Annotated in this window: 53 protein-coding genes and 6 tRNA genes (1 of these 59 only partly in view); 21 read left to right on the top strand and 38 right to left on the bottom strand. The window is 38.2% G+C overall.

Annotated elements, in window-relative coordinates:
* Nucleotides 1-246, top strand: partial view of a DUF4476 domain-containing protein gene (locus B3E00_RS19195; protein WP_293939714.1) — the 3' portion only. 648 nt of this gene lie to the left of the window's left edge; 246 of the gene's 894 nt are visible here — the last part of the coding sequence; its start codon lies off the left edge, out of view; it ends in the stop codon at nucleotides 244-246.
* 23 nt (nucleotides 247-269) lie between these two features.
* Here the strand turns inward: B3E00_RS19195 and B3E00_RS19190 are convergent, their stop codons facing one another.
* From B3E00_RS19190 to B3E00_RS19170, 5 genes are all read right to left on the bottom strand, one after another.
* Nucleotides 270-1,703 (bottom strand): NAD-dependent succinate-semialdehyde dehydrogenase, encoded by a 1,434-nt coding sequence (locus B3E00_RS19190; RefSeq protein WP_293939712.1) that lies wholly within the window; start codon nucleotides 1,701-1,703, stop codon nucleotides 270-272.
* 75 nt (nucleotides 1,704-1,778) lie between these two features.
* Nucleotides 1,779-2,174, bottom strand: coding sequence for a thiol-disulfide oxidoreductase DCC family protein (locus B3E00_RS19185; RefSeq protein ID WP_293939710.1), 396 nt, complete (start codon nucleotides 2,172-2,174; stop codon nucleotides 1,779-1,781).
* A gap of 133 nt (nucleotides 2,175-2,307) precedes the next feature.
* Nucleotides 2,308-3,522: a bifunctional 3,4-dihydroxy-2-butanone-4-phosphate synthase/GTP cyclohydrolase II gene (locus B3E00_RS19180; RefSeq protein ID WP_293881844.1), complete on the bottom strand. Its 1,215-nt coding sequence runs from the start codon at nucleotides 3,520-3,522 to the stop codon at nucleotides 2,308-2,310.
* A gap of 71 nt (nucleotides 3,523-3,593) precedes the next feature.
* Nucleotides 3,594-5,078 carry an LptF/LptG family permease gene (locus tag B3E00_RS19175; RefSeq protein WP_293881846.1) on the bottom strand — a complete coding sequence of 495 codons (1,485 nt, stop codon included), beginning with the start codon at nucleotides 5,076-5,078 and terminating at the stop codon, nucleotides 3,594-3,596.
* Between the two features lie 101 nt (nucleotides 5,079-5,179).
* Nucleotides 5,180-5,557: an START-like domain-containing protein gene (locus tag B3E00_RS19170; RefSeq protein WP_028070596.1), complete on the bottom strand. Its 378-nt coding sequence runs from the start codon at nucleotides 5,555-5,557 to the stop codon at nucleotides 5,180-5,182.
* A gap of 65 nt (nucleotides 5,558-5,622) precedes the next feature.
* Here B3E00_RS19170 and B3E00_RS19165 point away from each other — a divergent pair.
* Both B3E00_RS19165 and B3E00_RS19160 read left to right on the top strand, forming a co-directional pair.
* Nucleotides 5,623-5,696, top strand: a tRNA-Met gene (locus B3E00_RS19165).
* A 293-nt stretch (nucleotides 5,697-5,989) separates the two neighbouring features.
* Nucleotides 5,990-6,063, top strand: a tRNA-Met gene (locus B3E00_RS19160).
* A 244-nt stretch (nucleotides 6,064-6,307) separates the two neighbouring features.
* Here the strand turns inward: B3E00_RS19160 and B3E00_RS19155 are convergent.
* From B3E00_RS19155 to rplM, 9 genes are all read right to left on the bottom strand, one after another.
* Nucleotides 6,308-7,987 carry a hypothetical protein gene (locus B3E00_RS19155; protein ID WP_293881853.1) on the bottom strand — a complete coding sequence of 560 codons (1,680 nt, stop codon included), beginning with the start codon at nucleotides 7,985-7,987 and terminating at the stop codon, nucleotides 6,308-6,310.
* 1 nt (nucleotide 7,988) lies between these two features.
* Entirely contained in the window at nucleotides 7,989-8,765 is a 777-nt protein-coding gene (locus tag B3E00_RS19150) for an ABC transporter ATP-binding protein (RefSeq protein WP_293888818.1), read from the bottom strand.
* Nucleotides 8,766-8,920: 155 nt separating this feature from the next.
* Nucleotides 8,921-9,304, bottom strand: coding sequence for a hypothetical protein (locus B3E00_RS19145; RefSeq protein ID WP_293888820.1), 384 nt, complete (start codon nucleotides 9,302-9,304; stop codon nucleotides 8,921-8,923).
* 217 nt (nucleotides 9,305-9,521) lie between these two features.
* Nucleotides 9,522-10,343, bottom strand: coding sequence for a helix-turn-helix domain-containing protein (locus tag B3E00_RS19140; protein WP_293888822.1), 822 nt, complete (start codon nucleotides 10,341-10,343; stop codon nucleotides 9,522-9,524).
* A 142-nt stretch (nucleotides 10,344-10,485) separates the two neighbouring features.
* Nucleotides 10,486-11,349, bottom strand: a complete 864-nt coding sequence (locus B3E00_RS19135) for an SDR family oxidoreductase (RefSeq protein ID WP_293888980.1) — start codon at nucleotides 11,347-11,349, stop codon at nucleotides 10,486-10,488.
* Between the two features lie 169 nt (nucleotides 11,350-11,518).
* Nucleotides 11,519-12,355 (bottom strand): translation elongation factor Ts, encoded by an 837-nt coding sequence (gene tsf, locus B3E00_RS19130; RefSeq protein ID WP_209581459.1) that lies wholly within the window; start codon nucleotides 12,353-12,355, stop codon nucleotides 11,519-11,521.
* A gap of 194 nt (nucleotides 12,356-12,549) precedes the next feature.
* Nucleotides 12,550-13,347, bottom strand: coding sequence for a 30S ribosomal protein S2 (rpsB, locus tag B3E00_RS19125; protein WP_075994149.1), 798 nt, complete (start codon nucleotides 13,345-13,347; stop codon nucleotides 12,550-12,552).
* Nucleotides 13,348-13,365: 18 nt separating this feature from the next.
* Nucleotides 13,366-13,752, bottom strand: coding sequence for a 30S ribosomal protein S9 (rpsI, locus tag B3E00_RS19120; RefSeq protein ID WP_209581462.1), 387 nt, complete (start codon nucleotides 13,750-13,752; stop codon nucleotides 13,366-13,368).
* A gap of 11 nt (nucleotides 13,753-13,763) precedes the next feature.
* Nucleotides 13,764-14,207: a 50S ribosomal protein L13 gene (gene rplM, locus B3E00_RS19115; protein WP_046671993.1), complete on the bottom strand. Its 444-nt coding sequence runs from the start codon at nucleotides 14,205-14,207 to the stop codon at nucleotides 13,764-13,766.
* Nucleotides 14,208-14,441: 234 nt separating this feature from the next.
* Between rplM and B3E00_RS19110 the strand changes: the two genes are divergently transcribed.
* The 5 genes from B3E00_RS19110 to B3E00_RS19090 all read left to right on the top strand — a co-directional run bounded on the left by B3E00_RS19110 (nucleotide 14,442) and on the right by B3E00_RS19090 (nucleotide 20,317).
* Entirely contained in the window at nucleotides 14,442-16,160 is a 1,719-nt protein-coding gene (locus B3E00_RS19110; protein WP_293939708.1) for a tetratricopeptide repeat protein, read from the top strand.
* On the top strand, nucleotides 16,150-16,953 hold the full coding sequence (locus B3E00_RS19105; protein ID WP_209581468.1) for a DUF4292 domain-containing protein: 804 nt from the start codon (nucleotides 16,150-16,152) through the stop codon (nucleotides 16,951-16,953). The genes B3E00_RS19110 and B3E00_RS19105 overlap by 11 nt, the downstream gene beginning before the upstream one ends.
* Nucleotides 16,954-17,061: 108 nt before the next feature.
* On the top strand, nucleotides 17,062-18,375 hold the full coding sequence (locus B3E00_RS19100; protein WP_293881875.1) for a murein hydrolase activator EnvC family protein: 1,314 nt from the start codon (nucleotides 17,062-17,064) through the stop codon (nucleotides 18,373-18,375).
* A 92-nt stretch (nucleotides 18,376-18,467) separates the two neighbouring features.
* Nucleotides 18,468-18,665 (top strand): twin-arginine translocase TatA/TatE family subunit, encoded by a 198-nt coding sequence (tatA, locus tag B3E00_RS19095; protein ID WP_209581473.1) that lies wholly within the window; start codon nucleotides 18,468-18,470, stop codon nucleotides 18,663-18,665.
* A gap of 185 nt (nucleotides 18,666-18,850) precedes the next feature.
* Entirely contained in the window at nucleotides 18,851-20,317 is a 1,467-nt protein-coding gene (locus B3E00_RS19090; RefSeq protein ID WP_293939707.1) for a LysM peptidoglycan-binding domain-containing protein, read from the top strand.
* A gap of 9 nt (nucleotides 20,318-20,326) precedes the next feature.
* On the opposite strand, the gene B3E00_RS19085 is transcribed toward B3E00_RS19090, so the two are convergent.
* Both B3E00_RS19085 and B3E00_RS19080 read right to left on the bottom strand, forming a co-directional pair.
* Entirely contained in the window at nucleotides 20,327-20,839 is a 513-nt protein-coding gene (locus B3E00_RS19085; RefSeq protein WP_209581480.1) for a phosphoribosyltransferase family protein, read from the bottom strand.
* 107 nt (nucleotides 20,840-20,946) lie between these two features.
* Nucleotides 20,947-21,528 carry a C40 family peptidase gene (locus tag B3E00_RS19080; RefSeq protein WP_209581483.1) on the bottom strand — a complete coding sequence of 194 codons (582 nt, stop codon included), beginning with the start codon at nucleotides 21,526-21,528 and terminating at the stop codon, nucleotides 20,947-20,949.
* Nucleotides 21,529-22,063: 535 nt separating this feature from the next.
* Here B3E00_RS19080 and thrA point away from each other — a divergent pair.
* From thrA to B3E00_RS19055, 5 genes are all read left to right on the top strand, one after another.
* Nucleotides 22,064-24,511, top strand: coding sequence for a bifunctional aspartate kinase/homoserine dehydrogenase I (gene thrA / locus B3E00_RS19075; RefSeq protein WP_293881919.1), 2,448 nt, complete (start codon nucleotides 22,064-22,066; stop codon nucleotides 24,509-24,511).
* 87 nt (nucleotides 24,512-24,598) lie between these two features.
* Nucleotides 24,599-25,555, top strand: a complete 957-nt coding sequence (locus tag B3E00_RS19070) for a homoserine kinase (RefSeq protein ID WP_293882015.1) — start codon at nucleotides 24,599-24,601, stop codon at nucleotides 25,553-25,555.
* A gap of 132 nt (nucleotides 25,556-25,687) precedes the next feature.
* Nucleotides 25,688-26,995, top strand: a complete 1,308-nt coding sequence (thrC, locus tag B3E00_RS19065) for a threonine synthase (RefSeq protein ID WP_293939705.1) — start codon at nucleotides 25,688-25,690, stop codon at nucleotides 26,993-26,995.
* A 163-nt stretch (nucleotides 26,996-27,158) separates the two neighbouring features.
* Nucleotides 27,159-28,346: a class I SAM-dependent rRNA methyltransferase gene (locus B3E00_RS19060; protein ID WP_293939703.1), complete on the top strand. Its 1,188-nt coding sequence runs from the start codon at nucleotides 27,159-27,161 to the stop codon at nucleotides 28,344-28,346.
* Nucleotides 28,347-28,412: 66 nt separating this feature from the next.
* The gene (locus tag B3E00_RS19055; protein ID WP_293939702.1) at nucleotides 28,413-29,609 is read left to right on the top strand and encodes an MFS transporter; all 1,197 of its coding nucleotides are present in this window, start codon (nucleotides 28,413-28,415) and stop codon (nucleotides 29,607-29,609) included.
* Nucleotides 29,610-29,689: 80 nt separating this feature from the next.
* On the opposite strand, the gene B3E00_RS19050 is transcribed toward B3E00_RS19055, so the two are convergent.
* The 11 genes from B3E00_RS19050 to B3E00_RS19000 all read right to left on the bottom strand — a co-directional run bounded on the left by B3E00_RS19050 (nucleotide 29,690) and on the right by B3E00_RS19000 (nucleotide 38,493).
* Nucleotides 29,690-30,451 carry an SGNH/GDSL hydrolase family protein gene (locus B3E00_RS19050; RefSeq protein ID WP_293881927.1) on the bottom strand — a complete coding sequence of 254 codons (762 nt, stop codon included), beginning with the start codon at nucleotides 30,449-30,451 and terminating at the stop codon, nucleotides 29,690-29,692.
* Between the two features lie 52 nt (nucleotides 30,452-30,503).
* Entirely contained in the window at nucleotides 30,504-31,691 is a 1,188-nt protein-coding gene (locus tag B3E00_RS19045) for an aspartate aminotransferase family protein (protein ID WP_293939700.1), read from the bottom strand.
* 61 nt (nucleotides 31,692-31,752) lie between these two features.
* On the bottom strand, nucleotides 31,753-32,172 hold the full coding sequence (locus B3E00_RS19040; RefSeq protein ID WP_293939699.1) for a hypothetical protein: 420 nt from the start codon (nucleotides 32,170-32,172) through the stop codon (nucleotides 31,753-31,755).
* Nucleotides 32,172-33,125, bottom strand: coding sequence for a hypothetical protein (locus B3E00_RS19035; protein ID WP_293939697.1), 954 nt, complete (start codon nucleotides 33,123-33,125; stop codon nucleotides 32,172-32,174). The genes B3E00_RS19040 and B3E00_RS19035 overlap by 1 nt, the downstream gene beginning before the upstream one ends.
* A 33-nt stretch (nucleotides 33,126-33,158) precedes the next feature.
* Nucleotides 33,159-33,704 carry an RNA polymerase sigma factor gene (locus tag B3E00_RS19030; protein WP_209581501.1) on the bottom strand — a complete coding sequence of 182 codons (546 nt, stop codon included), beginning with the start codon at nucleotides 33,702-33,704 and terminating at the stop codon, nucleotides 33,159-33,161.
* Between the two features lie 21 nt (nucleotides 33,705-33,725).
* Nucleotides 33,726-34,679 carry a transketolase family protein gene (locus B3E00_RS19025; RefSeq protein ID WP_293881937.1) on the bottom strand — a complete coding sequence of 318 codons (954 nt, stop codon included), beginning with the start codon at nucleotides 34,677-34,679 and terminating at the stop codon, nucleotides 33,726-33,728.
* Between the two features lies 1 nt (nucleotide 34,680).
* Nucleotides 34,681-35,529 (bottom strand): transketolase, encoded by an 849-nt coding sequence (locus tag B3E00_RS19020; RefSeq protein WP_293888839.1) that lies wholly within the window; start codon nucleotides 35,527-35,529, stop codon nucleotides 34,681-34,683.
* Between the two features lie 283 nt (nucleotides 35,530-35,812).
* The gene (locus B3E00_RS19015) at nucleotides 35,813-36,367 is read right to left on the bottom strand and encodes a NifU family protein (protein WP_209581510.1); all 555 of its coding nucleotides are present in this window, start codon (nucleotides 36,365-36,367) and stop codon (nucleotides 35,813-35,815) included.
* Nucleotides 36,368-36,441: 74 nt separating this feature from the next.
* Nucleotides 36,442-37,791, bottom strand: a complete 1,350-nt coding sequence (gene purB, locus B3E00_RS19010; protein WP_293939695.1) for an adenylosuccinate lyase — start codon at nucleotides 37,789-37,791, stop codon at nucleotides 36,442-36,444.
* Nucleotides 37,792-37,919: 128 nt separating this feature from the next.
* Nucleotides 37,920-38,123, bottom strand: a complete 204-nt coding sequence (locus tag B3E00_RS19005; protein ID WP_293939694.1) for a hypothetical protein — start codon at nucleotides 38,121-38,123, stop codon at nucleotides 37,920-37,922.
* Nucleotides 38,124-38,268: 145 nt separating this feature from the next.
* Nucleotides 38,269-38,493, bottom strand: coding sequence for a hypothetical protein (locus tag B3E00_RS19000; RefSeq protein ID WP_209581520.1), 225 nt, complete (start codon nucleotides 38,491-38,493; stop codon nucleotides 38,269-38,271).
* A gap of 354 nt (nucleotides 38,494-38,847) precedes the next feature.
* Between B3E00_RS19000 and B3E00_RS18995 the strand changes: the two genes are divergently transcribed.
* The gene (locus B3E00_RS18995; protein ID WP_293939692.1) at nucleotides 38,848-40,197 is read left to right on the top strand and encodes an acyl-CoA dehydrogenase family protein; all 1,350 of its coding nucleotides are present in this window, start codon (nucleotides 38,848-38,850) and stop codon (nucleotides 40,195-40,197) included.
* A gap of 106 nt (nucleotides 40,198-40,303) precedes the next feature.
* On the opposite strand, the gene B3E00_RS18990 is transcribed toward B3E00_RS18995, so the two are convergent.
* The 5 genes from B3E00_RS18990 to rplS form a co-directional block, all read right to left on the bottom strand.
* A complete protein-coding gene (locus B3E00_RS18990; RefSeq protein WP_293939690.1) occupies nucleotides 40,304-41,089 on the bottom strand; it encodes an META domain-containing protein in 786 nt (261 codons plus the stop codon).
* A 121-nt stretch (nucleotides 41,090-41,210) separates the two neighbouring features.
* Nucleotides 41,211-43,034: a membrane protein insertase YidC gene (yidC, locus tag B3E00_RS18985; protein WP_293939688.1), complete on the bottom strand. Its 1,824-nt coding sequence runs from the start codon at nucleotides 43,032-43,034 to the stop codon at nucleotides 41,211-41,213.
* Between the two features lie 39 nt (nucleotides 43,035-43,073).
* Nucleotides 43,074-44,684 carry a CTP synthase gene (locus B3E00_RS18980; RefSeq protein WP_293939686.1) on the bottom strand — a complete coding sequence of 537 codons (1,611 nt, stop codon included), beginning with the start codon at nucleotides 44,682-44,684 and terminating at the stop codon, nucleotides 43,074-43,076.
* 123 nt (nucleotides 44,685-44,807) lie between these two features.
* Nucleotides 44,808-45,893 carry a carbohydrate-binding family 9-like protein gene (locus tag B3E00_RS18975; RefSeq protein WP_293939684.1) on the bottom strand — a complete coding sequence of 362 codons (1,086 nt, stop codon included), beginning with the start codon at nucleotides 45,891-45,893 and terminating at the stop codon, nucleotides 44,808-44,810.
* A gap of 242 nt (nucleotides 45,894-46,135) precedes the next feature.
* On the bottom strand, nucleotides 46,136-46,483 hold the full coding sequence (rplS, locus tag B3E00_RS18970) for a 50S ribosomal protein L19 (RefSeq protein WP_209581561.1): 348 nt from the start codon (nucleotides 46,481-46,483) through the stop codon (nucleotides 46,136-46,138).
* A 342-nt stretch (nucleotides 46,484-46,825) separates the two neighbouring features.
* Here rplS and B3E00_RS18965 point away from each other — a divergent pair.
* Nucleotides 46,826-46,899: transfer RNA gene (locus B3E00_RS18965), tRNA-Pro, on the top strand.
* 42 nt (nucleotides 46,900-46,941) lie between these two features.
* On the opposite strand, the gene B3E00_RS18960 is transcribed toward B3E00_RS18965, so the two are convergent.
* Nucleotides 46,942-49,317: an ABC transporter permease gene (locus tag B3E00_RS18960; protein ID WP_293939682.1), complete on the bottom strand. Its 2,376-nt coding sequence runs from the start codon at nucleotides 49,315-49,317 to the stop codon at nucleotides 46,942-46,944.
* 380 nt (nucleotides 49,318-49,697) lie between these two features.
* On the opposite strand from B3E00_RS18960, the gene B3E00_RS18955 reads away from it, so the two are divergent.
* The 3 genes from B3E00_RS18955 to B3E00_RS18945 all read left to right on the top strand — a co-directional run bounded on the left by B3E00_RS18955 (nucleotide 49,698) and on the right by B3E00_RS18945 (nucleotide 51,289).
* Nucleotides 49,698-49,771: transfer RNA gene (locus B3E00_RS18955), tRNA-Pro, on the top strand.
* Between the two features lie 334 nt (nucleotides 49,772-50,105).
* A tRNA-Pro gene (locus B3E00_RS18950) sits at nucleotides 50,106-50,179 on the top strand.
* Nucleotides 50,180-50,308: 129 nt separating this feature from the next.
* The gene (locus tag B3E00_RS18945) at nucleotides 50,309-51,289 is read left to right on the top strand and encodes a 3-keto-disaccharide hydrolase (protein WP_293888849.1); all 981 of its coding nucleotides are present in this window, start codon (nucleotides 50,309-50,311) and stop codon (nucleotides 51,287-51,289) included.
* A 41-nt stretch (nucleotides 51,290-51,330) separates the two neighbouring features.
* Here B3E00_RS18945 and B3E00_RS18940 read toward each other — a convergent pair whose 3' ends face one another.
* Together B3E00_RS18940 and B3E00_RS18935 are read right to left on the bottom strand one after the other, a co-directional pair.
* Entirely contained in the window at nucleotides 51,331-51,624 is a 294-nt protein-coding gene (locus B3E00_RS18940; RefSeq protein ID WP_209581567.1) for a Smr/MutS family protein, read from the bottom strand.
* 45 nt (nucleotides 51,625-51,669) lie between these two features.
* On the bottom strand, nucleotides 51,670-52,089 hold the full coding sequence (locus tag B3E00_RS18935; RefSeq protein ID WP_209581568.1) for a hypothetical protein: 420 nt from the start codon (nucleotides 52,087-52,089) through the stop codon (nucleotides 51,670-51,672).
* A 228-nt stretch (nucleotides 52,090-52,317) separates the two neighbouring features.
* Between B3E00_RS18935 and B3E00_RS18930 the strand changes: the two genes are divergently transcribed.
* A complete protein-coding gene (locus tag B3E00_RS18930) occupies nucleotides 52,318-53,064 on the top strand; it encodes a copper homeostasis protein CutC (protein WP_293939680.1) in 747 nt (248 codons plus the stop codon).
* 34 nt (nucleotides 53,065-53,098) lie between these two features.
* Here the strand turns inward: B3E00_RS18930 and B3E00_RS18925 are convergent, their stop codons facing one another.
* Both B3E00_RS18925 and B3E00_RS18920 read right to left on the bottom strand, forming a co-directional pair.
* Complete coding sequence (locus B3E00_RS18925; protein WP_046671880.1) at nucleotides 53,099-53,278, bottom strand: hypothetical protein; 180 nt, start codon at nucleotides 53,276-53,278, stop codon at nucleotides 53,099-53,101.
* A gap of 33 nt (nucleotides 53,279-53,311) precedes the next feature.
* Nucleotides 53,312-53,382: transfer RNA gene (locus tag B3E00_RS18920), tRNA-Cys, on the bottom strand.
* Nucleotides 53,383-53,830: 448 nt separating this feature from the next.
* Between B3E00_RS18920 and B3E00_RS18915 the strand changes: the two genes are divergently transcribed.
* Nucleotides 53,831-54,442, top strand: a complete 612-nt coding sequence (locus tag B3E00_RS18915; RefSeq protein ID WP_209581570.1) for a porin family protein — start codon at nucleotides 53,831-53,833, stop codon at nucleotides 54,440-54,442.
* A gap of 116 nt (nucleotides 54,443-54,558) precedes the next feature.
* Nucleotides 54,559-55,692 (top strand): AI-2E family transporter, encoded by a 1,134-nt coding sequence (locus tag B3E00_RS18910; RefSeq protein WP_293939678.1) that lies wholly within the window; start codon nucleotides 54,559-54,561, stop codon nucleotides 55,690-55,692.
* 191 nt (nucleotides 55,693-55,883) lie between these two features.
* Here B3E00_RS18910 and B3E00_RS18905 read toward each other — a convergent pair whose 3' ends face one another.
* Nucleotides 55,884-57,467: a hypothetical protein gene (locus B3E00_RS18905; protein WP_293939677.1), complete on the bottom strand. Its 1,584-nt coding sequence runs from the start codon at nucleotides 57,465-57,467 to the stop codon at nucleotides 55,884-55,886.
* Nucleotides 57,468-57,671: the final 204 nt, after the last annotated feature.

Here is a 57,671-nt window from a genome sequence, read left to right as displayed (position 1 = left end):
CTGTTGAATCAGAAAGAAAATGATCAGGATAAACTCGCGTTAGCTGCTCAGGAGTTACAAAATATGCAACTTCGTGTTTCTGAAATTGCCGATTTAATGGAATTGTTTATACGGGATGATAATAAGCTCACCTTTGCTAAATATGCTTATCCAACTTGTGTGGACAAACAGAATTATGAGAAAGTAGGGGATGCCTTATCATTTAGCTCAACCCGGGAAAAGCTTTTGGATTTTCTAAAGAAATAAAAAAGGAGCAATTTGCTCCTTTTTTATTCTCCGCCGAAGCAGATATATTTTAATTCCATATATTCATCTAAGCCATGTTTTGATCCTTCTCGACCAACTCCTGATTGTTTTACCCCACCAAAAGGTGCGGCTGCATTTGAAATAAGACCGGTATTGACACCGACCATGCCGGCTTCAAGTTGCTCAGCTACCCGGAAACAGCGATTGATATTTGTACTATAAAAATAGGAGGCGAGACCAAATTCAGTATTGTTGGCCATCGCTATGCCATCTTCTTCTGTTTTAAAGCTGAAAAGGGCGCAGATTGGGCCAAAGGTCTCCTCCCTAAATATAAGTGCTTCTTTTGGAATGTTCGTCAGAACAGTAGGCTGGAAAAATAGGCCTTTGATTACGTTACCTCCAGCAGCCAATTCGGCACCGTGATTTAAGGCATCTTGCACATGATGTTGTACTTTTTCTAAGCCTTTTGTATTAATAAGTGGGCCGACCTGGACACCTTTATCAAGCCCATTGCCAACCTTTAGTTTACTAACGGCTTGGGTAAGTTTCATTGAAAACTCATCGTAAACATCTTCTTGAACAAGAAATCTATTAATTGATACACATGTCTGCCCGGAATTTCTAAATTTACCAGCGATAGCACCTTCTACAGCTGCATCAATATCGGCATCGTTAAAAACTAGGAATGGGGCATTACCGCCAAGCTCCATTGATACTTTTTTGATGTTCGAGGCTGATTGTTCTATAAGTGTTTTTCCTACTTCGGTAGATCCTGTGAAAGAAAGCTTTCTCACCAGATCGTTCGTCGCTAACTCTCTTCCTATTCCGCTGCTATCTCTTCCTGTAATGACATTGAGCACCCCCTTGGGAACGCCTGCCTCTTCAGCAAGTTTCGCTAGTGCGATCGCTGAAAACGGGGTCTGTGAAGCTGGTTTGAGTACCACTGTACAACCAGCGGCCAATGCAGGAGCTACTTTTCGGGTCACCATCGCTATGGGAAAATTCCAGGGTGTAATTGCCGCGACGACACCTACACCTTGTTTAATTGTCATCATCCTGCTACCTTTATTCTGGGAAGGTATCGTTTCACCATAGGCTCTTTTTCCTTCTTCTGAAAACCACGCTACAAAAGAACTACCATAATCCACTTCTACCATAGATTCACTTAGTGGTTTCCCACTTTCGAAAGTCATGATTTCTGCAAGATCGTCCTTATGCTCTTGAATAAGATTGTACCATTTACGGAGGATATCGGAACGTTCCACTACAGTTGTGTTTTTCCAGCTTTTCCACGCTTTGTCAGCAAAATCTATCGCTTTACTGCAATCGGCCACTTTCAAATCAGGTAATGAAGCGATAACTTTTCCTGTAGCAGGATTTATGACGTCAAAAGTGTGTTTTGATGTAATAAATTTCCCATTGATATAAGCACTCTCAATTAAAAGTTTATTTTTCATCGATGTAAATTTTATTGTTACAAGTATAGTTTAAACACCTCAAATTGAAATTCTGTTCAATAATTTATTTCTCGTTCAAATGAACCTTTCTCTTTCAGCTTTTGAAGGTATCTTACAAGACTCATTTTTTCCAAACCATTGATAACGGTTTTTAGCAAAATAGTCATAAAGCGCATCTCTCCATGCAATGGGTAAAATCTTCAGTAAATAACATATGGTGTAGGGAAAACCCAATTGCTTAATGATTTTGAGCACAGCTTCACTTTTGATAAAGCTGCCTTCAGGAGATAAATAAACGATTGAATCAATGTTTTTGGGAATATTTTTCAGCGTGGCCCTACTAAATTCGGACTGCAGGGAACTAAATAAGAATTTTTTCTTACGATCTATTCTTAATAGTTTTTGAACAAACCGATTACAAATCAAGCAATCCCCATCAAAAAAAATGATATGTTTTCTTTGTTGTTCCATACGCTGAAGTTACTGCTATTTATTGAGAGTACTGCCATGAAAGGATCATAAAAAAGGAAGGAATTACTATGGCGGGGGGCATATGAGTGAAAAAAGCGGCGCTTTTTGAGACACCGCTTTTTCGAAATCGTCCTTATAAATTTTTCATGATCGTATGACCCATACGATCCCGTTTGGTTTTTAGATATTCTTCGTTAAATGGATTTGCTGTTATTTCAATAGGTACATTTTCTACAATTTCAAGACCATAGCCCACCAAACCAGCACGTTTTGTAGGATTGTTTGACATGAGGCGCATTTTTGTGACCCCCAGATTTCTTAGGATCTGTGCACCTACGCCATAGTCTCTTAAATCTGCCTTAAATCCTAATTGTACATTGGCATCTACTGTGTCTAATCCATTTTCTTGCAACTTGTATGCGTGTAGTTTATTGATCAGTCCAATACCTCGTCCTTCTTGATTCATGTACACGATGACACCTTTACCTTCCTGCTGGATCATTTCCATTGCCTTGTGCAGCTGAGGGCCACAATCGCATCGGCAAGACCCAAAAATATCTCCTGTAACACAAGAACTATGCACACGAACTAAAATAGGCTCGTCTTCATTCCAGTCACCTTTGTAAAGAGCTAAATGCTGTTCGCCAGTATCTTTCTGCGTAAAAGCTTTCATTTTAAAATCACCATATTGTGTTGGCATATTAACGGTGACTTCTTCATTGATTAAAGAGTCGTGTTTAAGGCGGTACTCGATCAGATCTTCAATACTTACGATCTTTAAATCGAATTTTTTAGCAACATCCATGAGTTCGGGAAGCCTAGCCATTTCGCCGTCCTCTTTTAAAATCTCAACCAATACACCTGCAGGTTCAAATCCTGCTAATCGAGCCAGGTCAACTGTAGCCTCAGTATGACCAGTACGACGTAGCACGCCGCCATCTTTTGCTATTAAAGGGAAAATATGACCTGGTCTACCTAATTCTTCGTAGTGAATATTAGGATCAATCATTGCTTTAATTGTTTTCGAACGGTCTGACGCAGAAATTCCTGTTGTACAGCCATATCCCTGAAGGTCAATGGAAACAGTAAAGTTCGTTTCATATACCGCTGTATTCTGCCCCACCATGAGATCAAGGTGTAATGCATCTGCTCTTTCTTTCGTTATCGGAGCACATACCAAACCACGCCCGTGAGTGGCCATAAAGTTTATGATTTCAGGAGTGGCATTGCGAGCAGCAGTGACAAAGTCTCCTTCATTCTCGCGGTCTTCGTCATCCACTACGATTACTACTTTTCCTGCTTGTATATCAGCGATCGCTTCTTCGATCGTGTTTAATTTGAAATCCATTTATTGATATATTGTAATTGGTACAAAGTTAGTGTAGAATCTAAATTTATTTATAATAGCCCTGTCACAATCTAATGTGATTCTTTTAAATTATTCTTTTTTAAAAACTTTTCTTTCACCCATTTCCATGCGGCTTCTACTTTTAACTTATATTGATCAATATCAAATAAAGCGGAGTCTGTTGTCGATTTATACGTTAGAAAAGCAGCAAGTGGTGTTAAGACAATGATTGCCATCCACATCCCCACACCCGATGATATCGCGCCGTCTTTAGCCGTTTTTTCAGCTACCGTAGAAATAATATGATAAATCAGAAAGAATATAATGGCCATAACTACAGGAAGACCAAGCCCTCCCTTTCTGATAATGGCCCCAAGCGGAGCTCCGATGGCAAACAACAAAAGACAGGAGACAGCAAGGGTAAACTTGCGATGCCACTCAATGCGATAGCGGATATCTTTCGATTTATAATCTTTAAACTCAAGCGTACGGCCATTCAGATCTTCCTTCAGATAATTCAACTGGTTTAGTGCATTCATAGTAACCTGTGAACGTTGTTCTTGAGGTACAAGATCGGTAATCAGATTTTTAAAAGGCTTGATTTTAGCTTCTTTGACCTTGGGCTGTCCAGGTTGATTGGCACTAAAATATTTCGAGTAGATATTATATCGCGTATCTAATGTCCGGGAAATTGCTTTTCCCATACTATCTAACTTAATATGATTCGAGTCGATATACATGTCCAACTGTTTCAAATTTAACATGGCATGGTGGCTCTTGAAGAGGTTTTCATCTGTTTTACCCTGTTGAAAGCTTCCCATATCAAACTTTTGCTCAGTTTCTTTGAATTTAAATCGCGTAAATTGCTGACGTGGATCGTAGGTTTTGGAGTTTTTAGTTCGGGCCTCCTCGTAACGTATACCATCCTTAAGTTTAAGAATCATATAATTGTTGTCGGGAGAATTGTAGATATAGCCTTCTTTTGCCATAAGTACATTATTGGCCGTATTGCCACCGCGGTGATCGTAGATCATCAAGTCGTAGAGAATTGTTCCCGCTTTGTTTTTTCCTCGGGCGCGGATGGAGTAGCCTGGGATCGTATTGTTAAATATTCCGGGTTTAATAAGGAAATCGGCCTTTTTATTACGTACATCTGTAAGTAATGTCCCCATTTTCAGATTAACTACAGGAAGGATATAGTCGGAGAAAAGAAAAGAACTTGTTGCGAAAATTGCGACGAGTACGAATAGCGGAGTCATCGCTTTGCGCAAAGATACGCCGGCAGCCTTAATTGCAACCAATTCATAGCTTTCACCCAGATTTCCAAATGTCATAATGGAGGAGAGTAACATGGATAAGGGCATTGCCATTTGAATTTGAACAACGCATTGATAGCCAATTAACTCCATGATTGTGTACCATTCGAAGCCTTTTCCAATCAAATCATCTATATACTTGAATAGAAAAAGCATCAATAGCACAAACATCACAATAAAAAATGTGACAATAAATGGTTTTATGAAAGCTTGAAGAATAAGTAAATGAACTTTTTTCATCCGTGACGCTAAGCAAATTGATGCCTTTGCATTAAGGCATCTCTACACCAAAGAACTCCCCTAGGAGTTCTTGGTGGATTATATTGCAAAGATAGGCTTTTTTATGCACCTATAACACTCTGAAGGTAGACTATTGAATTTTTCCAAATTAATTTTCTGTTTTCAAGATCTTCTTCTTTAGCGAAATCAGTTATTTTAAGAGCAACATCATTTGTTAGTTCATCTTGGTCGATCTCCAGATCGAAATAATAGGGATCATCATCGAGCCATTTAAAGCGTACGGATTTATTTTCTTTCGATGCTACAATTTTTGCTCGGTGTGGTTCATCATCCCAAATGAAAGTATAAACGGTGTCTTTATAGTTTACATCATCTGCAAACCATTGTGCCAATTCGTTTGGTTCTTGCAAATACGGAAATAAAATTCTAGGTGAAGAGTTGATGATATATTCTAGTTGGAATTTTATTTTATCTGCCATATAAATGTTTTTTTAAATATTAGTTTGTTTAAATCAAAAATAAGCTATATTTGCATTCCCAAAATGGCGGGGTAGCTCAGATGGTTAGAGCGTTGGATTCATAACCCAAAGGTCGGCAGTTCGATTCTGCTCCCCGCTACAAATCTCTTCCAAAATTGCTTTTTATTGCATAAACTTATTATTTGTAATAATACATATTTATTTTGTTATTGCAAGTTTTTTTATGAAAAGTTGAGTCCTTATTTTGATAAATATTACGTTTTTAATACGATCAAATTTTTAAAAGTTATGTGCTTTTTTTAGATAATAAATTTACTTGGTTAAAAATGAGTTTGTTGCGCTTAATAGACGGTTTTAATACTAGATAATTGGTAAAAAAATAAAAAAATCTTTTGAATTGACACATGAAGTGGTATATTTGCATACCGAAACGGCGGGGTAGCTCAGATGGTTAGAGCGTTGGATTCATAACCCAAAGGTCGGCAGTTCGATTCTGCTCCCCGCTACTAAAAGCATCAATCTCTTTAGGTTGATGCTTTTTTTATGTAAAATATCTTGTTTTACAAAATACCTTATTTTGGTGGCTAGAGGAAAGTATAGCCCTTTTATTGCCTTATGGAGAATAGTTATTTTTTTACCCCCTCTGAATACTGCTTGCCTCTTTAGATATTCGGCTAAAGAGATTAAGCGTTTTTAGCAAAATGCCTGTTCAAATGTTATTCGTTGGTGGTAGACAATCTGTATGTTTCATCAATTGTCGTCATAAGCAAGGCTTTTCCAATCTTCTTTCTGTAAATACTTTAACATCAAAAAGAATATGATCCATCCGAGTCCGGCTAAGATCCAAATTAGCGTTTCGAAGTGAAAGATTGTTTTATGTAAGAAGCCCAATATCCCCAAAAGGCCTAAGATGAATAAATTGGTTATTGCTTTAGAATTGGATTGGTTTGCTTTTGAAAACGGGTAGCTTTTGACCATAAAAAGCATAATCAAAATACTTTCAATGCCGCCAACTGCAGAAGATAATAGTAGATCATTAATTGAATTGAGACCAAATAGGGGTATACAGATACATAAAAACACGACGTTGAAAGGTAAAACATACTTAATGAGACAAGCCTTAAGAACGCCGGTCATCAACTGTCCCGGCTTGTGTATGGGAGCGGTATGATAGATCCAAGCTGCTTTATACTTGTTGCTTTGAGTAATAAGCTGGAAAACGGTTAAAATAGTGAGTAATGATAGATAGAACATAATGATATACAGGCCTGAATCCCGAATTTTTAATATCTTGTCTGCCATTGGGAGCTCTTCTCCAGTACGTATAAATAAAAAAGTAAAGTAAATAGGCAAATAAGCCAACGAAGGGTAGAGCTGTTGTTTAAATTCTCTTGTTTTAGCACTTATCAGCCATACAATGCCAAATCCTGCCTCTTCAACTGCGGATGAACATACTTTCGCGGATATCCATTTATAAACAGGCAGTTTAGATCCATGATTCTGCTTCAAAGGTAAATTTTCATTGGGGAAGCTGTCTGCGCTTGCCAATGCAGCTATTTTTGCATTAAATCCACGTGAAAATAACTTGATACAGGCATAGACACCTGCAAGGGGAGTGAGTGCCCCCAATATGGATAGCATGATAATGGGTAAATTTTGGTCTCCAAAGATTAAGGGTTGAAAAGATGCAATCCATGTACTCGGAAATATCCAAAGAAATCGGAGCTGTTCCATCGTCAAATGAGATTCTACAATAGATTGAATCAGATTTGGACCAACATAATAGGACAGGAAAAGAACCAGTGAGAGGCCTATCTGTATATAAGTAATAACATCTTTAAACTTTTGGATGGGCAGGTATTTAATACAGATCAGGTAAAATCCGTTGACACCGATGAGAGCGATTAAGGTGCTGAACATAAGCTGTAAACATAGAACAAGGACTGAAGTAATATCCCAATTAAACAATACATAAACAAGTACTGGTGCGGTTAGTGCAATTATTTGGTTAAACAGCTTTATTGCAATAAAAGTTATTCGCGCAATCGATAGGGTCCTGTCGTTAACTGGACGCGGCATAATGATATACTGGTCCCGGGTATCTAATAATATAGGTGAAAAATCAGTAACCAATGTAATACTAAGCATACTGATAAAGGTGAGCAGCATGATAGAAACAGCTAAATATCTATCTGGAATCGACAAAAGTATGGCCATGAATACCAAGCCAATAATCAGGTATAACACAAATTGTAAAATCGAAGACGATGAGGACGATTTCTCCGTTCTACGTCTCCGAAAACTAATAGGTTTTCGGTTTTCTAAAATGATTTTTGTTTGTAAGATGATCTTAAACTGTTCAAAATTAATACCTAAGCTTTTCCAAACCCCAGGAAACAGAAGAATAAACTTGAAGATGAGTTTTTCCATGTTATTGAATTGCTCTAATGATATTGGAGACATCCAATGTATTGCTGCCACTATTTGTTAATTTTGCAAATATATGCTCCAAAGATTCGTTAGCTTCTGTCTTTAGCTCCTCAATAGTACCATCCGCAATAATGCTCCCCTGGTTTATAAGTAAAATTCGATCGGATACTTTTTCGACAACATCCATCATATGGGAGCAGTAGAAAATTGTTTTTCCTTCTTTTGCAAGCAAGGAAATAAGCTCCTTAACAAAAATAACAGCATTGGCATCAAGTCCAGATAAGGGTTCATCCAGAACAATAATTTGAGGGTTGTGAATAATTCCAGAAATCAGTAGTACTTTTTGACGCATTCCTTTTGAGAAGGTGTCCATTCTATTATTTGCATTTGATTCAAGACCAAAAGCAGCCAATAACTTTAAGGAACGCTCCAGAATAATATTACTTTCCATTCCATAGAGTTTACCTACAAAATCTAGATATTCAATTGGAGTCAGTACTTCATATAATTCTGCATTCTCGGGAACATATCCTAACAATGTTTTCACGGCCAATGGATCTTCTTGAATGTTGATACCATTAATTTCTACAGTGCCTGTGAAATCTTCAATTAGTCCCGTCAATATTTTAACGGTGGTGGATTTGCCTGCCCCATTTGGGCCAATATATCCGATAACTTGGCCTGGGAATATGTCGAGGTTGATTCCTTTCAAAATTTCCTTGGTTCCGTACGATTTTTTGAGGTCAACGATCCGGATGAGCGGTAATATACTTTGCATATGATAACAATCTTCAAAGTAAACTTACGTAAAAATTGGGAGTTATGGTTACTGTTGAGATCGGTATAGACTGTATTTTTTAAATAGAAGATTCTTATTTCAAAAAATAGAAAAAGGGACCCTTTGGTCCCTTACAATGGTTTTATTTTCGGAAACTATCTGTCATTTTTAGGGTATCCTTCTTCATCAAGATCATCTCTCAAATCTTCTTCATTCTCTGCTAATTTCTTGTCTAAAGGAGATAACCGTTCATGATCAAAAGTCTCAATTCGCATGTTCGCCTGATCCAAATCTTCATCCTGAAGTTCATCTTTCGAAGCATATTCATCTCCCACAAATGGATTTGAATTGTCATAGGTTGAATCATCATCAACAGCACCCTCTGCAATAGTATCGTAATCAGCTGGATGAGCATAATCTGGATCGTTACCTTCGACATCCATTTCATAACTGTCAAGCTCTTTGTTAAAAGTAAGGTCCTGATCTTTATCTGGATAGTCTTCTTCAACTTTCCCGTTTCTATATTCTTTTTTTGACATAATTCTGCTAATTTTTATTCATCATTAAAACAGTTCATATAAAAAAAAGTTTGGATTTTACTAGACAAAATGGGGCTCAAGTGCTATTGGAATACCAATCGAATACCAAAAAGATAAAATTTCATTTTAAAAAGGGCAGAACATGTTAGTTTTAGGAGAAGCCATTCAGCTTTGTCTAAATTATAGTGTCCATGGTAGAATTCAGCTCGACAACTAATCAGGCGCTATTTTTAGCTCTTTTATAAGAGCTTGGTGTAATATTTCGTTTCTTCTTATAAAAATTAGTCAAGTGACTCTCATCGTTAAATCCAAGTTCTTCTACAATTTGTTTCATGCTATATGTATTGGAAGCTAACCTATCTTCAATAAGTTTAATACGAATATCATCGATATATGTTTTATAACTCACAGCATATCGCTTTTTAAAAAATGCACCAAAATAATTAGCGGAAATTTGAAACTGATCGGCAATCGATTTAATTTGTAATTTGTCGGGAAAATAAATGTTTTGATGAATATATTGCTCGATCTCTTGAGACATTTCATAAGATGCATGAATAGGCAGGCCCAGGTCCTTTACAATATTTTCCACTAAGGCGAAAAGAGACATAATTTGGTGGAATATGAAAATAGAAGTCGTTGCGTCCTCACGGTCATATTGATGTATCAGTTCGAATACCTGCTCTGTCAATTTTTTATTTTCTTTCTTAAGGGATAGGCTCCTATTTAAAAATGTCTTCGAATTGAAAATATCCACCGGGCTGAAAGAAAGTCTGAAATTTTGCTGTATAAAATGAAGATCTTTAAAATAGGAACCGGAAAAATAAAGTACAAATACTATTGCATCTTTCTTAGTGTCAAGTGTTTCAAATGTCTTATTCAAAAAGAGTAAGTTTCCTTTCGAAAATTTCAACTTATTTTCTTTAGATAGGATCGATCCTTCCAATATATATACTAAAGCAAAATCAAAGCCTGTTTTATTTAGTTCTATTTTTTGTTTCTGCTTGATTTTTTGAGAAGAGAAAGATAAATTCGTCATATGTACGATTCTATTGAATAAATACCAACTACAAACCTAAGAAAAATAGAATAAACACTTAATTTTTCCTCTTGTTGTAATGGAACAATTATGGATTTACATTCATGATAAAATATAAATAATTTTTGATCCCAATGAATTGTTAGGTGCTTTTTGCATTCCTAGTCATTTTTTCAATATTATCCCACTGGTCCTGCGGAATAACATCCAAACCATTAAATTCGCCGGCTCCTTTAAGCCACTCTCCACCATCTATCGTGATGATATCACCGTTGATATAACTTGCATAGTCAGATACTAAATAAGCAGCGAGGTTAGCAAGTTCCTGTAGTTCACCCAGGCGACCCAAAGGGATACGTTTGGTTGGGGAGAGAAGTTCGCCTAATTCTCCAGGCAACAAGCGTTCCATGGCTCCGGAGGTTTGAAATGGACCTGGTGCTATAGCGTTTAGTCGTATCCCTTTTTTCCCCCATTCCACAGCCAACGAACGGGTTAGCGCTAGAACTCCAGCCTTGGCTGTTGCAGATGGTACGACATATCCAGATCCCGTCCACGCATAGGTTGTGACAATACTGAGTACAGCTTTATTTTGTTCATTTTGCGCGATCCACCTTTTTCCTAGCTCGAGGGTATAATTTATACTCCCTTGAAGGACAATTCCAATGACAGATTCAAAGGCTCTATGGCTTAAACGTTCAGTAGGGGAGATAAAATTTCCAGCGGCATTATTTATGAGAATATCTATTCCACCGAAATGTTCATATCCAAATGAAACGACGTGTTCAACATCATCATAATTGCGAACATCCCCCGCCACAGCAAGACATTTAGCCTGATGTTTTTCTGATAATTCTTTTGCTGTCTGTTGTATAATATCATCTTTGCGACTTGTAATCAAGCAAGAGGCCCCAAGCTCGAGAAAGTAATCTGTCATTGCTTTGCCTAGCCCCGTACCACCACCAGTGATCAGAATTCGTTTTCCTTTTAGTGCATTTTCTTTTAACATGCCCATATATCGTCCAGTTTTATGTATCCTTAAGTTACATAAAATTTGATATAAAATAAAAGGGCGGGGCGGGGAAGATTGTATAGTGAGGAAAAAAGATCTAACTAAAACAGGAGCTNNAGCTCCTGTTTTAGTTAGATCCATTTCTACGAATAGAATGGAGGTAGGTTTACGCGCCTAGTTGTACGCGTTTGAAAGCAGTAACAGTCAATCCTTTAGAAACTGAATCTAAGAATTGTGCAATATTTTTAGAAGAATCTTTTACGAACTCTTGGTTTAACAAGGTTGTATCTTTGAAGAATTTGTTCAATTTACCTTGAGCAATTTTTTCAGCCATTTCAGCTGGTTTTCCTTCAGCGATGATTTGCTCTTTTGCAATAGCGATTTCACGCTCAATTGTGTTTTGATCGACACCATCTTTATCAATTGCAATAGGATTCATTGCAGCAATTTGCATTGCAACATCTTTACCAGCTTCTTCAGCACCAGCAGCGTCAGCAGAAAGACCTACCAATACACCTAAACGGTAGTTACCGTGAATATAAGCGATAACTTTTTCAGCAGTGATCGTTTCGTATTTAGAAACGTCGATTTTCTCACCAATTACACCAGTTTGCTCGATTAAAGAATCAGCGATATTTTTGCCATCAAGTTCCAAACCTTTTAATTCTTCTAAAGAAGCAGGCTTATGGTTTAATGCAATATCTGCAATTTTTTCAGCGAAGGCTACGAAGTCTGCGTTTTTAGCTACGAAGTCAGTTTCACAGTTAACTTCAACTACAATACCTGATTTGCCATCAGCAGTAGCTTTAGCGATGATAACACCTTCGTTAGAGTCGCGATCCTGACGGCTAGCAGCTACCTTAGCGCCTTTTTTACGCAAGTAATCTACAGCAGCTTCGAAGTCACCATTAGACTCAACCAAAGCTTTTTTACAATCCATCATACCAGCGCCAGTTTGTTGACGCAATTTGTTTACATCTGATGCAGAAATTTGTACTGACATGTTTATTTCTTTTTATTATTATTTACGACTGAAATTTGTACAATATTAACTTAAAAAAGGTTAAGCTAATATGAAGTTTAACATTCCTTGCTAAACGGGTTCTGTTAAACAAAAAACCGGACAGATAGGCTAGTTCAAGAAAAGTAAACTTTTCCAGAAACTAACGCTACGCCATCCGGTTTGGAATAAAAATATTATTCTCCGTCTTTCGCTTTGCGAGGACGTTTAGCTTCTGAAGCTTCACCATTATCAGCTTTTGCTTTAGCAGCAGCAGCATCTTTTTCAGCTTCTTCTTCTTTGTCGCGTTTGCGCTCGTCCAAACCTTCTTGGATTGCTTGACCAATGATACCTGCGATTAAGCTAATAGATTTGCTAGCGTCATCATTTGCAGGGATTGGGAAATCAATGTTTGAAGGATCAGAGTTTGTATCTACCATTGCAAAAGTAGGGATGTTTAATTTCATTGCTTCAGAAACAGCGATGTGTTCTTTTTTCACATCGATGATGAATAAAGCAGCTGGCAAACGGTTCAAATCAGCGATACCTCCTAAAAGATTTTCTAATTTGATACGCTCACGTTGAATCATCAACTTCTCTTTTTTAGACAATACATCGTAAGTACCGTCTTTTTGCATTTTGTCAATGTTAGACATTTTTTTGATAGACTTACGAACTGTAGCGAAGTTTGTAAGCATACCACCTAACCAACGCTCAGTCACGAAAGGCATGTTGACCTCTTTAGCTTGTTGTGCGATGATCTCTTTTGCTTGTTTTTTCGTAGCTACGAATAAAACTTTGCGACCTGATTTTACGATTTGTTTGATAGCTGATGCAGCTTCTTCTAACTTCGTAAGTGTTTTGTTCAAGTCAATGATGTGGATACCGTTGCGCTCCATGAAAATGTACTTAGCCATTTTCGGATCCCATTTACGTGTAAGGTGACCAAAGTGCACACCTGCATCCAATAAATCTTGATAAGTAGTTCTTGCCATTTTTTGATCCTCCTTTGATTAACGTTTACTGAATTGGAATCTTCTACGAGCTTTACGACGTCCTGGTTTCTTACGCTCAACCATACGGTCGTCACGCGTTACTAAACCTTTAGCACGTAATGCAGGTTTAACTTCTGGGTTAAGTTCAACCAATGCTTTTGCGATCGCTAAGCGAACAGCTTCTGCTTGACCTTTAACACCACCTCCGTTAACGTTTACTTTTACATCAAAGTTTGCTAATTCACCAGCTACGTTCAAAGATTGAGTAGCGATGTATTGCAAAGGTAATGTTGGGAAATACTCTTTGTGGTCTTTACCGTTTATGATTATGTTTCCGCTACCAGCAGTTAAGTAAATGCGGGCAACAGCAGTTTTTCTTCTTCCTGAAGTATTAGTTGTTGACATGTCGATTCTCCTTAAAATTTAACTGGTTTTGGATTTTGTGCTTCATGCTTGTGCTCAGTACCAGCATAAACGTAAAGGTTCTTAAACAATTGACGACCTAAACGGTTTTTAGGAAGCATACCACGAACAGCTTTTTCAATGATGCGCTCAGGGAATTTAGCCATTAACTCTTTAGGAGAAACGAAACGCTGACCACCTGGATATCCAGTGTAGCGTACGTAAACTTTGTCGCCTAATTTGTTTCCTGTCAATTTGATTTTGTCTGCATTGATAACAATCACGTTATCTCCACAGTCTACGTGTGGGGTGAATGTAGGCTTGTGCTTACCACGAATTACTTTCGCGATGTTGCTCGCCAAACGCCCCAAAATCTCTCCTTCAGCGTCAACAACGATCCACTCTTTGTTAACGGTGTTCTTGTTGGCAGAGACAGTTTTGTAACTTAACGTATTCACTTGCTTTTGTTTAAATAATTTATTAAAAAATTTTTCTTCCCCTTATCTCAAGGGTCTGCAAAGGTACATCTAATATTCTATATTTTAAAATCTATTTTGCTTATTTTGCTGAAAACGAGTCGAATTTCCCACACTCCCCCCTAATCTCAATATTTTTACAACTACCTCGAATGAATATTGTTACATTAGTTAGTATATTGCAGGAACAAATTTTTAATTATTTAGCGGAAGTAGATGAGATTTAATTTTTTGAATAAACGATTTTTAAGTTTTATTGGCGTGTTCCTTTTGGTAGTGAATTCATTGCACGCGCAATCACAGGATAGGAAAACAAAACCATATGATACCCGATTTAAAAATGTGCAAGAGATATTGAAGCAAGGCAAAATTGGACCAGGTATGGATTCTCTTGACGCTATCATCGCAGACTTTCCGCAGGCAGACGATATCTATTTCACTAAAGCGATTCTTCTTGCTCAGATGAGAAATCAGGATGGAGCGATTCAAGCCATTAAGCAAGCGCTGGATATCCAGTCTAAGCCAGAATATCTGAGTTTCGCAGTCGACGCTTTTAAAAGTAAAAATGATGCTGACAGTGCATTGATTTATCTCGATAAGCTGATTGATCAGGATGATAATAACACCGCGTCACTTAAACGCGAACGCATCATGCTTCTTTTTAATGGCGGATATAAAGATGTGGCCTTAGAGTATTTTTATAAAACCAAAGAAATTGCAGGTGCTTCCGATACGTTGGATATGGTCGGTAGTGTGTTGTTCAATGATGCTGGCAATTATAAAAGTGTCATTGAGCTTTTGAAGCCCTGGGCGGATAAAGGGACTTCTTTAGCCCAGGTGTATGGTCAGCTGGCACAAGCTTATAATCTTTCCAAAAACTCGAAGCTAGCACTTGAATATATCAATAAGGGAATTCTCAACACAAAAGAAGACTTTCTTTATTTTGATTTAGCTGATCTATACCGATTTGATAAAAAGTTCAAGTTATCCTTTGATGCACTCAAACAAGGGTTTCTATCTAAAAAGATAGACTTTGCAGACAAAAATCGAATCATAATGACCTTATTGAATCCAAAGGGGCCTTATACACCGGATCAGCTGCTGGAGTTAGCTAATATCTTGGTGGAGGTTCATCCACGGATTGCTGAAAGCCATATGGCAAAGGGGCAGGTACTATGGCTAAAAGATGATAAAACTGCTGCGCAAAGCTCTTTGGCAGTAGCGGTTAGTATGAACCCTTATCAGATCGATGCCTGGCGAATGTTAATGAGCTTAGATATGGATAAAGGTGAATTCGATCAGGCAATCGCTCATGGCGGAGAGGCTTTGCATTATGTGCCTAATAACGCTACAATACTCTATTTTACCAGTATGGCTTATCTGATGAAGAAGGATATGGAAAATAGTCGGAAGTTTATGGAGGCAGCACTCAATAATGCACAGGAGGAATCTCCATTCTTACAAGCAAATATCTATGGCGGCTTGGGTGATATCTATAACTCGCTTAAAATGTATAAAGCTTCCGACGCAGCTTACATGGAAGCCATCCGACTTGATAGTACAAATGTGACAGCAATGAACAATTTAGCCTACTATTTGTCGTTAAGAAAGGAGCGACTTGATGAGGCTACGAAATACGCTGCTAAGGCAACAGATTTGCAACCTAATAATGGTACGTTTGAGGATACTTATGCTTGGGTGCTATTTGCCGATGGAAAATATGACGAAGCATTAGTTTGGATTCAAAAGGCATTAAAAAATACTAATCCACAAACTTCGGTGTTGCTGGAGCATTATGGTGATATTCTGTTTAAGTTAGGAAAAACAAACGATGCTGTTAAACAATGGACTTTGGCTTTGGAAAAAGGAGTGGATTCGGATGATAATAAGCTGAAATTGAAAAAGAAGATTGACACAAAAAGTTATGTGGAATAAAATTGTTTGGGCTTGTGCTGTAGTGATGTTGCTCTCTTCCTGTAGTTCGAAGAAGAGGATGCTGAAAGAAGCTGAGCTGAGGGCTCAAAACGAATTGATTATAAAGGATAATACCAGAGAGGCAAAGAAAAATAGTTTACGCAATCTTTTTTTGACCAATTTGAATTATTCGACTTTTTCGGGAAAAGCTAAAATGAGGCTTGATATGGGAAAGGACAGTTATGACGTCAATTCGACGATTAGAATAGAAAAGGACAAGCGAATCTGGATTTCCATTTCTGCTACATTGGGTATCGAAGTGGCGCGTGTTCTAATAACGCCAGACAGTGTTCAGATCCTCAATAAGTTCCAAAGTGAATATATGGTTAAGCCTTTTGACTATCTATACCGTTTCGCCAGCTCCGATCTGACCTTTGGAAACTTACAAGACTTATTGCTGGCCAACCTATCTGTGGATCTCCTGTCTGATATTGATCAGGTAAACTTTAAGCAGGATTCAATGTCCGTTCAGTTGGACGGTAAACTCAATGAGTTGGATTTTTTGTATAGGTTGAATAATAACAATAGGCCTTATCAATTTAGATTAGCCCAGCTTTCAAAGAAACAATTATTGGAAGCTAACTATGGCGAATATGCTATGGCTTCGGGACAGGAATTTCCGATGCTTTTAAAAATGATCATTTCTGATGGCCGCCAAGAAATTAAGACAGAAATTAATTTTAACAAAGTTACTTTTAATGAACCTGTCGAAATGCCTTTTTCAGTATCGTCGCGATATAAGGTAATCCGATGACAGGATGTCTATATGATTTAGATTTATTACTTTCGCAATTAGTTTGCTAAAGTAGGATATGAAGTGATAAGTTAGAAAGATGGCAAACACAAAAAAATAGTACTGTAAATGAACTTTAAAAAGACAATACTTGGTATAGCTGTTTTCCTATTCATGATTGGGATTTCATCGGCGCAAACTAGAGCTGAACTTGAAAAGCAACGTGAGAAGCTCAATCGTGAAATTGCTGAATTACAAAATACGGTCAAAGAAATTGCAAAAGAAAAATCATTGACCCAACAACAAGTGACAGCATTGAGTAAGCAGATTAATTTGCGCGAGCAGAAGATAAATACCATTACTTCCGAAGTAGCTGTGATTAATAGACATATTAATGCCAATACGGCTGCAGTGAGTAAATTAAAGGCTGAATTGGAGAAGATGAAACGTGACTATGAGAAAATGGTTATGTTTGCTTTCAGAAATCGGAATGCATACAATAAATTGATGTTTATTTTTGCATCGAAAGATTTCAATCAAGGGTTTAGAAGAGTAAAATATTTACAACAGTTCAACGATTCTAGAAAGCTGAAAGCTGCCGACATCGAAAATACCAAGAAGCAGATTGAACAGAAAATTGCTCAGTTGCAAGCTGACCGCAACAAACAGGTTGCTTTAATGAAAGAGCAGGAAAATGAGAAGAGAACCATATCGCAACAAAGATCCGTTTATTCAGGGCAATTAAGTGAATTGATCGTTACAGAGCGTGGCGTGAAAAAAGATATTACGCAAAAACAAAAAGAGGAGCGTCGTATCAATGCAGCCATTAAGGAAATCATTAGAAGGGAGATTGAGGCTGAACGTCGCCGGGCTGAGGCTGCGCGCCGTGCGGCTGAAGCTGCAGCTGAGCGAAATCGTAAAGCAAATGAGCCTACAACGAATACAAAAAATAAAAATGCCGCAAGTTCAAAAAGCAGCAATACTGCGCGAAAATCAGATTCTGAGATCTTGCGCAGCACACCGGAAGCTGTTAAACTTTCGAATGATTTTAGATCTAATCGCGGTAGTTTACCTTGGCCTGTTTCCAATGCGAAGATCATGCAAGAGTTTGGTTCAGAAAGTGTTGGTAGAAACGTCAATTGGGATCATGAGACGGTTAAAATTCAAACGTCGAGCGGTGCAGCTGTGAAAGCAGTATTTAATGGAGAAGTGTTAAGTATAGTTTCAATGATGGGACAGCGTATTGTCATGATTAAACATGGGGAATACTTTACAGTGTATATGAATTTGGCAGGTGTAAATGTTTCAAAAGGACAAAAAATAAGCACAGGACAAACCATAGGAACAGCTGATGTCGACTCAGATACTGGGGTTCCGATGGTAGAGTTTTCTGTGTTACAGGGAACGACACCACTTAACCCGATGTCATGGTTGGCTAGATAAGAAATAATTACTATATTTAATAATTATCCTTACATTTGTAAGGAGAGCGAGAAATTTAGTTTAAAAGAATTGAAAAACAAGAAATTATAGTTATGTCAACATCATTATTAATCATGGGAATCGGGGGGCAAGAGTTAATTGTCATTGTAGTAATATTGTTACTATTATTTGGTGGCAAGAAGATTCCCGAATTGATGCGCGGGTTGGGTAAGGGCGTTAAGGAATTTAAAGATGGCCAAAAAGAGGACTCTCCAACAGAGAAAAAAACTGAGGTAGAAGATAATAAATAAGGGAAGTTTAGATCCCATTATAGCATGGATACGATTTTGCGAGGAGCAAAATCGTATTTTGTTTTATACTCGACCTAAAGCTGAATAGGGCGAAAACCATTTTTATACTAAAACCCATTTCTAAGCGTTTAGATTATTGTTGATTTTTCAGTAGATCAATCAAACTCGGATTTAACAGTAAATTTATGATCGGAAAACAGGCGTTAATTTCATTACTAGGAGGGGTATGCTTTGTGCTGCCACTTAAGGCCCAAGAAAGCGCTGTAGAAGGTATGAAAGAAGCAGCTCAAAACTTCTTTCAAAAAAGCATCGAAAAGGAAAAACAGGAGATTTACCAATACCTAGATAGTATAAAATCTACGGGGAATAACGGACAGCAGCATTCGGAAATAACAGACGAAGATATACAGCTGGTTCGGAAATTGAAGGCAATAGAACGAGAGGTCCCACTAGACTACTCGCCTCGAGTGAAAGAGCTGGTGGCGAAATACACCTCAGACAATTATAATCCTTATATGTGTAGAATGATGGGATTAGGACAATACTATTTTCCATTGTTTGATAAAATTTTGGATGAGGTCGGTGTGCCACGCGAACTCAAATACCTTAGTGTAGTTGAATCATCCCTAAATCCGCGCGATATTTCCAGTGCAGGAGCGACAGGTTTATGGCAGTTAATGTATTACGAAGCCAAAACTTATCACCTTACAGTAGACAGTTATACCGACCAGCGTATGGATCCGATCGCCTCCAGCTATGCAATCGCAAAGATTTTAAAAGAGGCTTATGAGGAATACGGCGATTGGCTATTAGCGATAGCATCCTATAACGGCGGTAAAGGAGCTGTTAGCCGTGCAATTCAGCGCTCAGGAAAGGAGAAGGCAACTTTTTGGGATGTTGCACCTTATTTGACACAACAAACTCAAAACTATATCCCGAAATTTATCGCTATGACCTATGCGATGAAGTATGCAGATGAAAATAATATCAATGCGGCAGATACCGAACTTTCATTAAGAACGCAGATCTTGGATATCAATAAGCGGATATCATTGAACCAAATAGCAGATGCATTACAGGTGTCTAAAGAAACATTACGCGCATTAAATCCTAGTTTTAAGAAGAATGTATTAAATGGTACCGAGGATGCCCCATTGCGGTTAGTGTTACCTGTAGTGGACAAGAAAATTGCTACAGAAGAGTTGTATGCAGCACTTAATACGCCAGTCGCCCCGTCAAATGCAATCCAAAATGAAAACATAGTGCAGACCCTACTCAATGGAAAGTATAAAGTGAAAGTTGGCGAAACATTCGCTTCCATTGCTGATAAGTTTGACGTGACAGTTCAGGATATAAAATCCTGGAATAATCTGCGCGGCAATCAAATTGTTCCTGGACAAAACCTACTAATAAAAAAGAAGGATGATTTTGTAAATACAAAATTAGCCCGTAATACAGAACGATCTGCAAAGAAAAGCCAGCAGCATGTAGCCAACACCACACGTACAGCTTACTATGTCGTAAAGAAAGGCGATACATTATCTGAGATTGCAGATAAAAATGGTACTTCAGTGGGCCGGCTTAAAAGTGAAAACGATTTGAGCGGAAACCGGATAAAACCAGGTATGAAATTGAAAGTCTCAAAAAAATAACAGCATGGATTAAATTAACCATGCTGCATCCTCTTCATTGTCAAATTCTTCGAGCGTAACAGTTACGTGCTCCCGTAATATCGTAGAAAGCTTTGTACCATAGTAATCGCTAAATATTGGGAACTTATGGTGACTTCTATCAATTAATACAGCAGTTCTCATTTTTTTTAACGGTACATTCAAAAATACACCCAGCCCATAAGCTAGTGCCCTGCCACTATTGAGTACATCGTCAACAAGGATAATCGTCTTGTCTTTTGCAATGTCAACAGCTAAGTCTGTGTTTGCGCTTAATGACCTGCTGGTCTTCTTCATTGTGACCTTAATCAATAGAATCTCTTTGTCTGAAATGTCCTGCAAAATTGCTTGAAGACGTTGAGCAAATACATAGCCCCGGTCAGCAATACCTACCAATACGAGCGTTTCATCTTCAAAATTGTCTTCCAATATTTGATAGGCAATCCGAATAGATTTTTGTTTTATTTGTTCTTTATTTAAGATGAGGGTTTTCTTTGAAGACATAATAGTATTTCCAATGATTATTGGGTAAAAATAGGATATTATATTGTATAAAAAAAGTCCAAAACGAGTTAAACGCTTTGGACTTTCAGAGAGTGAATCTAATCCTATTAATTCAATTTATTATCTTTTTCTGCTTTGATTATCTCCGCAGTAAGCGTTCTATTATCTTCTGGTAAACGACCTCCATTGTAGTAATAACGTCGCCAGTATGGCTCATCTAGGTTGCTGATCATGACACCTTTACTAGAAGATGCATGTGCAAATTTATTATCTCCGATATAAACCCCTACATGGGTAATACTTCTACTTCTAATTTTGAAGAATACCAAATCACCAGCTTTAAGTTCATTCTTTTCGACAGTTTTTACTTGAGAGTACTGATTTCTGCTATTATACCCCAGCGATGTGTTGAACACTTTGTCGTATAATTCGTAAGAAAATTTTGAACAATCAATGCCTCTCTTTGAATCTCCTCCTAAACGGTAAGGAGTACCTAGCCATTCATAAACAAATTGATAAAGTTTGGTGTTTGTGGTTGCTGATACTGCAACTCCCATGATTTGTGAAAAGTATTCCTTCGCTAAGTTGTCAGGATCTGATTCTGGTTTGGAGTTTCTGTTGGTTTGTGCCTGCGACACTAGACATAAGCCGATAAATAGCATTGACGCTATAAATTTCTTTGTTTTCATTAAATCGCTTTTTTGTACAACATTTAACTTTTAAAAATTGAATACTGTCATCTATTTTGGACAGCACTGTTGCGAATATAATACAATAACAGTTTAAGGTCAAATTTATTTTCACGTATTTAACGAAATTTTAACAATTTTAACATCTTCAAAGATGTATTTATACTTGTTAAGAACGATTTTATCTGGTGCGTTTCCGTATTTATTAAGGACAGCACCTACGCTATTTTAGCGTACTTATGTGATGATAAAATACCACCTCAATGAGGTTACTATTGTGAATCTTAAAAAAAATATTAATTTTCTTTGGTAAAGTGATAATATTTGTTCTATATTTACAGAACATAATTAAAAGCAATGAACACAACTTCAATTATTACGTCGATTATTATTACCACCGGGATAAGACTCAGGAGGAAGTAGTTTCGTTGTATATAATTGTAGACACAATATTTAGAAGCGCTTTCCTCAAAACAGGAAAGCGCTTCTTTTTTTATCGTAAAATCATCAATCTAAACAAACAGTATAAAGTAGCATGAAAGTTTTAAAATTTGGAGGCACATCAGTCGGTACAGTAGAAAGCTTAAAGGCAGTCCTGGGCATCGTGAAAAAATCTTATGATGCAAAGGAAAAACCGTTGGTTGTGTTGTCAGCTATGTCGGGTGTGACAAATTTGCTTACGCAGTTAGCTGAGGACGCTGCAGAAGGAAAATCCTTTTCAGAGGGACTGAAATCCTTGGAAGATAGGCATTTTACAGTAGTGAAAGAACTTCTGGCTGTGAAATATCAAAATCCTGTATTTACAAAGCTGAAATTATTTTTTAATGAAATAGAAGATCTTCTTCAAGGAATTTTTGCACTAAAAGAGCTGAGCTATCAAAGCAAAGATTTGATATTAAGCTACGGCGAGCGTTGTTCGAATTATATGGTATCTAAAGTGATGGAACAATATGTTCCAGAATCATTATTTGTGGATGCTTCTCACTATGTGAAAACTGATTCGAACTTTGGTAATGCGCATTTAAATGAAACATTGACCGAGCAATTGGTGAAATCACTATACATATCACATGGCGATAAATTATTATTTGTGACGGGTTTTATCGGTAGTAACGAAAACGGTCGTATTACCACTCTAGGAAGAGGCGGTTCAGATTATACAGCAGCTATCTTCGGATCCATATTAAACGCGGCAGCTATTGAAATTTGGACAGACGTAAATGGCATGTTGACCGCGGATCCACGCATTGTAAAAAAAGCTTTTTCTTTACCTGTTTTATCATATACCGAGGCCATGGAATTGTCTTACTTTGGTGCTAAGGTGATTTATCCTCCTACCATGATCCCTGCTTTCTTGAAGAAAATTCCGATTGTTATTAGAAATACCTTTGAGCCTGATTTCTCCGGAACCGTCATTCAGTTTGATAGCGGCAAAACAGCGCTACCAATAAAAGGAATTTCCTCTATATCGGATATTTCGGTTATCAATCTAAGTGGTTCAGGCATGATCGGCAAGTCGGGCTTTAGCGGAAGGCTTTTTACTTTATTGGCTAGAGAGCAAATCAATGTTGTGTTAATTACGCAGTCATCTTCCGAACATAGCATCACATTTGCTGTAAACCCATCTGACGCCAAACGCGCGATACAATTAATCGAAGTGGAGTTTGAATTGGAGATCCAAGCCAATAAGCTCATCGTTCCAGCGATTGAAGATAACCTTTCAGTCTTGGCTATCGTTGGCGAAAATATGAAAAAGACACCTGGTATGTCCGGTCGATTATTTGCCGCGCTAGGGAGGAATGGCATTAACGTTCGCGCTATAGCACAGGGCTCATCTGAATACAATATATCTGTTATTATAGGTAAGGAAGATCTGGCGAAGGCGCTTAACGCTGTACACGACGCTTTTTTTGCTGAGCTAAAGAAAACCCTTCATGTGTTTAATATTGGTACGGGCAACATCGGCGCAACTTTATTTAAACAGCTGGAAAGTCAACATGATTTCCTACTGGATAAAAACGATATCGAAATTAAAGTCGTCGGAATTTCGAATAGCCGTAAGATGCTTTTTAATACCGAAGGTGTTGATTTAAATAATTGGTCTAATGAACTCGACAGAAATGGAACTGAATCAGACTTGGCCTTGTTTATTGAACGTATGAAGGCACTCAATCTGCCAAACTGTGTTTTTATAGATAATACCGCGAGCAAATTACCAGCTACCTATTATGAAGACATCTTTAAATCCAATATTTCGATCGTCACCTGCAATAAAATTGCGAACTCAGGTAAGTATGAGCAATATAAAACACTACGCGATACCGCTCATCGACACGGTGTGGACTTTTTTTATGAGACAAACGTAGGCGCGGGACTACCTATCGTCCGCGTACTCAAAGACTTGATGTTGAGTGGTGATCGTATTGTCAAGATAGAGGCTATTTTATCTGGAACAATCTCGTATATCTTCAACAATTTTAAAGCTGATGCTTCTTTTTATGATGTTGTTAAACAGGCACAGGAACTAGGCTATACTGAACCAGATCCAAGGGACGACTTAGGCGGTATAGATTTTATGCGTAAAATGCTCATATTAGCTAGGGATGCCGGATATCCTGTGGAAGCCGAGGACGTAGACCTGGGTTCAATACTTCCGCCGGCATGTTTGAAAGCTGAATCCGTAGATGCGTTTTACGCAGAATTGCAGCGCGAAAATGACTATTTCGAAGGCATGAAGAAGAAAGCTGAAGATGAAAATAAAGTAATACGCTACATCGGAAAATTGGAAAATGGAAAAGTATCCATTGCGATTCAGTTTGTTGATGAAAACCACCCTTTCTATGCATTATCGGGTAGTGACAATATTATATCATTTACAACAGAGCGCTATAAAGAACGTCCTTTAGTAGTAAAAGGTCCGGGGGCTGGGGCTGAAGTAACAGCTGCGGGTGTATTTGCCGATTTAGTCAATGTTGGAGCATAAAAACGATTCAAGGAAAATAACAATTACATGATGGCTAATAATTTAAATGTAGAGTATCTGAAAGATAAGATTGTAAATTTAGACAGCATGCTGTCCGAAGTTCGTGTCTTTGCACCTGCAACTGTCGCCAATATGATCTGTGGTTTTGACATACTGGGCTTTGCGGTTGAGGCGCCAGGCGACGAGGTGGTCATGCGGCGCACTACACAACCCGGGGTAACTATTCGTAAAATAACAGGCGACGATGGAAGATTGCCCCTTGATCCAGGTAAAAATACCGTTTCTGCCTGCGTTCAGTATTTATTACAGGCTCTGAATATTTCTTCAAAGGTCGGTGTGGAAATTGAATTACATAAACATATGCCTATCGGATCGGGTTTAGGTTCTAGCGCAGCCAGCACCGTGGCAGGGCTTTTTGCCATCAATGCCATGCTGGGTAACCCCTTGACAAAAGAAGAATTATTGCCATTCTGTGTCGAAGGCGAGCGCTTGGCCTGTGGTACGGGACATGCTGATAATGTGGCACCAGCACTCTATGGAGGCATAACGCTAATTCGGGGAAATGAACCTTTGGATGTGATTTCCATTCCTTCGCCTAAAGAACTCGTTGCTGCAGTCGTTTTTCCACAGGTCGATGTTCCCACACGCGACGCTAGACAACTTATTAAAGATAAAGTACTATTAAAAGACGCTGTCACCCAGTGGGGTAATATCGCGGGATTGGTAGCTGCTTTGTTCAAAGAAGATTATGATCTCCTTGCGCGAAGCATGAAAGACGTTCTTATCGAACCGACGCGAGCTATTTTAATCCCTCAATTTTATGAAATGAAAGAGATTGCTCTAAAACACGGTGCCTTAAGTTTCGGTATTTCTGGCTCTGGACCATCAGTTGTGGCAATAACACGAGACGAGAAAATAGCAGAGGATATCGCAGACAAAATTCAAACTCATCTCAAAGAAAATGAAATTGATAGTTTTGGATACGTTTCCCGTGTCAATGTAGAAGGCCCCCGAATATTAGATCAAAAGTTATTTACAGCATAGCGGTCTATCAAATCTAAGGTTAATTCATATTTACCTCTTAAAAAGATAACAAAGTGAAATATCCATGTGAAAATATCAGTTCAAATTAAAACGGGATGTTTCATATGGCCTTAAAAAAAAAGAATATTACATATGAAATTTTATAGCACAAATAATAAAACATTAGAAGTTTCCTTTAAAGATGCGGTCTTCAATTCGCTACCAGCAGACAAAGGGTTGTATATGCCGGAAGCGATCCCTCAATTGGATCCATTATTTATTAAGAATATTCAGCAGCATTCTTTACAGGAGATTGCATTTGAAGTCGCTTACACGCTCTTGAGGGATGATATTCCCAAAGAAGATTTAAAACAAATCGTGAACGACGCGATTAACTTTGATGCTCCCGTAAAATTCTTGACCGACAGCACAGCTGTGCTCGAACTTTTCCATGGACCTTCTTACGCCTTTAAGGATTTTGGTGCCCGGTTTATGAGCAGAGTGATGGGTTATTTTTCGAAGACGGATGATAAATTACTGGATGTGCTTGTTGCAACATCTGGCGATACTGGTGGAGCTGTTGCCTTGGGATTTTTGGGTGTTGAGGGAACGCGTGTAACCATCTTATACCCCAAAGGTAAAGTGTCCGAGGTTCAGGAATTACAATTGACTACGAATGGACAAAACATTCGTGCTATTGAAGTGGAAGGTACATTTGACGATTGCCAGGCATTAGTGAAACAGGCTTTCAATGATTCCGAACTGAATGCCGTCTTACGGTTGACTTCAGCTAATTCAATTAATATAGCACGATTGATCCCGCAGACATTCTATTACTTTTATGCGTATGCGCAATTAAAGTCGCAAGGAATCAATGAGGTCGTATTTACAGTACCGAGTGGTAATTTTGGTAATATTGGGGCAGGCCTATTAGCTTATAAGATGGGGCTACCTGTCAAACATTTTGTTGCGGCAACAAATGTAAATGATACCGTACCTAGATTTCTTTCATCAGGCAAATATGAACCGCTGCCTTCAGTACAAACATTGAGCAATGCAATGGATGTCGGAAACCCGAGCAACTGGGTTCGTATACTGGATATCTTTGGAGGAGATGTGGACGAATTAAAAAGTATGTTATCTTCTTATACTTTTACAGACGAAGAAACAGAAAGAGGAATGCAGAAGTTATTTGAAGAATCGAACTATATCGCCTGTCCACATACAGCAATCGCATGGCTTGGCGCTCGTGCCTATGCAAATGAGTATCCTGGTCACTATGCTTCGGTTTTCTTATCTACTGCTCATCCCTGCAAATTCCCTGATGCAATCGCTGTAGATGTGTTTGAAAAGATAGTTCTGCCTAAAGGAGCAGAAGCTTTGCAAGGAAAGGAAAAGTTAGCTGAACCTTTAAAAGTCGATTTTGAAGCATTCAAAAAATATCTAATCAACCATAATTAAATGCTGGGGGCTCCTTTCGGAGCCCTTTTTGCTTTCATTCACAAATAGCGGTTCTTTTACACGGAAGGAATAATTTAAAAAAAGTATGACGTGTTGAGAAAGAGCGAGGTTTTATCCAGAAAGTTTCGTCATGATGTCGAATTAATACGTTAATTTTGCAGTAATGAAATCAGTTTATTTGAATAAGGGTAAGGATAAAGCTGCGTGGCAATTGCATCCTTGGGTATTTTCTGGAGCAATTAAATCATTGTCCGATAAAATTGAGGATGGCGAAGTTGTTGGTGTTTACAATGCTGAACGTGAATTTATTGCCTATGGGCTATTTCACAATAGCTCGCGCGTGGCCATTCGTTTGTTAGAATGGAATCCTCAAGTGCCGATTGATGCAGCGTGGTGGCGTTCACGCGTCCAAAAGGCTGTTTCGGCACGACAGCACCTATTACAGAAAGACGTGACGAATACTGTTCGTCTAATCTTTGCTGAAGCAGATTTTCTTCCTGGACTTATTGCAGATAAATATGCAGATTTTATATCTATTCAGGTTCACGCAGTTGGACTTGAAAAAGTTAAATCAATTATTATCGACGAATTGAATGCTTTGCTACAGCCAAAAGGAATTTATGAACGTAGCGATCTGAAATCCCGTGAACATGAGGGACTACCCGACACCAATGGGCTTTTGTATGGAGAACTTCCACCAGAATTTGTTGACGTTGTCGAAAATGGTATCCATTATAAGGTGAACATTATTGATGGACAAAAATCTGGATTCTATTGCGACCAACGAGAAAACCGTCAGCTGACAGCTAACTACGTTTCTAATAAGCGAGTCCTGGATTGTTTTTGCTATTCTGGTGGCTTTACATTGAATAGTCTGAAAAACGGGGCATCAGAAGTCATTTCCGTAGATAGCTCTGCGCTGGCTATTGAAACCCTAGAAAAGAATATTGTTGAAAATGGATTTGAACCCAGTCGACATAAAGCAATATTGGCGGATGTAAACAAGCAATTACGCAAATTCATCGATGCGGGTGAAAAATTTGATATGATAGTCTTAGACCCGCCTAAGTATGCACCATCACGATCAGCCTTGGAAAGAGCATCTCGAGCTTACAAAGATCTGAACCGCCGTGGATTGATGTTGTTAAATAGTGGTGGTTTGTTAGCAACCTTTTCTTGTTCAGGCGCGATGGATATGGATACCTTCAAACAAGTGCTTGCTTGGGCAGCGTTGGATGCAGGTAAGGAAATTCAGTTTATCAGACAGTTTCATCAACCTGAGGACCATCCTGTGCGGGCCTCTTTTCCCGAAGGAGAATATCTGAAAGGATTGTTGGTCCGCGTGTTATAATTTATTACATGAAGATAATTTGGGTTGGTTTGCGAAAACCAACCTTTTTAATTTTTGAACAACGTCATGATACAAGAAAAATCGAGTAGACCTATCTTTTCTATTTTATTTGCCGTAAGCATGGTGCACCTTTTGAATGACATGATTCAGGGAGTGATACCAGCGACATATCCCTTGCTCAAAGAAGAACATCATCTGAGCTTTTCGCAGGTTGGAATGATCACAATGGTTTATCAGATAGCAGCATCAATATTCCAGCCTGTTGTGGGCTCATTTACAGACAAATATCCTGTTCCATATTCGCAGATTATCGGAATGTCTTTTTCTCTCCTTGGTATGCTTTTATTTTCAAAAGCAAACAGTTATGAATGGATCTTATGTTCAGTTTTTCTCGTTGGGGTTGGATCTTCAATTTTTCATCCCGAATCGTCTCGCGTCGCTTACATGGCGTCAGGTGGAAGAAGGAGTATGGCACAATCTATTTTTCAGATCGGCGGAAATGCGGGGACAGCTATGGCCCCAATTATTGTCGCTTTTTTGATTTTACCGAGAGGGCAGCAGGCAATCGCATGGATGTGCCTATTCACAATCATTGGCCAATTTATATCTTATTATATCGGAAGTTGGTATAAAGAAAGGCTTCGAAATACAGCTAAATCTACCAAGCGAGCGATACGCGTGCCAGATTTACCCAATGGGCGGATCGTCATGACTGTGATTATCCTCCTATTGTTGATCGTATCAAAATATTTCTATATCGCCAGTATCACAAATTACTTTCAGTTTTATACCATTAAAAAATTTGGGATTAGTGAAGTAGAAGCCCAGGTTTATCTCTTTTATTTTCTTATTGCAGTTGCTGTCGGAACCCTATTAGGAGGAGCATTCGGCGATCGATTTGGCCGAAAATATGTTATCTGGTTTTCTGTATTTGGTGTTGCACCATTTGCATTGGCTTTACCCTATGTAGGACTTACCATGACGGGGATATTGATCGTCATGATCGGATTAATTTTATCATCAGCTTTTCCAGCGATTATTGTTTATGCACAGGAGCTATTGCCGAAAAAACTAGGCATGGTTTCCGGTTTATTTTACGGCTTTGCATTTGGAATGGGCGGAATAGGATCAGCTGTGCTAGGCTGGCAGGCAGATCACACTTCTATCGAGTTTATTTATCACTTATGTTCTTATCTTCCTTTGATCGGTATTGTAGCTTATTTTCTTCCCGATCTACAAAAAACGCAATACAAAGAGATTTAAACTTGAAAATAAACAATAGCAATTGTGTCGTCTGTTAAAAATAGCGAGCGAATATCCAGTACGATATCCGCTCGCTATTTTTATTTAATGCATTCCATCCAGGCGGATGCCATCATCTGTGCCCCAGCAAGTGTGGGGTGAACTCCATCTGCCGCCCAGTAGGCACCAGGAGCATTCTTTTGAGCATTATCAAATATTTTTTGATAGGGAATTAAGATTCCCCCAAATTCTTTTGCTATTTCACGGGCAGATTCTTGATAAGCCAAGAACTTTGGATACCAAGCATCAGTAATATGGCCCACCCCTTTGACCGCAAAGGGTTCTCCAATGATCAGTTTGACATTGGGAAGCTTTTGTAGCGTCTCCTGCAATAATTGTTGATATTGGGATTTATATTCATCAACTGTAGTTTGTGCGCCCCGATCAATCGTGCGCCAAAAGTCGTTTACACCAATCAAAATGCTTAATACTGTTGGTTTAATGGCCAATGTATCTTCCTGCCAACGCTTCTGTAGGTCCGGTACACGGTTGCCACTGATACCTGTATTATAAACTTTGAGGTTCTTTGCTGGATATTTATTTAAAAGTTGACTAGCGGCCAATAAAGCGTAACCGTGACCCAGCGCACCAGTGTCATTGGCATTTCTGTTATTCCTATCCCGACCCACATCTGTAATGGAGTCGCCCTGGAATAAAATAATGTCGTCGTTATTTAAACTTATTTTTGAGGCACTGGATGTTGATTCATGGGCGAAAACTTCGTTTCCTAGTAAACTGGCGCCACTCAAAAGACCGGTGCCAATGATACTTTTCTTGATAAATGATCTGCGGTTCGTATTCATTATTAGGTTTTTGTTTATTATGAGGATTTATTATGCTTAAAGTTACATACTTTTAAGCATACTTTTCCAAACCTTTTATAAGGATATTACACGCTTTTTCGATTTCAAGTTCTGTAATCGTCAATGGCGGAGCTACACGCAGGGCTGTTTCACAATGCAGATACCAATCAATCATTACCCCATTCTCAGCACAGTACCTGCTCACATTGTAAACCTGATCAAAAGAGTGCAATTGAAGACACATCATAAGACCTAATCCGCGAATTTCTTTGATCGCAGGATGTTTGAGCTTTTCTTTGAATAAAAGAGCTTTTCTTTCTACCTGCTCAACTAAATTTTCTGTTTTGATGACTGCTAACGAAGCCAGAGCTGCTGCACAACTCACAGGATGGCCACCAAAAGTCGTGATGTGCCCAAGCATAGGATTATCTTTAATAACATCCATAACTTCCTTTGCTGCAATAAAAGCCCCCAAGGGCATACCGCCGCCTATACCTTTGGCGAGCATCAAGATATCGGGAACAATACCAAAGTGTTCAAAAGCGAAAAGACGGCCTGTCCGGCCGAAGCCAGTTTGGATCTCATCAAAGATGAGTAAGGTACCAGTTTCATCACAGCGTCTTCTGACGGCTTGCATGTAAGCGATGTCTGGCACCCGAACACCAGCTTCCCCCTGAATAGCTTCGAGTATAACTGCAGCAGTTTGTTCGGTAATCTTTGTTAGGTCTTCCAGCTCATTAAACTCGATAAAATCTATTTCGGGTAGGAGAGGAGCATACGCTTTACGATACTCGTCGTTTCCGATCAGACTGAGTGCACCCTGTGTGCTGCCATGATAGGCTTTTTTTGCAGCTATAATCTGCCTACGGCCAGTATATTTCTTTGCTATTTTCATGGAACCCTCTACCGCTTCAGTTCCGCTGTTAGTGAAGTAAACAGATTGAAAATGAGCAGGGAGCTCTGCGAGTAATTCTGTTGCAAACTGCACTTGAGGAACCTGCACAAATTCACCATAAACGGTGACATGTAAGTATTTATCCAATTGTGATTTTATGGCCTCTAACACTTTTGGATGACGATGGCCTATATTGCTGACATTAAACCCGGAGACTAAATCCATATATTCTTCTCCATTGGGGCCATAAAGGTAAACACCTTCAGCCTTTACCACTTCAACCAATCTAGGAGAGCTAGATGTTTGAGCAGTATTCATTAAAAATAATTCTCTGTTGCTTACCATGATATTACAAATGTCCGAAAATAAAAAAGAAGTCTTTAAGACTTCTTTTCTATTTTTAAGATTATTTTCTTCTATTCTGCAGGGATTTGTAAAGATGTTCCCTAAATTCTTGCTCAACTTCGAAAAATTGCGATGCTCGCGCGTTGCCAATCACTTTGGCAAATTTAGCCCGGTATTCCTTTTTGATCTCCACTTCTTTCGCATCGTACTGTAATATATCTCTCGAACCATTTCTAAAGCTGTTTTTAGGAGCACCATTTAACTTTTCTTTTCTGATATCCCAAAGTGTTTGACTATACTCATTATAGAGTGGGAAGAATTGCTGAGCCTCTCTTGGCGTCAAATCTAGTTCTTTAGTAATGTAAGCTATTTTTTCATTTTCTATAGCTTGAAATCGATTTTTGTCTTGTGCAAAGCTCAAGGCAATAGAAAATATACTAAAGAACAATGTTATCCATATGTATTTTTTCTTGAACATCATTATAAGGTATAATTTAGATAATCTTCTATTTCTTGTTTAGATAAATTGCTGCCAAATCCATTAGTAGGGAGATTAGCTTCATCAGTATATTGGGACATATATATCATATCATCACCAGACGCTGACGCTGCAAGGTAATTGATGATTTCTTGCTTAGGAATTTCAGATAAATGCTGGCTCAGTTGCTCCTCTGTGATCCCATCTGCAGCAACAACATTTTGTTGTAGATATTGATAGCCCCAGTACCCCCCCATACTCAACATGGCCGCAAAAGATGCAGCGACAGCGTAACGAGCATACCATTTTTTTGGCTTGCCTATGCGATGGATAGGTGTAACATCTTTTTCAACCTCCTGTACAGCGTTAATAATTCGATCTGACAGATTCTCAAAATAATGTTGGGGTACATCAAAATTGGTAGTACCAACAGTTTCTTTTAATTTTTCTTCAGCAATACGCGATAAAATAGTCAATTCTAAGGTTTTCTCATAGTCAATTGGCGTCAAAAATCCATCTGTAAGAACTGTATCCTTCAATTCGTGTTCAGCTATACGTGAAAAAATAGAATTTTCAAGGACGTGGTCGTAATCATGAGGCAGTGTAAAACCATCAGATGAAACTTTTTCTTTTAATGCGTCTTCTGAAATTTGGCTGAGAATAGATCCTGAAAGCTCAGAACTATAATTTTCAGGAATTTCGAAACCGTCCACTATGACTTGACTTTTTAAATTATCTTCCGCGATTTTACACACAATGACATCATAGAGATTGTCAAAATACCCTTCTGGAACCTCAAAGACGGTGTCTTTGCTTTCAACCAATTTGACTTGCGTAATTATTTTTGATTCTAGATCATTGAAATAATTTTCCGGTAAGTCAAATGGATTTTTACGCAACGATGCTGGAAGATTGTTAGGCTCCAGCCCATCATGATATGTGCCATTTTCCTTCATAGTATCTGTTAGAGCCTAATTTAGCCAAAAGGTTTAATCATTGTTGTTAAAAAAAGCCTCAATTTTTTTGACGGCTAAATGATATGAAGCTTTAAGCGCCCCAACACTCGTTCCGAGTACTTCTGAAATCTCGTCATATTTCATGTCTTCAAAATATTTCATATTGAAAACCAATTTCTGTTTCTCCGGCAAGGTCAACAGTGCCTGTTGTAATTTCATTTGAGCCTTGTCGCCGCTAAAGTAATTGCCATCAGCAAGTGTTTCTGCCAAATAAGCAGTCGTGTCGTCATCCAACGACACGTTCTGCTTTTGTTTTTTCTTATTTAAGAAGGTGATACATTCATTCGTTGCAATGCGATAAAGCCAAGTATATAGTTGCGAGTCTTCTCGGAAGTTTCCAAGATTCTTCCATACTTTCACAAAGATATCCTGCACAACATCGTCCGCATCGTCATGATCGATGACCATTCTTCGCACATGCCAATAAATCTTCTGTTGATATTTCTTCAACAATAAACGGAAAGCTTCTTCTCGCGTACTTTCTTCAGCGAACTTTGCTATAATTAAAGCGTCATCCATATATTGACCTGCGTAGTATTGTTATTTTCTTTTGATTACTTTTTGAGCCGCTGCAACAATAGCTGCTGCATTCAAACCATATTTCTCCATCAACTGAGCAGGAGTACCTGATTCCCCAAAACTATCATTGACAGCAACATACTCTTGCGGAGTAGGTAACTCTCTTGTTAATACCTGAGCCACGCTATCACCTAAACCACCAAGACGATTATGCTCTTCTGCCGTTACCACACATTTCGTTTTGGCAACAGATTTCAAAATAGCCTCCTCATCCAAAGGTTTGATTGTATGGATATTGATAATCTCGGCGTTAATACCTAATTCTGCCAATTTTTCCCCAGCTTGTATAGCTTCCCACACTAAGTGACCCGTAGCAATAATGGAAACATCTGTTCCTTCATTTAATAACACCGCCTTACCAATAACAAATTCTTGATCAGCAGGGGTAAAGTTAGGAACAACAGGACGGCCAAAACGCAAATAAACTGGACCTTCATATTTAGCTACTGCAATAGTAGCCGCTTTTGTTTGATTAAAATCGCAAGGATTGATCACCGTCATTCCTGGTAGCATTTTCATCAAACCAATATCTTCTAAGATTTGGTGAGTTGCACCATCTTCACCCAATGTCAAACCCGCGTGCGATGCAGCAATTTTTACATTTTTGTCAGAGTATGCAATCGATTGGCGAATTTGATCGTAAACACGGCCAGTAGAGAAATTCGCGAACGTACCCGTGAATGGGATTTTACCGCCGATAGTCAACCCGGCTGCAATACCCATCATATTTGCTTCCGCAATACCGATTTGGAAAAAGCGCTCTGGAAACTCTTTAATAAAATCGTTCATTTTTAACGAACCGATCAAATCAGCACATAATGCAACCACATTTTCATCTTGCTTTCCCGCTTCCAATAAGCCCGCTCCGAATCCTGAACGTGTATCTTTTGACTCTGTATAAGTATATTTTTTCATTCTAGTAATCTCCTAAAGTTTCTGTAAGCTGATTCAACGCCGACGCCAATTGTTCGTCACTTGGAGCAACACCATGCCATTTGTGAGAGCCCATCATAAAATCAACACCACTGCCCATTTCGGTATGCATTAGGATGATGACAGGTTTACCCTTTCCTGTACGTGACTTGGCTTCTGCCAAACCAGCTACCACAGCGTTCATATCATTGCCTTTCGCAATTTCCATCACATCCCAGCCGAACGCTTCCCATTTTGCACGAAGATCACCAAGAGATAATACTTGATCCGTAGATCCGTCAATTTGCGCTTTGTTGTAGTCAACAGTAGCGATCAGATTGTCTATTTTGTTGTGTGGTGCATACATTGCAGCTTCCCAAACTTGGCCCTCCTGCAATTCACCATCACCCATTAATACATAAACTAGATTATTGTCTTTATTCAATTTTTTTGCCTGTGCGGCACCAATTGCAACAGATAATCCTTGGCCCAAAGATCCCGAAGCAATACGAATGCCCGGAAGGCCCTCGTGTGTTGTAGGGTGACCCTGAAGTCTGGAATTGATTTTTCTGAACGTTGCTAATTCGCTCACTTCAAAATATCCCGCATGTGCCAATGTACTATAAAATACAGGAGAGATGTGTCCATTTGACAGGAAGAATAGATCTTCTCCTTTTCCATCCATGTCAAAGGAAGGATTGCGTTTCATTGCATTGAAATAAAGCGCCACAAAGTAATCTGTACAACCTAACGAACCACCTGGGTGTCCTGATTGACAAGCGTGTACCATACGTACGATATCACGTCTTACCTGTGATGCAATTTGTTCTAGTTTGATAATATCTGCACTCATTTTTTTTGTTGGTTTCACAATTGGTCGTAAAGTTAACTATTTTTAAGCTAGATGCTTGTTAAAAAATGAATTTATATTGACTTATGCCCGAATATCAAGCCGCTTCAGAAGAAGGTTCGCAGGATAGCAATCAAAAAATGCTAGTGAAACCGAGGAGTTTTGCCTACCTGACTAGTACTTTGATACGCTGGATATTTTCAGACCTTTTACATTACCGGACATAAAAAAAGGATTCAGCACTACTAATTGCCGAATCCTTTTTATTATAAATGTGAAGCTAAGATTACATGGCTTCAGCAACAACTTCAGTCACTTCCGGAACCATGCGCTTCAACAATCCTTCAATGCCTGCTTTTAAAGTAATTGTCGATGATGGACAACCACTACAAGAACCCTTTAGTTCAACCGTTACCACACCTTCATTAAATGATTTATAATGTATGGCACCCCCATCCTGTTCAACAGCAGGTCGTACATAATCGTGTAAAACTTGTTGTATCTTTACTTCAGTTTCGGTGCCCTCAAAATTCACTTCTGTGTCGTGGTGTACCGTTTTTACAGCAAGTTCAGACTCTACAGCCCCTTTTACAAAATCTTTCAACAAAGCTTCGATGTCTTCCCATTCCGCATCTTCCGTTTTGGTGATAGTTACGAAGTTACTCGCGAAAAATACGCCATTTACAAAATTAAATTTGAACAATTCAAGTGCAAACGGTGAATCTTGTGCTGCTTCTTTATTTGGAAAATCCACACTACCGTTGATCAATAACTTATTGACCAAGAATTTCATGGTAGAAGGGTTGGGTGTAGATTCTGTATATACGTTAATCGTAGCCATGTATTATCTATTTTTTTATTCCAAGCAAATATATATCAAAAGGAGCTTTATTAAGGTCATTTATAAGTAAAAGCTTATAAAGTGACACCCGTGTAGTTAGCAGGACTGATCGCTTTGAGTTCTGCTTTGACTTTATCGGAAACATGTAGCTGATCGACAAACGCTGCGATTGTCTCTTTCGTTACCCGCGTGTTTGTACGTGTAAGATCTTTCAGCGCTTCGTACGGTTTTGGATAGCCTTCTCTTCTTAATATGGTTTGTAATGCTTCGGCAACTACAGCCCAGTTATTTTCAAGGTCATCAGCCAATGCCTGTTCGTTTAAAATCAATTTACGTAAACCTCTTAATGTCGATTTAACGGCAATTAGCGTGTGCGCAAATGGAACACCAATATTACGTAAAACCGTCGAATCTGTTAAATCACGCTGAAGACGTGAAATCGGTAATTTAGCGGAGAGATGCTCGAAAATAGCATTTGCAATGCCCAAATTTCCTTCTGCATTTTCAAAGTCAATTGGATTGACCTTATGGGGCATAGCGGATGAACCGATCTGTCCGGCAGTGATTTTTTGTTTAAAATAATCCATCGAAATATAAGTCCAGATATCGCGGCATAAATCGATTAGGATATTGTTTATGCGTTTTAAAGCATCACAGCTTGCCGCAAAGTTATCGTAATGTTCAATTTGCGTTGTGGTTTGAGAACGGTCTAAACCCAAGATATTGTTGACAAAATTATTTCCAAAATTGATCCAATTGGTTTCCGGATAAGCAACCTGATGCGCATTGAAATTACCTGTTGCACCACCAAATTTGGCGGAATATGGAACTTGATTGAGTAGTTGTAACTGTCGCTCTATTCGTTCGATAAAAACATAGAACTCTTTGCCCAATCGAGTTGGAGACGCAGGCTGTCCATGTGTACGGGCCAACATCGGAATGCCCGACCATGACGTCGCTAATGATTTTAATTCATGAAGCAGCTCGTCAATCGCTGGCGAGTAACTTTTTTTAATGGCTTCTTTCCAAGAAAGCGGAATAGCTGTATTATTGATATCTTGCGATGTTAAACCAAAATGAATGAATTCAAGGTAGTCCTGTAGCCCTAATTTTTCAAATTGATCTTTTAGAAAATATTCAACCGCTTTAACATCATGGTTCGTAACTTTCTCTGTGTCTTTGATCCAAATGGCATCTTCCTCGGAAAAATTTCTATAAATATCACGCAATTTCTCATTTAGACTTTTGTCAAATTGTTGCAATTGGGCAATACCTGATTCACATAATGCAATAAAATATTCCACTTCCACGCGTACGCGATATTTTATTAAAGCAAATTCAGAAAAAAATGCTGAAAGTTCATGAGTGTTATTGTAATAGCGTCCGTCGATAGGAGTAACTGCTGTTAAAGATGATAAAGCCATAGATTGAATGATTTTTTGGCAAAGGTAAAAAAATGCTTGGAGCTTAGCAATTTAATTGGCGCAGATATAAAAAAAGCCTCCTTGGTGAAGGAAGCTTTTTTATAAGGTCTAAATTATATTTCAGAAAATTAGTGAGCAGCTTTAGTTGAATCAACTTTAGCCTCAGCTGAATCTACAGCAGTTTTTGCTGAATCCAATTGTGTGTTAGCTGAATCTAAAGCAACATTAGCTGAATCAGTAGCAGCGTCAGTTGTTTTACCAGTTTCACCACATGATGCGAAAGCTAATGTTAAAGCTAAACCTAAGAAACCGAATTTGAATGCGTTTTTCATTTTATTAAAATTAAATATTTTTAAATCTTGTTATTTAGGGGTTAATACCGATAAATTAAAAAGGTAACCCCAGATTTTTCTCTTTTTGAAAAAAGAAAGACCTTTTGTTAAAAAAGGCCTTCCAAAAGCTTTATTCAGTCCTAAATTATTTTTTAGTAGCAGCTGAATCAACTTTAGCAGCAGCAGAATCAACTTTAACAGCAGCTGAATCTACGTGGTTAGCAGCTGAATCCAAAGTGTTAGCAGCTGAATCAACTAAAGCAGAAGCTGAATCTGCAGCACCTTCAGATTTTTTCTCTGAATTGTTACAAGATGCGAAAGCTACAGTTAAAGCTAAACCTAAGAAACCGAATTTTAATGCGTTTTTCATTTTCTAATTTTCTAATTTAAATTGAAATAATTTTCTTTTTCATCTGTTAATACACGTAACTAAAAAAGGTAACCCAAAAAATATATTTTTTTTAAAAATTTATATAAAAGTTTGTTTATCAAAGTTTTATTTTTTTTAGCAAGACGTGTATCTTAGGCTTTCGACTGCGCTATCCTTTAGCGTTACAAGGGTTAAGTAAGGCAATCGCTAGGTGGATCTTGTCTATTTGTTGTGCATAAGTTGTGTGCCGCCTCTAACTCGACAAATGTATCGGTCCAACTGTTATTAAATAGCAAACAATTTTCGGTTATTTTTCTTATTTTGAGAAGTACGCACTTTAAAAAAAATACACATATGTTTGATAAAGTTAAGAATATAATGGATTTGGCAAAATCGATAGACTTTGCCAAATTGGAAGAAATAGCAAAAAAAGTGGATTTGGGAGCAGTTATGGATGCTGTATCAAAAATGGATGATAAACAGCTGCATGGTTTAATGAAAATGCTGAATTCCGGAAAGGAAAAGCGAGAATTGCCTCCTATTAATGGTGATTTCTATGCGATGGACAGTAAATTAAACGATACAGACCGCGCTTTACAATTGAAGGTGAGAGAATTTATGGAGACCGAAGTCAAACCAATAGTTAATAAATATTGGTTGAGAGATGAATTTCCTTTTGAAATCGTACCCAAACTGGCGGCTTTAAATATTTGTGGATATACATACAATGGGTATGGATGTATGGGCGGAAGTTCTTTGATGGAAGGAATTATAGCGGCTGAGATAGCACGTGTGGATGCTTCTGTAGCAACATTCTTTGGCGTACAGAGTGGTTTGGCAATGGGGTCAATCTATCTTTGCGGATCTGAAGAACAAAAGCAAGAGTGGTTGCCCAAGATGCAACAGATGCAGGTGATAGGTGCTTTTGGATTAACAGAACCTGAAGTGGGCTCGGGGGCTGCAGGCGGATTGACGACAACTTGTAAAAAAACAACCGATGGTTGGGTTTTGAATGGTCAGAAAAAATGGATCGGAAATTCTACTTTTTCCGATATTACAATTATATGGGCTAGGGATCTCGATGATGGAGAAGTCAAAGGTTTTATTGTAAGGAAGGATAACCCGGGTTTTTCTGTCGAAAAGATCAAGGATAAGATGGCGTTGCGTATTGTGCAGAATGGCCTCATTACTTTAAATCATTGTATCATTCCTGAAAGTGACCGTTTACAAAAGGCAGATTCCTTTAAAGATACAGGTAAGGTTCTTCAGATGACGCGGGCCGGGGTCGCCTGGATGGCTGTGGGCTGTGCTAGAGGAGCCTATGAAAATGCATTGGATTATACCCGAAAAAGGAAACAGTTTGGTAAGCCAATCGCCTCTTTTCAGCTTATTCAGAATCACCTGGTTGAAATGTTATCCAATTTGACCGCTATGCAAACGCTAGTCTTTAGGCTATCTGAACTTCAGGATAAAGGTGAGCTAAGAGATGAACATGCTTCGCTGGCAAAAGTGTTTTGTTCTTTGCGTACGAGAGATATTGTTTCCAAAGCCCGTGAAGTCATGGGGGGCAATGGCATTTTGTTAGAGTATAATGTCGCGCGATTTCTGGCGGATGCAGAAGCAATTTATTCCTATGAGGGTACAAAGGAGATTAATTCCCTCATTGTTGGTCGAAGTATAACTGGATTTAGTGCTTTCGTGTAGCTGCTTTCCGGCTAACTTTTCGTTTCTTGATGTCGAGAATTACTAAAAAGGACTTTGTTAAACAACAAAGCCCTTTTTAGCTGAATTAAACGCAAACTGAACTTGACTATTTGCGTTTAAACCGCATAATGGCGATATCGCCCATGATAAATGTTAGGGTATTCTCGCTGATACTGTACGTGTTCACCTTTTCTAAGGTAGAGAAAAAAGTTGCTTCGCCATTCCCTTCGCAAGCCATTTTTGTTGACATAATGGGGCCGAAATTAATACTATTTCCATTGGTTTTGAACGTCATATTATAGTTGTTACAGCTACTATTGCCATTTACCTTTCCGCTGACCGCGTCAAATATCATTGTTGGTTTACGGTCGGGATATAGACCCTCGAAAGCAATGCGTGCGCCCGATATATAATCAAGCTCCCAAGTTCCAGAAAGTTGCTGCTTATCGTCCTGGATCAACTTAAATTTTGCCAATGGAGCCATTTTAGCTTTGTTCAGGCTAAGAATACCATTGTTGACAGTGTAATTGTCTGCAGCGATCAAGTTTTTTGACAGCGCTTGTTCGATAGACATATCCGGACAGGCCATCATAGTTGACATTCCCTGAGCAAATTTAATTTTTCCATTTTTGGATAGTATTAAATCTCCTCCGATGCCATTGCAGCCCCCACTTGCACTGTAGCGTTTTTCCTCCAGTTGCAGATAGGGCATTTTACCATTGATTTGATCCGCTACGGCCTGCCCATTGATTTCAATTAATTGCCACTTTTTTCCAACGACAGTTGATGTCGAACTGTTTTCACTTTGATCAGTCGACTTCTTGTTGACGACAGAACAACTACCAAGACCAATACTTAAGATGGCCAATATTGCGATGTTTTTAAAGTTCATATTTTAAATTTTAACCTATTAACATCCCTTTTAACGTTTGGTTTGGCAAAGTGCTACAAAAGTTTACAAACAAATAAGGCTTCCAATCTGGAAGCCTTATTTATCAATCGAATAAATGTTACTATTTATTTTTATTTTGTTGTGCCTGCTGTTGAGCACGCATCATTTCTTCCATTTTAGCCTGGAAGCTTGATTTTTTTTCTGCTTTTGGATTCTTTTTGTTCTCCTCCAATTTAGCTAATATTTTCTCATCATTCACCATGGTGCGGATTACCAATTGCGTCAAGAATGTAAATAAAGCACTCAAGAAGTAATAGTAGTTCAAACCAGCCGGGAAGCTGTTCAACACAAAGAAGAAAATCAACGGCATGATATAGCCCATGTATTTCATCTGACCTGTAGCGCCGGATGTAGCATTGTTATACCAAGTGGTCAACAACGTTGTTAACGTCATCAGGATACACATCAAAGAAATGTGGTTAAACGATCCAAAGATGGGAGCAAATGTGAATAACGTATCATAGGTTGACATGTCCTTCATAAACAAGAAACTCTGTCCTCTCAATTCAAACAAATTTGGGAAGAAATAGAAGAATGCAATTGTAAAAGGCATTTGTAATACGAGGGGAAGGCATCCACCAAGAGGATTGACACCGACCTGTTTGTACAATTTCATTTGCTCCTGTTGCATCAACATTTGGTTGTCTTCGCCGACTTTTGCTTTGATCTCGTCCAGCTGCGGTTTTAATACGCGCATTTTGGCCATAGAAACATAGGATTTGTAGGTCATTGGCGAAAGGATCAATTTCAACATCAGCGTCAATAAGAGTATCACGATACCGTAGCTCATATGGAAACCATCCAGGAAGTTGAATACCGGTACCGTAATCCATTGGTTGATCCAACGCATAGGGCCCCAGCCCATATTGATGATCGATTGATAATCATTACCCTCCGCTTTCAGCACATTGTATTGGTTCGGGCCAAAGAAGAAGTTCAACGAATAGCTATTGTCCTTATGGTTATCAAATGCTAATTCCGCGTTCGTATTGTAAAACTTGATGACATCCGTTTCAGTCGCATGTTTTACATCCACTTTAGCATTCACAAAACCATCTTTCGCGTTCAAGATACTAGAAAAGTAATGTTGCTTAAAAGCAATCCATTCCACTTTTTTCTCCAATGCTTCGTCAGCGTCTTTTGATTCTGAAAGATGATCTACCTTATTGTCTTCTTTATAGTAAAGGGTAGATTTTTGTCTTTCAGACTCTATATTTTGTTCCTTTTGTCTTAACGTGGTATTCCAGTTAAGGGTCAACGTTTTTTGACTTTGTGGAACTAAATTATGTATCCCTTTTGTATGGATGTCCAGCGCTACATTATAACCTTTGCCGGCAATAGAGTATATATATTCAATGTATTGGTCGGCATTGTAATTTAGTCTGAATTTTACCGATTGTTTTCCTTCACCAGAAACTTGGATATCCGAAGATTCTGTATTGAAGTACAAATCGTTTGTTGCCACGTTTTGACCCGCTGCATTAAACAGAAAACCAAATTTATTGTCCTCACCTTCAAAAAGCATCAACGGTTTTCCATTGAAATTCTTTTCACCTTTTAGTTCGACAGATTTAACTTTACCGCCTTTCGTGCTGATCTTGGCAATGATTTTTTCATTTTCAATCGTGATGACTTTCTCGGTTCCAAATTTCGTGGCACCAAAAGGCTTTTTCAGTTCCGCCGAATCAGCAATCACTGCTGTTTGTGCTGTTTTGGCTTTCGCGGTAGAGTCACTTTCAGCAGGAAGTCCTTTTTCTGTACGCGCTTTAGCCTCTTGTCGCGCTTGTTCTTGTTTGATTTCTGATTCTGAAGGCTTCATCAGGTAAAATGAACCAGTGATGATAGCAAACATCAGGACCAAACCAATTAGGGTATTTCTATCCATTTTTAATAATTAAACTTAATTAATTGTATCCTTCTATTACTACTTTGATTTCTTGTTGGCCAAAGCAGCGGCTACAAAGCTAACAAAAAGTGGGTGAGGATTTGCAACTGTTGACTTTAATTCTGGATGAAATTGTCCGGCAACGAAAAATGGATGGTTTTTCAGTTCCACAATTTCTACCAATCCAGTCTCTGGATTGAAGCCTGAAGCAATCATTCCGGCCGCTTCATATTGCTTCAAATAGTCGTTGTTAAATTCATAACGGTGACGGTGTCTTTCAGAAATTTTTGTTTTGCCATAGATTGCAAAGGCTTTAGTTCCTTTTTTAATTTCACAATCGTAAGCGCCCAAACGCATGGTACCACCCATATTGGTGATGTTTTTTTGCTCCTCCATCAGATTGATAACCGGATTAGTCGTGTTGGCATCCATCTCAAAACTGTTGGCATCTTTCAGTCCCAATACGTTTCTTCCGAATTCAATTACTGAACATTGCATACCTAAACAGATCCCAAAGAAAGGAATATTATTTTCACGAACATATTGGATAGCATTTAACTTACCATCCAAACCGCGTTCACCGAATCCCGGAGCAACCAACACGCCGTCCATTCCTTTTAGCTTTTCAGCAACATTTTCTTTTGTAACACTTTCGGCAGCAATGTAACTCACTTTTACCTTACACTCATTTGTAGCACCTGCATGGATAAATCCTTCAGTAATGGATTTATACGCATCTGGAAGTTCAACATATTTCCCAATCAATGCAATATTAATTTCATTTGTCGGGTTTTTAAGCTTACCTAAAAAGTTTTTCCAGTTTTCCAGATCAGGCTCATTTTTGTTGGAAAGTTTCAGTTTTGTTAATGCCGTTTTATCCAAGTTCTCCTTCAGCATCAGTAAAGGCACATCATAAATTGTAGAAGCATCGATGGATTCGACTACTGCATTGATATTGACATTACAGAATTGTGCTAATTTTTTACGGATTTCCTGAGATAATTTATGTTCTGTACGACAAACAAGAATATCAGGTTGTACCCCATATTCCAATAATGTTTTAACAGAATGTTGAGTAGGTTTTGTTTTCAGCTCGCCAGCAGCAGCCAAATATGGAACCAAAGTCAAATGGATAACCAACGAATTATTGGCTCCCAATTCCCAACGGAGTTGTCTTACTGCTTCCACGAAGGGTAAAGATTCAATATCACCAACAGTTCCTCCTAATTCGGTGATCACAATATCATATTGACCAGACTCTCCCAGCAATTGCATTCTGCGTTTTATCTCATCTGTGATATGCGGAATTACTTGAACGGTTTTTCCTAAATATGCACCTTCACGTTCCTGTTGGATAACGTGTTGATAGATGCGGCCTGTTGTGACATTGTTTGCTTGTGAGGTAGGGACATTCAAGAAACGCTCGTAATGACCCAAGTCAAGGTCAGTTTCGGCACCATCTTCAGTCACATAACATTCACCATGTTCATATGGATTTAATGTTCCTGGATCAATGTTAATGTAAGGGTCAAATTTTTGAATGGTAACTTTATAGCCACGCGCTTGGAGAAGTTTAGCAAGGGAGGCAGCAATAATACCTTTCCCCAACGACGAAGTAACGCCGCCCGTAACAAAAATATATTTAGTCATAACAATTAAAGGATTTTCAATTTTATGTGGCCAAAATGACCAATAATAGTTGCTTTATGTACGGGATACAAAGGTAGCAATTATTATTAAAAATTAGCATTGAAGATTGCTCTAATAATTAAATTAAAAATAAATATTACCCCGGCTATCTATCGTTGTCTTTAATGTAGGCTTTGTTTTTGACTTGATTTCAACACGATAGAAATTATTACTATTTGAAAATATGATGCCATATTTTTTTCGCTCATTCAGAATTTCGGGATATAGTTTGCTCAATTCCAGAACAGACGTCGCATAGCGTTTTTTATCGTTTCTATAAATTTGTTGTAAATAAGAAATATTCCAGGCCATTTTTTCAAGAGATAAGAATTGCTCGTCGATAAATAGCTGATTTGAACTATCGATAAATTTGATATGCCCCCATCGTTCCGGATAGTGCATGTTAACAAGCCCAATAGGAGACCATACCCAGTTCTCCTCGGCAAGATTCTTTCCAGTATTGTCTTTTTTCTTGCTATAAGTTGTTCCCGTATTTTCATAAAGCCATTGAACTCGGGAGAAATTTATCTTCCAGATTTCATTGGCCTTAATCTGATCTCCTTCGCCAAAGTATTTCAGACTCTTAACCGGTATTTTCATTTCCACCGTCCAATATTCATCCTTATCTTTCGGGTTGTTGATTGTGCCTGCATGATAAACGGCGCTTTCAATATCTTTTGTGTCCCAATTTAGATTAGCCCTGCCGCCAAAGCGATACGGTTTAGTCATCAAAAGATCCATGACCGTATTTAAAGCATTTACTTCAATCTCTATATATTCCGGAGATAGTAAATTTGGCTTAAGAAAAACTTCAAAGTCATTGTCGTGATAAATGATGGTGTCCTTTTGTTTTAAATATCCTTTAATATGAGGCTCTTCAAGCTTAGCAAATAAGTATAGGTTTTCTTTGTCCCAAAGCATCTTGACTTTTGTGTCAAATATGGGATGAGGTTTTTGCAATCCCTCAATATCCTTAAATGAATCTGTCCATACGGCTTTAGACCACGAATCTTCATTGTCTTTTCCATCTATAGTAATAACATCAGTTATTGGCTGCACATAGTACACTTGAGGCTGCGGCTGTAGTTGAAGAAATTCATTCATATTCCGCTGTGCGAAAGCAAAGTTCGGATAGATAATAAAAATAAGGATAAAAGCGATAGTTCTCATCGATATATAGTTTAATTATTCGTGCCAAAAATAAAGTGAAGACAATACGGTATTAAAAGTAAGTAAAATGTTTTAGCGCGGCAAAAAGAGGGGACTATTTTAAACAGCAAGATATAATTATCCTAAATTTATTACAGAAGGAAGTTGGTAATATGGCTTGGGGGGTAAAAAGGAAATCTATAGTCCATAAAAAAAGGCTTTGAATGATTTCAAAGCCTTTTTTTATGCCGTGGTAGTCGTAATTAGATTCTTTTCGATTTAATACGAGCAGCTTTACCAGTAAGGCCGCGTAAATAGAATAATTTCGCGCGACGAACTTTACCGTAGCTGTTTACTACAATTTTTTCAATGTTTGGTGAGTTTACAGGGAAAATACGTTCAACACCTACACCGTTTGAGATTTTACGAACGGTAAAAGTAGCGTTAGCACCTTCGCTGTTTAATTGAATTACTACACCTTGGTACACCTGTACACGCTCTTTATTTCCTTCGCGAATTTTATAATGAACGCTGATGGTATCTCCAGCTTTGAAAGCGGGAATTTCATTCTTTACTACCGCTTGTTCTTCTACAAATTTTACTAAATCCATGATTTCGAGTAATTATTAACGATTTATATCCTGTAAAAATCGGAATGCAATATTACGACTTATTTTCTGAATATAAAAATACTTTTTTAAAAAACTATTGACTGATATTCAAATCGGATGCAAAGATATGAAAATGAATTGGATAATTTAAAGATATTTTGAATATTCCTTTGGCTGTTATTTAGGTGGGGTTTTCGACGGGTAAATGCTAGAGAATATATTGTTGTTGTAAAAATAGTATGCAATTAATCAGTTGGTTAGTGATTATTTTTTGGTCGACTGTTGACAAAGTCAAAAAATGATTAGATATTTGTGCCACACAAAACAAAGGTGATACCTTTTCGGGGTGTAGCGTAGCCCGGTATCGCGCCACATTTGGGATGTGGAGGTCGTAGGTTCGAATCCTGCCACCCCGACTTAAAAGCTCGATGAATGTCGAGCTTTTTTTGTTTTGTCTATTATTCGTCTCGTAAACTATTTACAGGATTGGCTATCGCTATTCGGATGGCTTGCCATCCTACCGTAATCAGAGCGATCGCTATCGTCACAGTTCCCGCGAGCAAAAAGAGCCACCATGGAATAGTAATGCGGTAAGCAAAGTCCTCCAGCCATTTATTCATGATCAGCCAGGCAGTTGGTGCCGCGATAAGTAAAGCAATTAGTACGGGTTTCAGAAAATCTTTTGACAACAATGCTGTAACGCCGGATACCGAGGCGCCAAGCACCTTACGTATTCCAATCTCTTTATTTCTTTTGGTAGCCGTAAATGAAGCTAGGCCGTATAGGCCGAGACAGGCTATAAATATGGCTAATCCCGCAAAAAGACTAAGAATGCGCTGTTGCCTGAGGTCGGTTTTGTAGAGGGTGTCAAACTTTTGGTCCAAAAAGCTATATTCAAAAGGGTATAAGGGAGCTGATTTAGCCAATGCCTTTTTAATAGTATTTAGCGCCGCAGGGAAATCCTTTGTGTTCAATCTCAGAAGCGCTACCCTTAGGTCATCGGAAGGAGAAATCACGAGTGCATCCATGTTTTCTTTTAGGGATAGAAAGTTGAAGTCGTCCACTACGCCGATGATTGTTCGTGGAGATTGGTCACGGATCGTATTTTTTATCCATTTTCCAACGGCCTGTTCTGGAGTATATCCGAGCATTGATGCTGCAGTACGATTAACTAATACGGCGCTAGCGGAGTCTGTTGGATATTGCGCCGAGAAGTTACGGCCGGCAATTATTTTGAGTTTTAAGGTGCTTACGTAATCAAAATCAGTGAATTCAGTTCTGGATTTCCACTTCTCACCGATTTTTCTCTCTACTTCAAATGTGTGGCTATCGAAAAAGCCGCCTGGTTCGCCAGACATAAAGGAGACCGATGCAATGTCGCTGCTCGCGGATAGTTCATTTTTGAATGTACGTAGGTTGTTATATAGTTCTTCATTGTCAATAGGGATAACGACGGTCTGTTGGTCGTCGTATCCAAGCCCCATTTCTTTTACATATTTCATCTGCTTGGTAATAATCATTGTACCTATGATAAGCAGAATGGAGATGCTGAACTGCACCACAACTAACGTATGGCGAAACAGCGTTCCTCCTTTACCTATGCGTAATTTCCCTTTTAATGCTTGTGTAGGGGAAAAGGTCGAAAGGTATAATGCAGGATAGCTGCCTGCTAATAAGCCTACAATAACGATAAGCGCCAGTAGAAAAATATAGATGGGCCACCAATTCCAGGGAACTGTCAGCGTGTATCCCAAGAGCTGATTGTATATGGGCATTAATAGTTGTAGCAGGCAGATGGCGAGCAAACAGGATATTGCAGTTAGTAAAATAGACTCTCCGATAAACTGTCCCATTAATTGAATACGTTGTGCTCCGAGCACCTTCCGTAAGCCGACTTCTTTTGATCGGTCAACCGCACGTATCGTTGAAAGATTCATGAAGTTGATGCAGGCGATAACCAATATGAGTATGGCGATCGATAAAAAGATGTAAATGACTTTTTTGTCACCATGTTTTGCACTGTCAAATGCGCTGTGTGGCTCAAGATATACGTCTTTCAGCGGGGTGAGCGCTAGATCAAAATGAATTCCCATATTTGTGGAAACCGCTTTCATATGCCTGTCCATAAAAGAGGGGAGTTGATTTTCAAGTTTTTGGGCGTTTTTATTTTCGTTGAGTAGGATATAAGTAAATAAGTTGTTGTTTTCCCATGCTTTGAACGGTTCGGTATTGATATAGTTGGATAATGGAATGACCAAATCAAAATCTAAGTGAGAGTTGACCGGAAGATCTTTTGCAATCCCTGTAACGGTGAGTTGTTTGCTTTTATCCAACTGGAGTATTTTGCCAATTGGATTGTCATTTCCAAAATATTTTCTCGCTGTTTTTTCTGTTAATACTACACTTGTTGGGTTTTTCAAAACAGTCGTTGGATTTCCTTTGAGCAGGGGAAAGCTAAAGAGTTCAAAGAAATCAGCATCAGCAATAAAGAGTTTTTTTTCATTGAACGTAATGCTATCAAAAGCGAATAGTCCATTGGCGGGCATGACTCGTACAGCCTTTTTGATTTCATCCGGATAATCGGTTAATAGGGCAGGAGCATATGGGGCAGATAAATAAGGTGCACGATCTTTGCTATTGTCGAAACCGCGCATGAGGCGATAAATGCGGTCACCCTGGCTGTGAAATTTGTCAAAACTAAACTGATTGGCAATAAATAGGAATATCATAGCACAGACCGTGATCCCTATCGTTAAACCAAGAATATTGATAAAGGAGAAGACCTTGTTTTTCATCAGGTTCCGCCATGCGATTTGTAAATAATTCTTTATCATACTTTTCGTTATATGTGTTCATTTTGATCTTCTGATAATCAATAGCTTTGAATAATATTTTAATCTACAGACTCTTAAAAATATTAATTTCGGTCAGTTTCAAAAGAACTGCCAAATCAATAAATATCTAGTAGTGAATGAATTACATTTTTTTTTAATGATTTAAGTGTTTGGATATGAACACCTGATGTTCATATCCGAACATGTTAGGTGCTGAAATAAAAGCGAGTTATCGGAGACGTGCTGTAAATGGAAAAGACGGTTGTGAGTAAGAATATGTCGCAATGAAACAACAGGTTAGTTTTATTTTGTGCATTTCATTTGCAAATAAATTGTAAGAAGCGTATATTTGTGCACACAAAACAAAGGTGATACCTTTTCGGGGTGTAGCGTAGCCCGGTATCGCGCCACATTTGGGATGTGGAGGTCGTAGGTTCGAATCCTGCCACCCCGACTATAAAAAGCTCTAACGAAAGTTAGGGCTTTTTTTGTTTCGGGACAGGGTGAAGATCTCGGGTCTTTAAGATACGCTATTGCTCAATCTTTAGAACATTTAACCGGTCCTGCCGTTTAAGCTACCACTATTTTAATCGTTTGCTTGTGTATTTATTCTACAAGTTAGGGGGGTGTTATATTAGTTTTTATACCGAAATTGATTGAGGCATTAAATCTTTCATAAATTATTTTACAATAAATCAGTTTGTTAAGTGTTTTATGAAGAATATTCTTGAAAGATAGCTATATTTAATGTACTTTTGTGCCACACAAAACAAAGGTGATACCTTTTTCGGGGTGTAGCGTAGCCCGGTATCGCGCCACATTTGGGATGTGGAGGTCGTAGGTTCGAATCCTGCCACCCCGACTAAGAGAGCTCTAACGAAAGTTAGGGCTTTTTTTATATCTATTTTTAACATAATATCTTTGTAAACCCGATGTTAAACAGATAAATTGCTTTAAATTTACTGTCAATTCGAATATAAACATAAATAATATGAACAGAAAAGCGGCATTTCTTTTAGGAATTTTGGCCTCTTGTGCATTACCGCAAGTAACCTTTGCTACACATTCAGTTGGAGAGTCTTTCCATTATCAACAAGATGTAGAGGGTAAAGAGCTGATAGGGCGATGGGATATCGAAGTAGATGTCAACGGTACACCAGCACCATCCTGGTTAGAGGTGAAATTGTCAGGCTATAGAACGTTAGTCGGTCACTATGTGAGTACTTCTGGGAGTGCCCGACCGGTTTCTCATGTGTTTTACGAAAAAGGAAAGTTTAAGTTTTCTATCCCTCCTCAATGGGAGAGTGGAAAGATGAATTTGAGTGTGGAGGGCGAACTTGTCAATGGTGTTTTGGAAGGAACGATAACAGAGCCGGATGGCAAAACATATCGTTTTAAAGGTACACGCGCTCCAGAACTAAAGCGCACCGCTGCTGTCAAATGGGGTAAACCTATTCAACTATTCAATGGCAAGGATCTATCCGGATGGAAAGCCACAGGTAAGACAAATCAATGGTTGGTAAAAAATGGTATTTTGACCAGTCCGCAGTCCGGATCTAATTTAGTTTCTGAACAAAAATTTGAAGATTTCAAATTGCACGTCGAGTTTAAAATTCCAGCAGGGAGCAACAGTGGAGTCTACCTGAGAGGTCGTTATGAGGTTCAGATAGAGGATAGTCCCAAGGATGCCCATCCAAATGCCGTGCTTTTCGCAGGGGTATATGGCTTTTTAGCTGCTAATGAAATGGTCAATAAAGGAGCCGGACAATGGCAAACATTCGACATTACACTTATTGGCCGTCTCGTGACGGTAGTGGCAAATGGTAAGACTGTGATCTGTAATCAAGAAATCCCAGGCATAACTGGCGGTGCGTTGGATAGCAAAGAGGCAGAGCCGGGACCGATCTATTTCCAGGGGGATCACGGTCCGGTTGAATTCCGTAAGGTGATTATTACACCAGCAATTAAGTAACTGCACATCACGCTAAGGCTGCCTGAGAATAGGTAGCCTTTTTAAATTCCTATGACAACGACCACAATATCTTCATTCTGGTAGGATGTATAATAACGTTCAATAGATCCATTATCCTTGTATTCCTTCAGTTCTTCAAAAACCATTTTTTTGAGCATTCCTTTTCCCTTGCCATGAATAAACTTTATTTCGTTCATTTCCCAATAAATAGCTGCGTCTAGATTAGATCGCATAAAATCAATGGATTCCTGTAAGAGTTCCTCTGGTGAATAATCTTCCCAATCATCAAGGAAGGCATCGGTATGTAAGTCAACAATAGCTGAAGGTTTGCGCATTTCTCAATATTTTACAATGCTGCAAAAGTATAACAAAACGGCGACTTAATAGGTGAAGTCGTTTACGAAATAAATCGCTTGGGCAAATTTTTCATGCCATTTTTTGATAATAGCTGCAATTTCATATTCTTCCTCATCGGCATGGCTGAGCATCAATGATTCGATCGACTGTAGTAACTGCTTGACATCAAGAAAATAACCGTCAAAATCCCGGAATCCAGAAATTGTGTCGCGAACCAGCAGCATCACATCGTGGCGAAGTGTTATCATATCGTAGCGCGAAGAAATTCTATCCAGCAACCATTCCTTTTGGAAATTGGAATCAATATGTCTGTTGCACGCCTGATTGAAAAGTAGCTCAAATTCAACGACTTGATGCTTAAGGTCATAAATAGCTTGTTGGAGCTCTTCAAAAGTGCTGATAATTTTCTCCTGCGTCTCCATATTCTTCGATACAATTGCCATGATAATTTACTTAAAATGATATACAATTGATTTTTAGCTGTTTAAATAAAAACATGTAAGGTAAATACAAATAGGTAAGCAGAATGTTTTTAATGTTTTAATTTGTATGCGTAACTATTAGTTTTACTCTTTTTAACCTTAGTATTAGTCCAATACAGGGAAGAGAATAGGTTATTTGCTATTTTTTTACGTTATTCGCGTAAACGAAAAATAGCTTAATAAAATCAAATGAAGGAAAAGGCGATTGGAAACTACCAATTAGAAATCTGTTCAAATTCTGTAGCGTCTGCTATAGAGGCCGAAAAGGGGGGAGCAACCCGCGTAGAGTTTTGTCAAAATTTAGAAAACGGGGGAACTACACCTTCGTTTGGCCAGCTACAGTTAGTAAGAAAATTGGTTAGTATTGGTATTCATGTGCTTATCAGGCCACGTGGAGGGGACTTCCTTTATACCGAGACTGAGATTTTGGAAATGATCGCAGATATTGAAATATGTAAGCAGTTGGGGATGGATGGCGTTGTAATCGGTATGCTGAATGCAGATGGTACGGTCGATAAAGTCAATACCTTGCGGTTAGTTGAAGCTGCACGCCCCATGGATGTTACGTTCCACCGCGCCTTTGATCGCGTAGAAGATCCTTTCCGTGCGTTGGAAGACGTTATTGATATGGGGATAGATCGTATTTTGACATCCGGTTTAAGAAATTCTGCACTCGCTGGAGTTTCGATACTCAAAGAGTTGGTTCAACAAGCCAATGGCCGTATTGTAATTATGCCTGGTGCAGGGGTCGACGCGTCTAATATCGTTCACATTTTAAAAGAAACGGGTGCAGTTGCGATACACAGTTCGGCAAAGGAGCTGCATGTTTCGGAAATGAGATTTAAGCAGGTTCAAGTCAATGGAATGGATGAAGCACAGTGGATGAGCTCAAAAGAAAAAGTCCACCAAATGGTGGACCTATTAAAAAGCCTTTAAAGTTATACTTTAAAGGCTATTAGATTCTTCTTACTTATTTAGCTTCTGAAGCTAATTGATTTAAGATAGCATCGTTTTTAACGATTTGGTTGCTAGCTTTCATTTTTGATCTAGAACCCAACTCTACGTTAGTTCCTAATTTCAAAAACTGAACTTCAACACGTGAAACAGTTTTATTTCTTCTATCTTTTCTTTTTAAACGTGTAACTCCCATTTTGATAATATTTTTATTGTTTAAAATAAAACGAGGTCGGAAGCGGATTCGAACCGCTGTAGGAGGTTTTGCAGACCTCAGCCTAGCCACTCGGCCATCCGACCCTATTTTTTTCCTTTTGAAGGTCTGCAAAAATAAAACTTATAATTGGAATTAAAAAATCTTTATGATAAAACTTTTGAGTTTTTAAGCATTGCTCTGAAAACCAAGCTTGTATTTTCAATGCATAGCCTTTAACGCATGTTTATGAAAATGTGTTTAACAATTTAAAGCGAAATTTTAGCCGCTTTACTTCAATAAAGTATCCAGCTATTTACGAAGGCTTTTTTAGATGATTATTACCAACATAGTAAGGTGGAATTTACTCCACCAATTGTCTTTTTTAAAGGACATTAGTAAGTATAGTATTTTTAAATTTTAATATTTTTTTGATTTGAAAATGAACATATTATATATTTTGGAATAGATATTGCAAAACACGTTGTCAGAAATCTCATACAGGAAATATATGAGAATAAAAGATAAAAGAACAAAGTAATTAAATTGGGAAACATGAAAAAATTATTATTATCTGCAGCAATTTTATTTGGATCAATGGGCGCATTTGCACAAGGAGGATTGGGTTACGGATTACGTGCGGGTGTAAATATTCCTAAATATTCCATGGACAATGGTAGTACAAAATCTATCACAGGATTTTTTGTGACAGGTTATTTGGATGCACCAATTTCACCAACATTTTCTATTCAGCCAGGATTATCCCTGCAAAATAAAGGTGGGAAAGAATCCATCAGCGAAGGATCAAGTGAAAATAAAGTAACTGTTATGTCTTTGGATATCCCAGTCAATTTAGTAGCTAAATTGCCTACTGGTGCGTCCGGTAATTTCTTTGTTGGCGCAGGACCATATGTCGGTTTTGGATTAAGTGGCAAAAGTAAGCAAACTCTTGCCGGTGTCACAACGGAAGATGATATTAAGTTTGGCAGTGGTTCTGGAGACGAAATGAAGCGTACCGATTTTGGTGTAAATTTCTTAGCAGGTTATCAATTAACCAACGGATTTCAGATCAATGCTGGTTATGGTTTAGGTTTGACGAACTTATCACCTAATGTTGGTTCGGCTAAAAACAGAGTTTGGTCCGTTGGTATCGGTTTCGGACTATAAGAAATATAAGTACTTAAACTTATTATGAGGAAAGAGTCCCTGCGGTTGTGGGGACTTTTTTAATGGATTAAACTTAAATCGACCTAAATTGTTATTTTTATGCAAAAGATAGCTGTATGAAAAGATTTCTTACTTTACCATTCTATGTGAAGTTGGCCAGTGTACTTATTAGTATTCTCCTGTTAGGTTATTTAGCAAAGATTGGTGATACCATCCTTGTCCCGATGATCTTGGGATTGCTATTCTCCCTGCTTTTGATACCGTTGAGCAATTTTATGGAACGTAAACTACGCTTCCCAAGAACATTAGCGGGCATTTTGAGTGTGATATTATTCTTCGGAGTTTTGGGGTATGGGCTTTTTCTATTAGCTTCCCAACTCACACTTCTTAAGGAAGATTTTCCAGCATTTAAAGAGCAGATCATGGATGGTGCGAGTAAACTGCAAAGCTGGGTGAGTGAACAATTTGGCATAAGGCACAAAGAGCAGATGGAATTCATCAATAAGACGGCCTCGAAGTCCGTGGATTCTGGTACGCTATTTCTAGGAACGGCATTGGTTTCACTTTCCTCCATGTTTATATTATTTGTTTTTACTTTCCTTTATACATTTTTTCTCCTCATCTATAGAGGGCATATCGTGAAGTTTCTTCTATTTGTCAATCGTGTCGAAGACCGGCCCATTGTGGTCGATGTAGTACAGCAGGTACAGTATGTCGTCAAAAAGTATCTCATTGGTTTATTGATCCAGATGAGCTTAGTTTCCCTTTTGGTCTTTATAGTTTTGTCATTGATTGGTGTCAAATATAGTTTGCTTTTAGCTTTAATTACAGGGGTGTTTAATGTGCTGCCCTATGTCGGTATTTTTTCCTCTATACTTATTATTTCCATTCTTACTTTCGCAACATCATCGTTGACCCATGTGGTTTTGGTCATCTTAGCGTTGATTATTGTACACATGATTGATAGTAACTTTATCGTCCCTAAAATTGTGGGTTCAAAAGTTAAAGTAAATTCATTGTTTGCGATGTTGTCCATCATTATCGGTGAGATGATATGGGGTATTTCCGGGATGTTTTTAGCCATTCCTATTTTGGCAATAGTTAAGATTGTGATGGATCGTATAAAAGAACTTAGGCCCTGGGGATTTCTGCTAGGAGAGGAAGATAGTAAAGATGAGGTATACAAGGAATTATTTGAGACGCTCAATCCGATAGAGAAGAATATTATTGAGAATGACGTGAAGAAATAGTATCATTCAGATCATTGGCCCAATTCTTTGATTTTGTAGCTATTTTGTAGTATTAACTGAGGCAAGCAAATAGTGCTGGTTCAGATTAGGTTGGCTTAAAACGGCGGACAGGAGACTCCTTTTTGGATCTCCTGTCTGCCTTTAACATTTCTATCCCTAAAATGCAGGGCGAATTGTTTTAGATGGTTTGGTTATTGAACTCTTCTCGGCTCAATTCCAATAGTATACATGCCCGAGCTGTATTCTCTCGTTGTATATGACGATCCATCAAAGCCTGTTACAATCTTATCTGCAAAATTAACAATAACATCTCCTAATTGGTCGCTTTGTTTCGTGACTTTGTAAGATACTGTCGATGATCTATCTTCTTCTAGACTTGCACCAAACTTTAATCCAATTTTAGCTTTTTCATTTCCTAATGAAGCATCGATTCCAAAATTAGTCGCAAATTTTACGGTGCGAGTTTCTGATCTGCTTTCTTCCGCTGTGTCGTCGACCTCCTCTACGATTATCTTAATTGTTGACGCATATTCGTCAAGTTTCCAATTAAATAGTGGTATATTAAGAGGTACTTTTTTCGGATTGATAGACTCGATTTCCCAAACAGGTGGCATATTGTTTAACAAATTTGGGGGTAAACCAAAAAAGAACCTTTTATATTTAACATCATATAAATCTGGACCATCCACTGCAAAATGCTTATTAAAACTAGCACCGACGCCATTTTTTGCATTTACTAAGATATTTACTCGAAATTGGAAACTTCCGCTTGTCCATGGAACTTTCGGAATATTACCTTTCCATGATGGGTCAGCGTAATTTTTATTGTTGATGGGATCTCCATCTTGGTCAGAGATAATACCTAAACTATTAGCGTCGTTCATCATAAAAGATGTTATATGTTCTTGATAGTCATAATTAAATTTTCCCTTAGGCTGACCAGGTGTAATGTCATAATAGATAAGATCGCGTTGCCAGCCATCTGTATTCTTGTAAGTGTCAAACGCCGTCTTGATTTTAGGATCGATAGCAGAAGCATTTATGGTTGATGCTCTAAGTTTTGGTGAAGATTTTTGATTTTTTTCATTTAAGCCGTTAAATGCTTCGTCTAAAAATTCGAAAGTATATAAACTACTTTTCAATAAATGTTTATCGGAGTTTTTTTCTTTGTTGTCATTAGAAGTGGAAGCCTTAGTTGAATGAGACGCACCTGAGCTTACTTTTACTACTTCGTTCTCTTTTATAACGACAATGGGGAATGAAGGGATATATTTTGCTTCTAAAATATATTCTTCGCCCTTCTCATTCACAATAGGGACATTGGCTGTTGTGTTCAATGTATAGGCCACTTGAGGAATTTCTGTTTGCGTGTTCCATTTTTCAGCGGAAAAACTATCCATCGGTAGCTTAGGAACAAAAATTGTAAGTGTTGGATAGAGTCGATCCAATTCATTCAAATTTTCTTTCTTTTCATATTGTTCAGCAATAATATCCTTGAATTTTTTATCCCCAATCATTTCCTCTTTTACCATCTGATAAAGAATATCATAATCTAGGTCAAATTTTTTAAGAGCCTCATTTTTTATAAATGCCCTTAATTCTGAGTTGGAGGCTAAAGCCTTAGCAAAAGCTTTAGAAAACTCCTGTTTGTAGACGGATTTGGCATCTAGCAAATTCTGTTCAATTTCCTGTTGGTTGCTTTCAGAAGAAAGATTGTCTTTCTTACAGGCTATTATACTTGAAAGTAAAATAGCTGATAATAAAATTTTTCTCATTATTAAAGTTAAATTATATAATTAAATATCGTAAATATAGATATTATTTTTCTCATTTATGGTTTTTTTAGAAATTTAATTTCTTTTTGTTTTTTTTGTATGATGTTTGAGTTTTATTATTTTCAAAAATATGTTTTGTAATTGGTTTCCTTTTGGTAGTTTAATGGAAAGATTAGATGTGCAAAACTATTAATAGCAAGTGGC

Origin of the sequence: Sphingobacterium sp. UBA5996 (assembly GCF_002429765.1) — a bacterium.
Lineage (GTDB): Bacteria > Bacteroidota > Bacteroidia > Sphingobacteriales > Sphingobacteriaceae > Sphingobacterium.
The sequence above is the reverse complement of the archived record's forward strand: the minus strand, read 5'-3'. Positions and strand labels throughout refer to the sequence as shown.

Bases quoted from the DNA above. Each gene is read 5' to 3' on its own strand.
- B3E00_RS19190 (WP_293939712.1), bottom strand. From the start codon at position 1,703: ATGAAAAATAAACTTTTAATTGAGAGTGCTTATATCAATGGGAAATTT.
- B3E00_RS19185 (WP_293939710.1), bottom strand. From the start codon at position 2,174: ATGGAACAACAAAGAAAACATATCATTTTTTTTGATGGGGATTGCTTG.
- B3E00_RS19180 (WP_293881844.1), bottom strand. From the start codon at position 3,522: ATGGATTTCAAATTAAACACGATCGAAGAAGCGATCGCTGATATACAA.
- B3E00_RS19175 (WP_293881846.1), bottom strand. From the start codon at position 5,078: ATGAAAAAAGTTCATTTACTTATTCTTCAAGCTTTCATAAAACCATTT.
- B3E00_RS19170 (WP_028070596.1), bottom strand. From the start codon at position 5,557: ATGGCAGATAAAATAAAATTCCAACTAGAATATATCATCAACTCTTCA.
- B3E00_RS19155 (WP_293881853.1), bottom strand. From the start codon at position 7,987: ATGGAAAAACTCATCTTCAAGTTTATTCTTCTGTTTCCTGGGGTTTGG.
- B3E00_RS19150 (WP_293888818.1), bottom strand. From the start codon at position 8,765: ATGCAAAGTATATTACCGCTCATCCGGATCGTTGACCTCAAAAAATCG.
- B3E00_RS19145 (WP_293888820.1), bottom strand. From the start codon at position 9,304: ATGTCAAAAAAAGAATATAGAAACGGGAAAGTTGAAGAAGACTATCCA.
- B3E00_RS19140 (WP_293888822.1), bottom strand. From the start codon at position 10,343: ATGACGAATTTATCTTTCTCTTCTCAAAAAATCAAGCAGAAACAAAAA.
- B3E00_RS19135 (WP_293888980.1), bottom strand. From the start codon at position 11,349: ATGTTAAAAGAAAATGCACTAAAAGGAAAACGAATTCTGATCACTGGT.
- tsf (WP_209581459.1), bottom strand. From the start codon at position 12,355: ATGTCAGTACAAATTTCTGCATCAGATGTAAACAAATTGCGTCAACAA.
- rpsB (WP_075994149.1), bottom strand. From the start codon at position 13,347: ATGGCAAGAACTACTTATCAAGATTTATTGGATGCAGGTGTGCACTTT.
- rpsI (WP_209581462.1), bottom strand. From the start codon at position 13,752: ATGTCAACAACTAATACTTCAGGAAGAAGAAAAACTGCTGTTGCCCGC.
- B3E00_RS19110 (WP_293939708.1), top strand. From the start codon at position 14,442: ATGAGATTTAATTTTTTGAATAAACGATTTTTAAGTTTTATTGGCGTG.
- B3E00_RS19105 (WP_209581468.1), top strand. From the start codon at position 16,150: ATGTGGAATAAAATTGTTTGGGCTTGTGCTGTAGTGATGTTGCTCTCT.
- B3E00_RS19100 (WP_293881875.1), top strand. From the start codon at position 17,062: ATGAACTTTAAAAAGACAATACTTGGTATAGCTGTTTTCCTATTCATG.
- tatA (WP_209581473.1), top strand. From the start codon at position 18,468: ATGTCAACATCATTATTAATCATGGGAATCGGGGGGCAAGAGTTAATT.
- B3E00_RS19090 (WP_293939707.1), top strand. From the start codon at position 18,851: ATGATCGGAAAACAGGCGTTAATTTCATTACTAGGAGGGGTATGCTTT.
- B3E00_RS19085 (WP_209581480.1), bottom strand. From the start codon at position 20,839: ATGTCTTCAAAGAAAACCCTCATCTTAAATAAAGAACAAATAAAACAA.
- B3E00_RS19080 (WP_209581483.1), bottom strand. From the start codon at position 21,528: ATGAAAACAAAGAAATTTATAGCGTCAATGCTATTTATCGGCTTATGT.
- thrA (WP_293881919.1), top strand. From the start codon at position 22,064: ATGAAAGTTTTAAAATTTGGAGGCACATCAGTCGGTACAGTAGAAAGC.
- B3E00_RS19070 (WP_293882015.1), top strand. From the start codon at position 24,599: ATGCTGTCCGAAGTTCGTGTCTTTGCACCTGCAACTGTCGCCAATATG.
- thrC (WP_293939705.1), top strand. From the start codon at position 25,688: ATGAAATTTTATAGCACAAATAATAAAACATTAGAAGTTTCCTTTAAA.
- B3E00_RS19060 (WP_293939703.1), top strand. From the start codon at position 27,159: ATGAAATCAGTTTATTTGAATAAGGGTAAGGATAAAGCTGCGTGGCAA.
- B3E00_RS19055 (WP_293939702.1), top strand. From the start codon at position 28,413: ATGATACAAGAAAAATCGAGTAGACCTATCTTTTCTATTTTATTTGCC.
- B3E00_RS19050 (WP_293881927.1), bottom strand. From the start codon at position 30,451: ATGAATACGAACCGCAGATCATTTATCAAGAAAAGTATCATTGGCACC.
- B3E00_RS19045 (WP_293939700.1), bottom strand. From the start codon at position 31,691: ATGGTAAGCAACAGAGAATTATTTTTAATGAATACTGCTCAAACATCT.
- B3E00_RS19040 (WP_293939699.1), bottom strand. From the start codon at position 32,172: ATGATGTTCAAGAAAAAATACATATGGATAACATTGTTCTTTAGTATA.
- B3E00_RS19035 (WP_293939697.1), bottom strand. From the start codon at position 33,125: ATGAAGGAAAATGGCACATATCATGATGGGCTGGAGCCTAACAATCTT.
- B3E00_RS19030 (WP_209581501.1), bottom strand. From the start codon at position 33,704: ATGGATGACGCTTTAATTATAGCAAAGTTCGCTGAAGAAAGTACGCGA.
- B3E00_RS19025 (WP_293881937.1), bottom strand. From the start codon at position 34,679: ATGAAAAAATATACTTATACAGAGTCAAAAGATACACGTTCAGGATTC.
- B3E00_RS19020 (WP_293888839.1), bottom strand. From the start codon at position 35,529: ATGAGTGCAGATATTATCAAACTAGAACAAATTGCATCACAGGTAAGA.
- B3E00_RS19015 (WP_209581510.1), bottom strand. From the start codon at position 36,367: ATGGCTACGATTAACGTATATACAGAATCTACACCCAACCCTTCTACC.
- purB (WP_293939695.1), bottom strand. From the start codon at position 37,791: ATGGCTTTATCATCTTTAACAGCAGTTACTCCTATCGACGGACGCTAT.
- B3E00_RS19005 (WP_293939694.1), bottom strand. From the start codon at position 38,123: ATGAAAAACGCATTCAAATTCGGTTTCTTAGGTTTAGCTTTAACATTA.
- B3E00_RS19000 (WP_209581520.1), bottom strand. From the start codon at position 38,493: ATGAAAAACGCATTAAAATTCGGTTTCTTAGGTTTAGCTTTAACTGTA.
- B3E00_RS18995 (WP_293939692.1), top strand. From the start codon at position 38,848: ATGTTTGATAAAGTTAAGAATATAATGGATTTGGCAAAATCGATAGAC.
- B3E00_RS18990 (WP_293939690.1), bottom strand. From the start codon at position 41,089: ATGAACTTTAAAAACATCGCAATATTGGCCATCTTAAGTATTGGTCTT.
- yidC (WP_293939688.1), bottom strand. From the start codon at position 43,034: ATGGATAGAAATACCCTAATTGGTTTGGTCCTGATGTTTGCTATCATC.
- B3E00_RS18980 (WP_293939686.1), bottom strand. From the start codon at position 44,684: ATGACTAAATATATTTTTGTTACGGGCGGCGTTACTTCGTCGTTGGGG.
- B3E00_RS18975 (WP_293939684.1), bottom strand. From the start codon at position 45,893: ATGAGAACTATCGCTTTTATCCTTATTTTTATTATCTATCCGAACTTT.
- rplS (WP_209581561.1), bottom strand. From the start codon at position 46,483: ATGGATTTAGTAAAATTTGTAGAAGAACAAGCGGTAGTAAAGAATGAA.
- B3E00_RS18960 (WP_293939682.1), bottom strand. From the start codon at position 49,317: ATGATAAAGAATTATTTACAAATCGCATGGCGGAACCTGATGAAAAAC.
- B3E00_RS18945 (WP_293888849.1), top strand. From the start codon at position 50,309: ATGAACAGAAAAGCGGCATTTCTTTTAGGAATTTTGGCCTCTTGTGCA.
- B3E00_RS18940 (WP_209581567.1), bottom strand. From the start codon at position 51,624: ATGCGCAAACCTTCAGCTATTGTTGACTTACATACCGATGCCTTCCTT.
- B3E00_RS18935 (WP_209581568.1), bottom strand. From the start codon at position 52,089: ATGGCAATTGTATCGAAGAATATGGAGACGCAGGAGAAAATTATCAGC.
- B3E00_RS18930 (WP_293939680.1), top strand. From the start codon at position 52,318: ATGAAGGAAAAGGCGATTGGAAACTACCAATTAGAAATCTGTTCAAAT.
- B3E00_RS18925 (WP_046671880.1), bottom strand. From the start codon at position 53,278: ATGGGAGTTACACGTTTAAAAAGAAAAGATAGAAGAAATAAAACTGTT.
- B3E00_RS18915 (WP_209581570.1), top strand. From the start codon at position 53,831: ATGAAAAAATTATTATTATCTGCAGCAATTTTATTTGGATCAATGGGC.
- B3E00_RS18910 (WP_293939678.1), top strand. From the start codon at position 54,559: ATGAAAAGATTTCTTACTTTACCATTCTATGTGAAGTTGGCCAGTGTA.
- B3E00_RS18905 (WP_293939677.1), bottom strand. From the start codon at position 57,467: ATGAGAAAAATTTTATTATCAGCTATTTTACTTTCAAGTATAATAGCC.